Below are 55,295 nucleotides of genomic sequence, written 5' to 3'. Positions count from 1 at the left end.
GCCATCATCCGCGCATCCGCCGAACTCATCAGCCCCAAAAGCTCGGCCGCCTGCACCCAGACCACGGCGGTGGAAAAGGTCAGCAGCCAGACCGCCACCTTGTCTTCCATCCGCCCACGGGCGAATTCCACGGTGGCCGCGCGCAGGCAGAAGTGCGAGCGCTGGGCGGCAATGCCAAAGGTCAGCCCGGTGGCCAGGCCAAACAGGGCCGCCGTCGGAGCCTCACCGATACGTTCGACAATTGATACCAGATCCATAGCGCGCCTCCTGATCCATGCACGCATCCTAATATGTATGAAATGTGACCCTCGCATTGATGCAGATCAGATGTGCGCGCGGTGTTTTGCCCTCGCCAGAACCGGGAAAGAGGCGTAAAGGCTGATCTCATGTTCAAGCCGATCCCGATAGAGAGCGCGCGCGATCTGCCGCGCTGGCGCCGCCCGACCACGCTGCTGTTCGTCATGGCGCTCTGCATGCCGATTGCCTTCAACGCCTGGAATGCGCTGCTCAACAACTTCGTGATCGAGGTCGCTGATTTCGACGGCGCCGACATCGGCCTGCTGCACACGGTGCGCGAGATCCCCGGCTTTTTGGCCATCGGGGTGATCGCGGTGATCATGCTGGTGCGCGAACAGGTGCTGGGGCTTGTCTCGCTGATGCTGTTGGGGGCGGCTACGGCGGTCACGGCCTGGTTTCCGTCTCTGGGCGGGATCCTGACCATCACCATGCTGTCCTCGATCGGGTTTCACTACTACGAGACGGTGAACCAGTCGCTGCAGCTGCAATGGCTGCCGAAAGACCGCGCACCGCAGATGCTGGGCTGGCTGTTGGCGGCGGGGTCGGCGGCGACGCTGGTGGTCTACGGGCTGATCGTGCTTCTGTGGGAGCCTTTGAGCCTCAGCTACAATGTGGTGTTCATGACTGCATGTGGGGTGACGACGCTGCTCGCCCTTGTCTGCCTGATGGCCTACCCGCAGTTCGAAGCGCCCCATCCGCAGGTCAAGAAGCTGGTGCTGCGCCGCCGTTACTGGCTTTATTATGCACTGCAGTTCATGGCCGGTGCGCGGCGGCAGATCTTCGTGGTTTTCGCGGGCTTCATGATGGTGGAGAAATTCGGCTTTGACGTCCACGAGGTCACCGGATTGTTTCTGATCAACCTGGTGATCAACATGGCCGTCGCGCCGCTGCTGGGTCGCTTCGTGGCCACATTTGGCGAGCGGCGCACGCTGATCTTCGAATATGCCGGTCTTGCCACCGTCTTTGCGCTTTATGGCGGGCTTTACTGGTTTGGCTGGGGTGTGTTGCTGGCGGCGACGCTCTACGTGATCGATCACGTGCTCTTTGCGCTGGCGCTGGCGCTCAAGACCTATTTCCAGAAGATCGCTGATCCCGGTGACATCGCGCCCACCGCCGCCGTGGCCTTTACCATCAACCATATCGCGGCCGTGTTCCTGCCGGTGCTCCTGGGCATGCTCTGGGTGATCTCGCCCGGTGCGGTCTTTGGCCTGGCGGCGGCGATGGCGCTGGTATCGCTGACGCTGGCCTGCCTGATCCCGCGCCACCCCGAGCCGGGCAACGAGACGGTGTTCTCCAAGTACCTCTCTGCCGCGCCTGCCGAGTGAGGCGTTCGGTGCTTGTGCTTGACGCCGGGCCGCGCGCGGCCTAGGCGCATGTCAGCAATCCCTGGAGAGACGCCATGCCCACCTTCACTGCCCTGACCACCCTCACCGGAAAAGCCAAAGCCGAGGCGCTGGGCGAGGCGATGGAACGACTGATGCCCGAACCCACCGGCGTCGGTGTCTTCGAGGTCGAGGATGGATCCGGCATCTGGGAGGTTGGCGGTTATTTCACCGAAGCCCCAGACGAGGCGGGTCTGGCGCTGCTTGCTGCGATGCATGAGGCAAAACCCTTTGCCGTGTCTGAACTGCCGGAAACCGATTGGGTTGCCCATGTGCGCCGCGAGCTGGCTCCGGTGGAGGCCGGGCGGTTCTTCGTCTACGGCAGCCATGACGCGGACAAGGTGCCCGCGGGCAAGATCCCCCTGCTGATCGAAGCGGCGATGGCATTCGGCACCGGCCACCACGGCACCACGCTGGGCTGCCTGCGCGCCCTGGATCATCTGATCGACACCGGGTTTACCGGCGCCAAGGTGGCTGACATTGGCTGTGGCACCGCGGTTCTGGCCATGGCGGCGGCTCGGGTCTGGGACGGGCAGTTCATCGCCAGCGACATCGACGAGGTCGCGGTCGAGGTGGCCGAGGCCAACCTCAAGGCCAACGACATGGCCGGGCAGGTGACCTGCCTGGAGGCCGCCGGGTTCGATCATGCGGATCTGAAGGCTGCGGCACCCTATGACCTGATCTTTGCCAATATCCTGAAAGGGCCGCTGGTGGCACTGTCGCCCGATATCGCCGCCAACCTGCGCGCGGGCGGATATGCGATCCTGTCCGGTATCCTCAACGATCAGGCCGACAATGTGATCGCGGTCTACGGCGAGAACGGCCTTGCCTTGCAGCGCCGGGATGAGATCGGCGAATGGACCACGCTGCTGTTGAAAAAAGCGGGCTGATTGATCCAAGTTTATCGAGAATTTTAGAAAACTGCCCAAAACTTGCCACATTTCCGTCGCATGGTGACTCATCCGCTGGTGGGGGCCAGTTCGGGGAGCTCATGGTATGGGCAAACAACATCGAGAATTCAACGCGCGTCTGCGCCGTCTTGAAGACAAGCACGAGGCCATGTCATCGGGCTATTCGGCGCATGTCGGCTCGGACGGGCTGATCATGGTGAAGCCGCGCAGATCGCGTGCGTCCCGGTCTCGGGTGACGCCGCGCGCCGTCGTCTTTCTTTTTTGCTCTGTCTTCCTGTTCAAAGGGTTCCTGATGGCGAGCTTGGGCTTTGCAAGCTACGATGCACGCGTGGCCGAGCTGTCGCGCGGCATTGCGGTGGAGCGGGCCGGGGCCTTTGTCATGCAGGCCGAGCCGATTTCCGTCCTGATCGGACAAAAGCTGCGCCCCTACGTGCATTGACGGAACCCGACCTGCCTGCGTTGCAGGCTCTGTGATCAAATGAAAAATAAAAACGCCGCAGCCCGGGTCGGGTCTGCGGCGGTCTTGTCTGCCCCCGAGGGAAAAGGGTTGGCAGTCAGATTGCTGGGTGATCAGCGGTGCGATTTGCCCAGGGCAATATCGTCGATATCGCCGCGGCACATGCCGATATCGGCCAGATCGCGGTCGCTGAGCGCCGACAGGGCGTTGCGGGTGGCTCGGGCGTCGTTCCAGGCCACGGCCGATGCCAGGGCATTGTCCAGAAGGCCGCCGATACGACCAAACAGGCCGGTGGAGCCATAGGTGGTGCGGGTGGTGTCAAATGCAGCCATATCCTTGTCCTCTTGGGTATGTGTTTCCAAAATGCGCCGGGGCCGTGAAGTGGTGCGAGTGGCCCGCTGCGCGTTAAGCGGCAGGTAGAGGCGAAATCTTCCCCCAGCAAGATCGATTTTTGCATAGCACCACGCGCTTTTTGCATAGCTCTCGCCCTTGCAAATAAGGGCGATGTGCCAATTGGGAGCAGGCGCCTGCAAAATGTCGTGACCAGACATTGAGGCGGCGCTTTCGTCTCTTGTTTTCCCCACCCCAAGGGAGAAGGCCAGGGCAAAAGCGATTGGATATGTTCGCCTTTTGTGCTAACTCATTTCAAAACAATTCGAATGAACAGGCAGGGGCAGGGCGGATATGCGGATTTTGGGGATCGATCCGGGGCTGCGGACCCTGGGCTGGGGGATCATCGAATCGCAAGGCACGCGGCTGTCCCATGTGGCCAACGGGCTGTGTCATTCCGATGGCGATGATCTGGGCGAGCGGCTGTTGTCGCTGCACAATCAGGTGGGCGAGGTGATCGCGCAATACTGCCCGGATCAGGCCGCCATCGAACAGACCTTCGTGAACAAGGATGGTGCGGGCACGCTGAAGCTGGGGCAGGCGCGGGGCGTCGCGCTTCTGACCCTGGCCAAGGCCGGGCTGCCGGTGGGCGAATATGCCCCCAACCGCGTGAAGAAAACGGTGGTGGGCGTGGGACATGCGGACAAGGGGCAGATCCTGCATATGGTGAAGCTGCAGCTGCCCGGCTGTAACCCCAAGGGTGCCGATGCCGCCGATGCGCTGGCCATCGCCATTTGCCACGCCTATTACGGGGGCACGCAACAGCGGGTGTTGAAGGAGGTGCGCGCATGATCGGCAAGCTGACCGGACGGCTGGAGTATCGCGCAGCGGACCACGTGCTGATCGATGTGCGCGGCGTCGGCTATATCGTCTATTGCTCGGATCGCACCCTTGCGGCCCTGCCCGGCGTCGGTGAACCGGTGGCGCTTTATACGGAACTCCTGGTGCGTGAAGACCTGATGCAGCTTTATGGCTTTCCCTCGCTGGTGGAAAAGGAATGGCATCGCCTGCTGACCTCGGTGCAGGGGGTGGGGGCCAAGGTTTCGCTCGCCATCCTGGGCGCGCTTGGTCCCGACGGGGTAAGCCGCGCCATTGCCCTGGGCGACTGGGCGGCTGTCAAGGCCGCCAAGGGCGTCGGCCCCAAGACCGCGCAGCGCATCGTTCTGGATCTGAAGGACAAGGCACCCGGGGTGATGGCCATGGGCGGCACGGTGTCCGAGGCGATGGAGGGTCCCTCGCTTGCGGATGTGGTGGAGCCTGCCGAGGCTACGCCCGCGCCGAAGAAGGGGAAAGCGGCCAAGCCCAAGGCGCCCTCGGGTGCGGCGGCGGCCTCTGCCGGAGCGCTTTCGGCGCTTTCGAACCTCGGCTATGGCCCGTCCGAGGCCGCCGCTGCCGTGGCCGAGGCTGCGGGCGACAGCCCCGAGGCCGGAGAGGCCGAATTGATCCGCGCGGCCCTGCGCCTCTTGGCGCCAAAGGGGTAAGCCGTGATGATTGATGCAGATCCGACCCTGCGCCCCGCGCCCCTGCCCGAGGACAGCGAACAGGACAACGACCGCGCCCTGCGCCCGCAAGGCCTGTCGGAATTCATCGGTCAGGCCGAGGCCCGCGCCAACCTGCGCGTCTTTATCGAAAGCGCCCGCCGCCGCGGCGAGGCGATGGATCACACCCTGTTTCACGGGCCACCGGGCCTGGGCAAGACGACGCTGGCGCAGATCGTGGCGCGGGAGCTGGGAGTGAATTTCCGCATGACCTCGGGGCCGGTTCTGGCCAAGGCGGGCGATCTGGCGGCGATCCTCACGAACCTCGAGGCGCGCGATGTCCTGTTCATCGACGAGATCCACAGGCTCAATCCGGCGGTGGAAGAGGTGCTTTACCCGGCGATGGAGGATTTCGAGCTGGATCTGGTGATCGGCGAAGGCCCCGCCGCGCGCACCGTGCGGATCGAGCTGCAGCCCTTTACCCTGGTGGGGGCGACGACACGGATGGGGCTTTTGACCACACCGCTGAGGGACCGGTTCGGCATTCCGACGCGGCTGCAGTTTTATACGGTGGATGAACTGCATGAGATCGTCAGCCGAAACGCCCGCAAGCTGGGCGCCCCGGCCGATGACGCCGGTGCGCGAGAGATCGCGCGGCGCGCGCGGGGTACCCCAAGGATCGCAGGACGGCTCTTGCGCCGCGTGGTGGACTTTGCGGTGGTCGAGGGCGATGGAACGATCACCCGGGACCTGGCCGATGGTGCGCTGACGCGGCTTGGGGTGGATAACCTGGGCCTGGATGGTGCGGACCGGCGGTATTTGCGGCTGATCGCCGAGAATTACTCAGGCGGGCCGGTGGGGATCGAAACCCTGTCTGCGGCGCTGAGTGAAAGCCGCGATGCGCTGGAGGAGGTGATCGAACCCTACCTGTTGCAGCAGGGTCTGATCCAGCGCACCCCGCGTGGGCGGATGCTGGCACAAAAGGCCTGGATGCATCTGGGGATTGCGCCGCCCAAATCACAGAGTGACCTGTTTTCCTGAGAGGCAGCCTCTCCCGCCCGTCGCTTTGGCATTGAAAATGCCGCGCTCCCGTTGGGCGGGGCGCCGCTGTCGCGGCGCGAGATTTGCTGAGAGGTGCCTTGAGGAGCAGGTCTGCTCCTCAAGGCACCAGTCCCATTATTGGCAGTCCTTTCCTGCCTCAAGGGTAAACCACGCGTGCCGCGTGGCCGCATGCGCGGCCCTTGACCCGGAAAAGGACAGGGGTACGCCCTGGGGCAGCCGCGTCGCGACAGCGGCGCCGCGCCCAAGGCCGCCAAGGGGTATCGGCGCAGCCGATACCCCTGCGGGCGCGGGAGCACGCCCTTGCCGTTCGGGGCAGAGCAGCATAGACGCAGGCGGAAACAGACGGGCAATCGTAGTGGAGCCGTTCTCATGATACTGGACCTGACACCGGATCGGATCGAAGCGCTGTTTCTGCGAGGGGATAAAACCTACGCCTTTGCGCGGTGGGGGCGGCCGATTGCGCCTATCGTCTTTGGCGTCGAGGACGAGACGCTTCAGACCCTCAAGGGCGCGTTGGAGGCCGTGGTGACCCTGGCAGGGCATCAGATGGCAGAGACCGATCCGGAACTGGGCAGCAATCTCATGTTCTTTTTCTTTCGCGACTGGGATGAACTGCTTGAGGTTCCCGATCTTGACCGCCTGATCCCCGATCTTGCCCCGCTTGTTGCGCGGCTCAAGGCCACCGATGCCAGCCAGTACCGGGCGTTTCGCTTTGACGATCAGGGGGGCATTCAGGCGGCCTTTGTCTTCCTGCGCATGTCCGGCGATCTGGCGAAGATGCCTGCCGAGACGCTGGCGCTCACCCAGGCGGTGCAGGTCATGCTGATGTGGGGAGAACAGGCCTTTGCCAGGCAATCGCCGCTGGCCGTGCTGCCCGAAACCGGCGCCACCATCCTGCGCCCCGAAATTGCCGGGGTCATTGCTGCCGCCTATGACAGGATGATGCCGGTGGCGGCGGATGATGCCTCTCATGCCTTACGCCTGTTCGCACGGCTGCAGGGGGCGACGCCGGGTCACCCCATTCAATAGGAGGCCGGTCCATGCGCGCCTTTGTCGGGCTTCCCCTGCCGGATGAGGCTGCTGATGCACTGGAGCGCCTTCAGGCAGAGATCCCGGTGGGTCGCGTCGTCGTCGGCGAGAACCTGCATCTGACGCTGGCCTTTCTGGACGACCAGCCCGAGGCAGCGCTTCAGGCGCTCCATCAGGAGTTGTCGCAGATTGCGGCCGCGCCGCTCAGGCTGAACATCAAGGGGCTGGATCTGGTCGGTGGGCGCAATCCACGCATTCTGTTTGCGGCTGTGGAACCGGATCCAACCCTGTCTCGCCTCCGCGATCAGGTGCGGCGGGCGGCGGAGCGGGCCGAGATCCATCTGCCCCGCGAAAGGTTCCGCCCGCACATCACCCTGGCGCGCTTTTCCCGCGATATGCCGAACCTGCAGGCGCGCCGATTGGGGGAGTTCCTTCAGGCGCGTGGGGATTTCTCTTTGCCCGACGTGCAGATTGATCGCACGGCGCTTTTTCGTTCGACGCTCAGCCCTGATGGCGCCCGCTATGATATCTTGGCCGACTATCCGCTGAACGCTCCGGACTGCGAATAGGTCTGCCGGGCTTGCTGCCACTTGGAGCGCGCCTTAGGGTGCGACCAGCAGCAGGAGAGGGCAGAAAATGACGCATGAATTCCCGGTACGGGTCTATTACGAGGACACCGACATGGGCGGGATCGTCTATCACGCCAACTACCTGCGCTATATCGAGCGCGCCCGCAGCGATTGGGTGCGCAGGCTTGGCAACGATCAGAACGCCATGCGCGATGCGGGTCTCATCTGGGTGGTTCAGCGGATCGAGGCGGATTATCTCGCTCCCGCCAAGTTCGAAGACGAGCTGATGGTGGAAACCGAGGTGGAGAAACTGACCGGCGCGCGCCTGACCATGCGCCAGCTGGTGCGTCGCGGCGATACCCCCCTGTTCAAGGCGGTTGTGACGGCGGTTTGCGTGACCGCAGCCGATGGTCGTCCGACCCGCCTGCCGGCAGAGATTCGCGCATTGCTCTAGCTCCTGCCGCCTGTCATGCCTGTTTCATTGGCTTTTCGCTTCAACTTCGGCTAGCTTTGCGCCAATCAAGGCCGCAGATAGACGGTCCAAAACGATAGAGCAGGCTAATGGAAGCAGAAACTCTGGCGCTGGCGCAGGAGATTGATTTCTCCATGTGGGGCCTTTTCGCGCGGGCCACCATCACCGTGAAACTGGTGATGCTGATGTTGATCGCCGCCTCGATATGGTCCTGGGGCATCATCTTTCAGAAACTGATCACCTACCGCAAGGCACGGGCCGAGGCAGCGGCCTTTGAGGCTGCCTTCTGGTCCGGGGAGCCGCTGGACGGGCTGTTTGACCAGTTGGGGCCGGATCCCGCGGGTCAGTCCGAGCGGATCTTTGCGGCCGGCATGGCCGAATGGCGCCGCAGCCACCGCAGCGATGGCGGTTTGATCCCCGGCGCTCAGGCGCGGATCGACCGATCAATGGATGTGGCTATCGCCAAGGAGGCGGAAGGCCTGCAGAACGGATTGCCGGTGCTGGCCTCGGTCGGCTCCACCGCGCCCTTCATCGGCCTGTTCGGCACGGTCTGGGGCATCATGCATGCCTTTGTCGAGATCGCCGAGCAGCAGAACACCAACCTTGCCGTTGTGGCGCCGGGCATTGCCGAGGCGCTATTGGCAACGGGTCTGGGTCTTCTGGCGGCGATCCCGGCGGTGATCTTCTACAACAAGCTGAGTGCCGACAGCGACCGGATCATCGGCGGCTATGAAGCCTTTGCCGACGAGTTCGCCACCATCCTCAGCCGCCAGCTGGATTCCTGAGCCATGGGCGCGGCTGTTCAGCAAAGGGCGTCGGGGGGCGGACGCCGTCGTGGGCGCGGCCGGGGGCGGGTGCAGCCGATGGCGGAGATCAACGTCACCCCCTTCGTGGATGTGATGCTGGTGCTCCTGATCATCTTCATGGTGGCGGCACCGCTGATGACGGTCGGCGTGCCGGTGGAATTGCCGAAAACCGCTGCGGGCGCGCTGCCGGGCGACGAGGAAGAGCCGCTGACCGTGACCATGACCGCGGGCGGAGACATCCAGATCCAGACCACATCGGTGCCACGCGCCGAATTGGTGGCCAAGCTGCGCGCCATTGCGGCGGAACGCTCCTCCGACCGGATCTTCCTGCGCGCCGATGGCGCGATTGCCTATAGCGAGGTGATGCAGGTGATGGGGGCGCTCAACGCGGGCGGCTTTGCCAATGTGGGCCTTGTCACCGACACGGGCGGCCCGGCGCTGGATGGAGCATCCGTCGGCGCTGCGGGCGGTGGCGCGGACCAATAGGCGGGGGCACGGCACGTGCAGACCGGAACCAAGATCTCTCTTGCAGGGCACGCGCTGCTCCTGGGCTGGGCCGCTTTTGGCGGGTGGTTCCAGTCTGAACCCGCGCCCGTCGCAGTGCAGGAGGTCACCCTGATTTCCGCCGAGGAGTTCGCGCGCTTGAGCCAGGAGCGACAGGCGCCGGTGGTGGCGCCCGATGCCACCCAGCTCACGCCGCCGGAAGAAAGTGCCGCGCCGGAGGTCTCCCTTCCGCCAGAGCCACGCCCGGAGCCGGACCCCCCGCGTCCTGAATCGCTGCGCCCCGAACCCCTGCCCGAACCCACTCCGGATCCGGTGGTGGAGGATGTGCCCGTGCAGGAGCCCGACCCGAAGGTGCCGGATACCCCGCCGGACGTGCAAAGGCCGCCTGATACCCTGCCGGAAACGGCCGTGATCCTGCCGCCGCAGCCCGAGGCACCGCAGCTTGCGCCGGTGGACCGGGTCGCCCCCGTGCCCGTGGCCCCGCCGGAGCCGGATGTGGCCGTTGATGAGGTGGAACAGCCGGAGGTCTCCCCCGATGCCGGGGCCGAAGACCCGCAAGAGGTCCAGGAGGCCACCGCTCCGGAAGCTGCAACCGACCGGATCGTGACGGAGGAAAACCGCGCGCAGGACAACCAGCCCGAACAGCAGGTGGTGACGGCCCCCAGCCAATCCCTGCGCCCCAGATCCCGCCCGGAACGACCCAGGGTCGCGGCCACGCCGCAAGAGGCGCCCCAGTCCGACACTCCGGTTGAACGCTCGGCCGTGGAAGATGCCCTGGCGGCGGCCCTTGCAGGCGGTGCCGATGTGGAGGCGCCCGAACCCTCTGGCCCGCCACTGACCAGCGGCGAGAAGGACGCGCTGCGGGTGGCGGTCTCCCAGTGCTGGAACGTGGGATCATTGTCATCGGATGCCCTGCGCACCACCGTGACCGTCGGGGTGAGCCTGTCCCAGGATGGCAAGCCCGACGTGGGGTCGATCCGCATGCTGTCTAGCACGGGCGGCTCGGCGGCTGCGGCAAAACAGGCCTACGAGGCCGCGAGACGGGCAATAATCCGCTGCGGTTCACGAGGATTTCAACTTCCCCCCGAGAAATACGCCCAATGGCGTGATATTGAGATGACATTCAATCCCGAAAGGATGCGGATCAAATGAGCACCTATCTGGCACGTTTGGCGGTTCATGGCCTTGCCCTTTGCGCTGCGGCCCTGGTGATGGCAGGCGCGGCGTCGGCGCAAACCGGGCCGCTCAGGATCGAAATCGATCAGGGTGTGATCGAACCCTTGCCCTATGCGGTGCCGGATTTCATCCCCGAGGATGCGGCGGCCTCGGAATATGCGTCCTTGATTGCCCGGGTGGTGGCGGCGGACCTGAGCGGCACCGGCCTGTTCCGCGAAGTGCCCGCCTCGGCGCATATCTCCAAGATCACCGGTTTTGACGATCCGGTGCGTTTTGCCGATTGGAAGGCGGTCAATGCCCAGGCGCTGATTGCCGGCGCCGTCACCGTCAAGGGGCGGCAGCTGACCGTGCGCTTCCGGTCCTATGATGTCTTTGCCGAAAACGAATTGGGGGGCGGTCTGCAGTTTTCCGGTTCCACCGATGGCTGGCGGCGGATGGCGCACAAGGTGGCCGATGCGGTCTACAGCCGGATCACCGGCGAGGGCGGCTATTTCGACAGCCGGGTGGTATTCGTGTCGGAAACCGGTCCCAAGAACGACCGGCGCAAGCGCCTGGCGATCATGGATTATGACGGCGCCAACGTGCAGTATCTGACCAACAGCGAGGCCATCGTGCTGGCGCCGCGGTTTTCGCCCACCGGCGACCGGGTGCTTTATACCAGCTACGAGACCGGTTTCCCCCAGATCCATGTGCTGGACGTGGGCAAGGTGCAGCGGCGGATCCTGTCGACCGATGAGGGCATCATGAGCTTTGCGCCGCGGTTTTCGCCGGATGGGCGCACCGTGGTCTATTCCCAGTCGCAAGGCGGCAACACGGATCTGTTCACCATGGACATTGCCAGCGGTCAGCGCAGCCGCCTGACCACGGCGCCCTCGATCGAGACCGCCCCCTCGTTTTCGCCTGACGGCAGCCAGATCGTCTTTGAAAGCGACCGCTCCGGCGCACCGCAGCTCTATGTGATGCCTGCCTCGGGGGGCGCGGCGCAACGGATCAGTTTCGGCACCGGGCGCTATGGCACGCCGGTCTGGTCGCCGCGCGGGGATCTCATCGCTTTTACCAAGCAGAACAAGGGCCGTTTTCACATCGGCGTCATGCGGGCCGACGGCAGCGAGGAGCGCTTGCTCACGGCGTCGTTCCTGGACGAGGGGCCGACCTGGTCTCCGAACGGGCGGGTGATCATGTTCACCCGTGAAACCCAAGGTGCAAGCGGGCGCGCCCTGCTTTATTCGGTAGATATCTCGGGGCGGAACCTGAAACCGGTGCGCACCCCCGACGGGGCATCGGATCCGGCCTGGTCACCGCTGCAGAACTAGGCCCTGCCGGTGAAACGAACGCCTTTGGGGCATAAATACCAGCATGGCGGCCTCACTCAACATATGGTAGGTTGCCGACAAGAAACGCGAAGGGATTGAGAATGAGCGGTTTGAACAAGGCACTTCTGTTGGTCGCGGCCCTCGGTCTGGCGGCCTGTGGCGATACCTCCTGGGACGATACCCGCTTTAACGGCACGGGCGCCGGTGTCGGCGCGGCGGGCTCGGCCTCGGATCCCGCCAGCCCCGCCTATTTCCAGGAGGCCATCGGCGATCGGGTGCTGTTCGCGGTGGATCAATCCACGCTGTCGCCTGAAGCCGAGGCGGTTCTGCGCGGCCAGGCAGGCTGGCTGCTGACCAATACGGATTACAATGTCACCATTCAGGGCCATGCAGACGAGCAGGGCACCCGGGAATACAACCTGGCCCTAGGCGCCCGCCGCGCCAATGCGGCGCGGGAATTCCTGATTTCGCAAGGGGTGGCGGGCGATCGCATCCAGGTGGTCAGCTTTGGCAAGGAGCGCCCGCTCGAGATCTGCTCGGCCGAAAGCTGCTATGCCAAGAACCGCCGCGCGGTCACGGTACTGGCCAGCGGGCTGACGGGGTAACGCCATGAAACTGATCCGTGCCGCCCTGATTGCCACGACCCTATGCGCGCCGCTGCCCGCTTTGGCGCAGGATCAGCAGACGCTGGCGGATATTCGACAAGAGCTGACCGTGCTGCATGTGGAGATCCAGCGGCTCAACCGCGAGCTTTCGACCACCGGCGCGCCGTCCACCAATCTGGCAGGTACATCGGTTCTGGACCGGGTCGCGGCGATCGAGATGGAACTGCAGCGGCTCACCGCCCAGACCGAACAGCTGGAGTATCGGATCAACCGGATCGTGACCGATGGCACCAACCGGATCGGTGACCTTGAATTCCGCCTGGTGGAGCTTGAGGGCGGCGATATAGCGGCGCTGGGCGAGACCACGACCCTTGGCGGCGATGGCGCTGCGCAAGACACTGGAACGCCCGCACCTCTGCCCACCGCTGCCGAGGAACTGGCCGTGGGGGAGCGCGCCGATTTCGATGCGGCCAAGGCTGCGCTTGATGCGGGCAGCTATCAGGCGGCAGCAGAGCAATTTGCGGCCTTCAACGCGGCCTATCCGGGCAGCCCGCTGGCGGTTAAGGCCGATTTCCACCGCGGTAAGGCGATGGAGGGGATGGGCGACACCCGAGAGGCGGCCCGGGCCTATCTGGCGGCCTTTACCGGCGATGCGGTTGGCCCGGTGGCGCCCGAAGCCCTGTTTGAGCTGGGCGCGGCCCTGGGCCGGTTGGGGCAGATGGATCAGGCCTGTATCACCCTGTCGGAAGTGGGCGCGCGGTTTGCCGGTCATGACACCGTCGCCAAGGCCAAGGCCGAGATGGCGCGGCTGAGCTGTTCTTGACGCAAGACACCGCCGATATTCTAGTACATCTGCGCGCCGGGCTGCCTGCGTCGCTGCCAGAGCGGGTCGGGGTCGCGGTCTCTGGCGGCAGCGACTCGGTCGCACTTCTGCATCTTCTGCATCGCTGCCTGCACCCCCAAGGGGTCGAAATCTCCGCGGTCACTGTCGATCATGGCTTGCGTCCAGCCTCTGCCGCAGAAGCGCAGCAGGTTGCAGGTCTTGCGCGGGACCTGGGCGTTTCCCACGACATTCTGCACTGGCATGAAGGGCCTTCGGGCGGCAACCTTCAGGACCAGGCCCGGCAGGCGCGCTATGCCCTGATGGCCGACTGGGCCGCGGGCAAGGGTATCTCGCGTCTGGCACTGGGCCATACGGCGGACGATCAGGCCGAGACCCTGTTGATGCGCTTGAAACGTGCCTCGGGCGTAAGTGGCCTTTCGGCCATGTCGGTGACGCGGCGGATGGGGGCGGTGACCCTCTGGCGCCCGCTGCTGGAGCTGCGCCGCGCCGAGCTGCGGCAGTATCTGTTGGATCAGGGCGTCAGCTGGATCGAGGACCCTTCGAACCAGGATCCGCGATTCGACCGGGTGCGGATGCGCGCAGCGCTGCCCCTGCTGGAGGATTTGGGGCTAGGTGTCGAGGCGCTGGTGACGGTTGCTCAGAACATGGCCCAGGCCCGGCAGGCGCTGGATCACTATGCTGACCGTGCGGCGCGGGATCTGGCACGGGTCCGTGCCGGCGCAATCTCCCTCGATGGCGCGGGATTTGCTGCGCTGCCCGATGAAATTGCCTATCGATTGCTCTCTGCGGCAATCATTTGGGTCGCTGGCGCGCAGTATCCACCACGCCGCGCACCGATGATGGCGGCGCTCGCCGCCGCGCGCAGCGGGCGCGGGCGTACCCTGTCGGGGGCGCGTATCCTGTGCCGCAAGGGCCAGGTCTGGATCTGCCGCGAAGCGCAGGCACTGCGGGACAAGACCTGCGGCGCGGATCGGGTCTGGGACAGTCGCTGGAGGCTTTTTGCTGAAAATGCAGAGGCTTGCCAGATCCGTGCCCTGGGGCCGGAGGGATTGAGGCACTGCCCGGACTGGCGCGACCTGGACCTACCAGGACCGGTTCTGGAGGTCACGCCCGCCCTTTGGTGCGGCGATGAACTGTGCGCGGCGCCCCTGGCCGGATCCAAGCAGGGATGCCGGGCCGAATTGATCCGGGGTGAAGAAGAGTTCCATGCATCCTTTTTATCGCATTGAACCTCACTGAATGTTCCCTATTTTAAGCGCAACGCAGGCGGTCCTTGTGCCGTCTGGAACATTGGGAGATTTTCCTTGGGCAATGCACGCAATATCGCCTTCTGGGTTGTTCTGTTCCTGCTGATCCTGGCGCTGTTCAATCTGTTCAGCGGGTCCGGCAGCACCATGCAGAGCCGTGAACGCACCTATTCCGACTTTGTCGCCGCCGTCGAGGGCGGCCAGGTCGGCACCGTCACGCTGGACGGAGAGCAGGTGCGCTACACCACCTCGGACGGGCAGAGCTATGTCACCATCAAGCCTGGCGACGCCGAAGTCACCTCGATGCTGATCGAGAACAACATTCCGGTTCGCGCCGAAAAGCAGGAGCAGTCGGGCTTCCAGTCCTTCCTGATCACCCTCCTGCCGTTCCTGCTGTTGATCGGGGTCTGGGTCTATTTCATGAACCGCATGCAGGGCGGCGGCAAGGGCGGTGCCATGGGCTTTGGCAAATCCAAGGCCAAGATGCTGACCGAGAAACATGGTCGCGTCACCTTTGACGATGTTGCCGGTATTGACGAGGCCAAGGAAGAGCTGGAAGAGATCGTCGAATTCCTGCGCAACCCGCAGAAGTTCTCGCGCCTGGGCGGCAAGATCCCGAAAGGCGCGCTGCTGGTGGGCCCTCCGGGCACCGGTAAGACGCTTCTGGCCCGTGCCATCGCGGGTGAGGCGGGCGTGCCCTTCTTCACCATCTCTGGCTCCGACTTCGTTGAAATGTTCGTTGGTGTCGGTGCATCGCGCGTGCGCGACATGTTCGAACAGGCCAAGAAGAACGCGCCCTGTATCGTCTTCATCGACGAGATCGACGCCGTGGGGCGCCATCGTGGCGCCGGGTATGGCGGCGGCAATGACGAGCGCGAGCAGACGCTGAACCAGCTGCTGGTGGAAATGGACGGCTTCGAGGCCAACGAGGGCGTTATCATCCTCGCCGCCACCAACCGCCGCGACGTTCTGGACCCCGCACTGCTGCGTCCGGGTCGCTTTGACCGCAACGTCACCGTCGGCAATCCTGATATCAAGGGCCGCGAAAAGATCCTGGGCGTGCATGCGCGCAAGACCTCGCTTGGCCCCGATGTGGACCTGCGCATCATTGCGCGCGGCACGCCGGGGTTCTCGGGTGCGGATCTGGCGAACCTGGTGAACGAGGCCGCGCTGATGGCGGCCCGCGTCGGTCGTCGCTTTGTCACCATGGAAGACTTCGAGAACGCCAAGGACAAGGTGATGATGGGCGCAGAGCGCCGCTCGATGGTGTTGACCGCGGATCAGAAGGAAAAGACCGCCTATCATGAGGCCGGTCACGCCGTGGTGGGTCTGAAGCTGCCCGAGTGCGATCCGGTCTACAAGGCTACCATCATTCCGCGCGGTGGCGCCCTGGGCATGGTGGTGAGCCTGCCCGAGATGGACCGTCTCAACTGGCACAAGGACGAGTGCGAGCAGAAGCTGGCGATGACCATGGCCGGCAAGGCCGCCGAGATCATCAAATACGGCGAGAACCATGTCTCCAACGGTCCGGCAGGCGACATCCAGCAGGCCAGCCAGCTGGCGCGCGCCATGGTGATGCGCTGGGGCATGTCCGACAAGGTCGGCAATATCGACTATGCCGAGGCGCATGAAGGCTACAGCGGCAATACGGCCGGCTTCTCGGTTTCGGCCCACACCAAGGAGATGATCGAGGATGAGGTGCGCTCTTTCATCCAGAACGGCTATGAGCGGGCCTATCAGATTCTGACCGATCATCATGACGAGTGGGAGCGCCTGGCGCAGGGCCTCTTGGAGTACGAAACCCTGACCGGGGATGAGATCAAGCGTGTGATGAATGGCGAGCCGCCGCATTCCGGTGCGGATGAGGGCGACGATGCCGACCAGGGCAGTGCTTCGATCACATCGGTGCCCAAGGCCAAGCCGAAGAAGTCTCCGCCCGAAGGGGGCATGGAGCCTGAACCCTCGGCTTAAGCAGCATCGAAAGCTGTGAATACTGTGAATGAGATGAGGCCCGGTCAGTGACCGGGCCTTTTTGGTATTCGGTAGGTGCAAGGTTTGCGGTGGGGGATGGCGCGGGGGCGCCGGGCCGCAAAGCTGCCCGGCGCCCCCGCGCCCGGATCGGATCGTTTTCGCGATCCGACCGGCTCTTGTGGCCACGTTGTTTTCTCTCTGGTCGTTGTGGTGTCGATCTGTATGGTCCTTCACAAAACCATGCCCATCTGCCGAAGTTGGCCCCAAATGAAGGAACGCCGGGATGCCTGTGTTGCGCAAAACCGAATTTATCGGAGAGATCACCTGGATGGGGCAGGTGCCCGCGGGGGCGGTCCTCAGCGCTACGCCGACCGATCACCTGGACCTTGGCTTTCACGGCATCGCAGGAGAGCGCCACGAAGGCGCCCTGCGCGCCTCCTGCGTGCGGGTGAAGAACCTCTATCCCCAGGGCACCGAGATCCGCAATGTGCGGCAGCTGACGATCCTGTCGGAAGAGGAGCTGGCGCTGATCGCCGCCGACATGGGGCTGGAGCGGATCGATCCCGCATACCTTGGTGCCACGCTGGTTCTGCGTGGCATTCCCGATTTCACCTTCATCCCGCCGAATAGCCGCCTGCAAGGCCCAGGCGGCATCACCCTGACCGTGGATATGGAGAACCGCCCCTGCGTGTTGCCGGGGCGCGAGATCGAGACCGACCACACAGGCTACGGTGCCAAGTTCAAACCGGCAGCGGAAAACCGGCGGGGAATCACCGCCTGGGTCGAACGTCCGGGCCGCCTGTCCCTGGGCGATCAACTGGCGGTATTTGTCCCCGACCAGCGCGCCTGGGCGCCCTGAAGGGCGCTCCAAAGGGGCACATTGCGTTCCTTTCGGACACTCAGGGTTCCGATCGAAAGCAGCGAACGCCGTTTCGAGGCGCGATAATGTCGGAAAACAGGCGCGCGATTTGCCGCAGTCTGGCTAAGTCTGGGTCAACCCCGGCCCGTGCGCCGGTCAACCGATCAAACAGGTCAGGAACCCGGCCATGAGCTACAAGAGTGATATCGAAATCGCCCGCGAGGCAAAAAAGCTCCCGATTCAGGAGATCGGTGCCAAGCTGGGCATGACCCACGACGACCTGCTGCCCTATGGCCATGACAAGGCGAAGGTGAGCCAGCCCTTCATCAACTCGGTGCAGGACAAAGAGAACGGCAAGCTGATCCTGGTGACCGCGATCAACCCGACCCCGGCGGGCGAGGGCAAGACCACCACAACCGTCGGGCTCGGCGACGGTCTGAACCGCATCGGAAAGAACGCGATGATCTGCATCCGCGAGGCTTCGCTCGGGCCGAACTTCGGCATGAAGGGCGGCGCGGCCGGCGGTGGCTATGCGCAGGTGGTACCGATGGAGGACATGAACCTCCACTTCACCGGCGACTTTCACGCGATCACCTCGGCGCATTCGCTACTGTCGGCGATGCTGGACAACCACATCTACTGGGGTAACGAGCAGGACATCGACATCCGCCGGGTGCAATGGCGCCGGGTCGTCGACATGAACGACCGTGCCCTGCGCCAGATCAACGTCTCTTTGGGGGGTGTTGCCAATGGTTTCCCACGCGAGGGTGGCTTTGACATCACCGTGGCCTCCGAAGTGATGGCGATCCTCTGCCTGGCCAAGGATCTGAAGGACCTGGAACAGCGCCTGGGTGATATGATCGTCGCCTACCGCCGCGATCGCAGCCCGGTTTTCTGTCGCGATATCAAGGCCGAAGGTGCCATGGCGGTGCTGTTGAAGGATGCGATGCAGCCGAACCTGGTGCAGACGCTGGAGAACAACCCGGCCTTCGTGCACGGCGGTCCTTTCGCCAATATCGCGCATGGCTGCAACTCGGTCATCGCCACGCAAACCGCGCTGAAAGTGGCCGACTACGTGGTGACCGAAGCCGGTTTTGGTGCCGATCTGGGCGCCGAGAAGTTCATGAACATCAAATGCCGCAAGGCAGGCCTGGCCCCCGATTGCGTGGTTCTGGTGGCCACCGTGCGGGCGATGAAGATGAACGGTGGTGTCGCCAAGGCCGATCTTGGCGCGGAAAACGTCGAGGCGGTGATGGAAGGCTGCGCCAACCTCGGCCGCCATATCGGCAACCTGAAATCCTTTGGCGTACCGGTCGTGGTGGCGATCAACCACTTCGTCACCGACACCGATGCGGAAATCCAGGCGGTCAAGGACTACGTGGAAACCCAGGGCTCCGAGGCGATCCTGTCGCGCCATTGGGAGCTGGGTTCCGAAGGCTCCGAAGCGCTGGCCCGCCGGGTTGCGGAAATCGCCGACAGCGGCGTCAGCCAGTTCGCGCCGCTCTACCGGGACGAGCTGACCCTGTTCGAGAAGATCGAACGCATCGCCAAGGGCATCTACCGCGCCGATGAGGTGCTGGCCGACAAGAAGATCCGCGACCAGCTGAAACTCTGGGAAGAGCAGGGCTACGGCCATCTGCCGGTCTGTATGGCCAAGACCCAGTACAGCTTCTCCACCGACCCGAACCTGCGCGGTGCGCCCACCGGGCATTCGGTGCCGGTGCGTGAGGTGCGCCTGTCGGCAGGGGCCGGTTTCGTCGTGGTGGTCTGCGGTGAGATCATGACCATGCCGGGCCTGCCGCGCGTGCCGGCGGCAGAAAACATCCACCTGAACGCCGAAGGACAGATCGAAGGCTTGTTCTGAGGCGAAATTTAAGCAATCTGCGGCTCGGAAGGGGCTTCCGGGCCGCATCGCGTTTCGGGGCCCGTTTGGCGCCCCACAGCAAGAGGATCAGGACAGATGGCAGCGACTCTTATCGACGGCAAGGCTTTTGCGGCCAAGGTACGCGAAAAGGTGGCGGGCCATGTGGCACGTCTGAAGCAAGAGCACGGGATCACAGCGGGCCTTGCGGTGATCCTGGTGGGCGAGGACCCCGCGAGTGAAGTCTATGTCGCGGCGAAACACCGCCAGACCGTGGAGGTCGGCATGGCCTCCTTCGAGCATAAACTGCCCGCGGATGTCTCCGAGGCGGATCTCTTTGCTCTGATCGACCAGCTGAATGCTGATCCTGCCGTGCATGGTATCCTGTGCCAGTTCCCGGTTCCGGATCACCTGGATGAGCGCGCCGTGGTGGCGCGTATCGATCCGGCCAAGGATGTGGACGGGCTGAGCGTGGTCAACGCGGGCCTTCTGGCGAGCGGCGAAAAGGGGCTGGTGTCCTGCACGCCGCTGGGTTGCCTTATGCTGCTGCGCGACCAGATCGACGATATGACGGGGCTGAATGCCGTGGTCATCGGCCGCTCCAACCTCTTTGGCAAGCCGATGGCGCAGCTCTTGCTGCAGGAAAACTGCACCGTGACGATTGCCCATTCGCGGACCCGCGACCTGCCCGAGGTCTGCCGCCGCGCCGATATTCTGGTCGCCGCCGTGGGGCGTTCCGAAATGGTGCAGGCCGATTGGGTCAAACCCGGAGCCACGGTCATTGACGTTGGCATCACCCGCGTGCCGCACCCGGAAAAACCCGGCAAGACCAAGCTCTTGGGCGATGTGAACTTTGCCCCGGTGTCAGAGGTGGCAGGCGCCATCACCCCGGTGCCGGGCGGCGTTGGCCCGATGACCATCGCCTGCCTTCTGGCCAATACGGTCACGGCCTGTTGCCGCGCGCATGGGCTGGAGGAACCCGAAGGGCTGACCGTCTGATCGGTTTGATCTTTTCCAGAAACGATGAGCACCCGCCGCAGGTTTTCGGCGGGTGTTTTTGCATGGCCTAGGGGCTGACCGGCACCATGGTGCCCTGCAGAATGGCGATCAGCTTTTCCTCGCCGCCGGTGATGGCATGCACTTGCGAGGTCACCACCACGAGCCGCCGACCGGGCTTGATCACCGTGCCGGTGGCACGCAGGCGATCCCCGATCCCCGGCGCCAGCAGGTTGATCTTGATCTCGGCGGTCATCACCTCCTGATCCTCGGGCAGCAGGCTGAGGGCTGCATAGCCTGCGGCGCTGTCGCCAATGGCAAAGGTGAGCGCGGCATGGGCGGCGCCGTGCTGTTGCAGGCTGGTCGGCAACAGGGGGGCCGAGATCACCACCTTGCCCGGCTCCACGCTGTCGAGGGTGGCGCCAAGGGTGGTCATCATGCTTTGGCGGTCAAAACTGTCTTTGATGCGTGTCGTTGTCATGGCGTGAGCTTAGAAGCCTTCTTTCCCCTTGGGTGCAAGACGTTACGTCAACGCGGCATCGGGCAGGGCAGCGCGGTGGGGCCGGTCAGGATCGCCAGCGCCTGCGGTGCCATCAGCCCGGTCAGTGCCGGATCACTGCTGCGCAGGCCCCCGGTGTAGGTTCCGAATGCGGGCAGGATCAACCGGGTTTGATCCAACAGGAAAGCAGGCCGCGCGCTGCCCCGGCTGAGGCGCGCCTTGGGGTGGTAGTGGCCCGAGACCTCCCCGGGTGCGGCATCGCCCCGCGCGATATGGCGAAAGGTCAGCGTGCCGATCGAGATTTCGTCGCAAGCTTGCCCGCCAAAACCTGTGGCACCGGGATCGTGGTTGCCCTCGATCCAGATCCAGTCCCGCGCCGCCACCATCTGGCGCAGGTCTTTCGCCTCTGGGTCGTGCAGGGCCTCGGCAGCGGCCAGATCGTCGAAACTGTCACCCAGGCACAGGATGGTGTCTGGCGCGAACTGGTCGATCAGAGTGCTGAGCCGTTGCAGTGTATCGCGGGTCTCATAGGGGGGCAGGGCGCTGCCGCCGCGCCGGAGCTGGCGTTCGGATTTGCCAAGATGCAGGTCCGACACGCACAACAGGCGCTGCGCCGCCCACCACAGGGCACCGCTGCCCAGGGCCGTCAGCTGTGCGCCCGCCAGGGTGAAGTCATAGCCACTCATGCCAAGGTGATCGCCGGATTTCCGCCCGCCTGCAAGCCTCATTGCGCGAGGGTTTCAAGACCCGAGGCGCGCATCAGCTCGGCCGCCTCCTGCTGCATCAGCTTTTCCGCGCCGGCGCCCTGGATCGGGACCTTGCCCATCTCCAGCAACAGCGGCGCGGCGAGGGGGCTGATCCGGGACAGGCGGCGCAGGCTCAGGCGGCCACGGATGCGTTGGGTCATCTCCTCGATGCGGGCGAAATCCACCAGCCCGCTCATGGCTTCGTCGCGGGTGATCTCCAGCAGCAGGTGATCGGGGTCATATTTGCGCAGCGTGTCATAAAGGATATCGGACGAAAACGTTGCCTGCCGCCCCGATTTGCGGTTGCCGGGGGTGTTGCGCTCGATCAGCCCGGCGATGGTGGCAGAGGCGCGAAAGGCGCGTTTCATCACCGCGTTGCCCGCCAGCCAGCGGTCCAACCCGTCGCGCAGGGCATCGCCATTCAACAGCGGCGCAGGATCTTTGACTTCGGATAGGCTCCAGATCAGCGTCGCATAATCGGTGGCGACAAATCCAAGGGGATCAAGGCCCTGCTCCTCCATCCGCTTGGTCACCAGAAGTCCCAGCGTCTGCTGCGCGTTGCGCCCGGCAAACCCGTAAAGGCAGGCATGTTCGCGCCCCTGGTGCGGGAAGGTCTCGATCAGCATCTGGCCCGCGCGCGGCAGCTCCGAGACCTCGCGCTGCAGCGCCAGCCAATCGGCGGTATGGGCGGGCAGATCGGGCCAGGTATCCTGCGCCAGAAGGTCGAGGATCCCCTGGCTCAGCTGGGTGGAGGTGGCGAATTTGGTGCCCGAGAAAACTGCGATCTTGGGCTTGCGGCCCTTGTCGCGGCTGACCTCTACCGTCATTTCGCGCAAGGATTCATAGCGCACGATCTGCCCGCCAATGAGGAAGGTATCGCCGGGGGTCAGGGTGGCGGCAAAGGCCTCCTCAACCTCGCCCAGGGGTTTGCCGCCGCGGCTGCGTTTCATACGCACCTTCAGAAGGTCGGCGTCCTGGATGGTGCCGATATTCATGCGGATACGCGCGGCGGAGCGTGGATCGCGCAGCTGCCACAGCCCGTCGGGGCGCTGCAACAGGCGCTGCCACTGATCATAGGCGCGCAGGGCATAGCCACCGGTGGCGCAGAAATTCAGGCAGGCGTCGAACTCGGCCCGGGAAAGGTCCGAATAGGCGCCGGTGCTGGTGATCTCGGCAAAGAGTGCGTCGGCATCAAACGGCCCTGCGCAGGCGGTGATCAGGACATGCTGGCACAGCACATCGCGCGGCCCCGGCGGGCGTGGATCCCCGTCAAGCCTGCCTTCCTGTACGGCCTTCAGCGCGGCTTGGCATTCGACCACCTCGAACCGGTTGGCAGGCACCAAGAGCGCCTTGGAGGGAGCGTTGTAGCGGTGATTGGCCCTACCGATCCGCTGCACCAGCCGCTTGACGTTCTTCGGCGCACCAATCTGGATCACAAGATCCACATTGCCCCAGTCGATGCCAAGATCGAGCGAGCCGGTACAGACCACCGCGCGCAAGGCGTTGGCGACCATTGCCGCCTCGACCCGCGCGCGCTGTTCGCGATCGAGTGAGCCGTGGTGGATGGCGATCGGCAGGGCGTCTTCATTGGCAAGCCAGAGGTTGTGAAAGAAGATCTCGGCCTGGGCGCGGGTGTTGTGGAAGATCAGCGTGGTCTGATGGGTGCGGATCTGCTCCAGCACGGAGGGGATCGCATAGGCCGCGCCACCGCCCGCCCAGGGGGGCGCCTCGGCGGTTTGCAGCATGGCGATATCGGGGGCGGGGCCGGGGTCGGCCTGCACGATATGGCAAGGGTCGGGATGCCGGGCGAGGTAGCGGCCAATCTGTTCGGGGTCATCCACGGTGGCCGAGAGACCCACGCGACAAAGATCGGGGCAGAGGCTTTGCAGGCGCGCGAGCGCCAGCATCAGCTGATCGCCGCGCTTGCTTTCGGCCAGGGCGTGGATCTCGTCGATGACAATGCGTTTGAGGCCTCGGAAGGTGCGTGCCGCGTCCTCGTAAGACACCATAAGCGCAAGGCTTTCCGGTGTGGTCAGCAGGATATGGGGCGGATCGGCGCGCTGGCGTTTGCGGCGCGACTGCGGCGTGTCGCCGGTGCGGTCATCGATGCAGATCGGCAGGCCCATCTCGGCAACCGGGCCGGTGAGGTTGCGCTTGATGTCCGCTGCCAAGGCTTTCAGAGGGGAGACGTAAAGCGTGTGCAGCCCCTCGTGGCCGTCGGTCGCAAGTTCGGCCAGGGTAGGCAGGAAGCCAGCCATCGTCTTGCCGCCCCCGGTCGGGGCAATGAGCAGGGTTGAAGGATCCTGCGCACGGGCCAGCATCTCCGCCTGGTGGGGATGGATGGTCCAGCCTTTTGTTGCAAACCAGCCGGAAATCTGAGGGGGAAGGGAGGTCATGGTCCGAGTTTAGAAAGAAACCTGATCCGAGGAAAAACTCTTTTGCGATTGTCCGACGGAGACGCGCCTTTGCAACGTGTGATGATTGAAGAGGTTTTCAAGACTGGAGAGAGAAGATGCGCATGCTTCGCACCTGGGCCACCCCGCTGACAATCGGAAGCTTCCTGCTGATGGGGGTGACGGGGCTGTTGATGTTCTTTCATCTCGACAGCGGTTTGAACAAGGTGGTGCATGAATGGGTCGGCTGGGTCATGGTCGCCGGTGTGCTGGCGCATGTTCTGCTGAACTGGCGGGCGTTTTCGGTCTATTTCAAACGTCCGGTCGCGGTGACGATCATGGCGCTCTCCGCTGTTGTGCTGGCCGGATCCTTCGTGCCGGTGTCCGGTGGCGGCAGCCCGGTCAGGCCGGTGATGATGGCCGTGACGCAGGCCACGGTCGGGGCGGTGATCGGGGTGAGCGGCGTGCCAGAGCAGGTGGCGCTGTCGCGCCTGGGCGCGGCGGGCTTTGATGCGACATTGGAGACGCCCCTGCCGGATCTGACCGGCGGCGACAGGGAAAAGGAAATGGCAATCCTGTCGCTGCTGTTCCAAGGGTGAGATTGGGGGCGGGATCGCCCCTATTTCACGATCTCCTCGTCCTTGACGAACATGTTCGCCCAGGCGCGATCGATCAGATCAGGGCTCATCTGGTAGGGAATGCCCTCGAAATCGCAGATCGCCATCATCTGGTCGATCAGGAAGACCGGCTGGTAGTTGGCGTAGACATTGTCGATGGTCGGGTATTTCGTCTTCAGAAGATGCACCAAGGTTGCCTCATCCAGCGGCACGCCTTTCTTGCGGGCCACCAAGGCAAAGATCTTCAGGAAATTTTCCTGATCCGGTCCGTCGATCTTGATCTTGAAGAAAATCCGGCGCAGGGCGGCCTGGTCAAAGATCTCGTTCGGGTGGAAGTTGGTGGAGAAGATCACCAGCGTGTCGAACGGGACCTCGAACTTTTCGCCCGATTGAAGGGCAAGGATATCGCGCCCCTCTTCCAGCGGCACGATCCAGCGGTTGACCAGCGCCTGGGGCGGTTCGGCCTGGCGGCCAAGGTCATCGACGATGAAGATGCCGCCGGTGGATTTCAGCTGCAGCGGCGCCTGATAGGTGCGCGCCGTGGGGTTATAGACCAGGTCCAGCATCGACAGGGACAACTCCCCGCCGGTCACCACGGTGGGGCGTTCGCATTTGACATAGCGGGTATCGAACCGGCGCGGGCGGCGCAGGGCGTTGGGGTCTTCGGCCTCTTCCTCGACCGCAGTGTGGACGATGGGGTCGTAGACGGTGATCACCTGACCGGCATATTCGATGGCGCGGGGCACGTAGACACAATCGCCAAGCGCATCGCGAATTCCGTTGGAGATCGAGGATTTCCCGTTGCCGGGTGGGCCATACATCAGGATCGAGCGGCCCGCGCTGACCGCCGGCCCCAGGTGGTCCAGCAGGCTGTCGGGCAGGATCAGGTGACCCATGGCCTGTGTAAGCTGCTGACGCGTCACCATGATATTGCGGATCGACTGACGCTCCACCTGCTCGCGGTAGACATCAAGCGGCACCGGCATGGCGCCATAGTATTCCGACTGGCTGAGCGCATCCAGCGCGCGCGCGCGGCCCGCATCGGTCAGCTGGTATCCCATCTCGTTGCCGCTATTGGCGTTGAGCGTGCCGGTGGCCTCCAGCAGTTTCTGTTCGCGGGCCATATCGACCAGTTCTTGCGTCACCGGGATCGGCAGGCAGATGGCCGCGGCGATATCGCTGACGAGGTTGGCGTTCTTGCGGAACATCGTTTTCAGCAAAATATCCCGCATCATCACAATGGGGAGCTGCATCTGGGCAAGGCCCCTGGGCGCTGGCGGTGCCACCACGGCACTGGTCTGCATGTTCATGTTTCGGCCTGTCTGTTCAACCTGCTCCCCTGCTGGCGGGTTGGCGAGCGGGGGACGCAGGGGCGTCCGCCCTGGGTGCCCGCCAACAGGGGATCCACTCCGGGGTCATAGCCTATGCATCACTGTGGCAAGAGAACGGCAATGCTGGTGCAATTCCGGGAAGGCAGGGGCGATTTTGCGCTGATTTTAGCGATCAGGTGTCAGTTCGGCCGGGGGTTGCCGAACAGCGCGCCAAGGATCAGGTAGATCGCCAGGGTGCCGCCGAGGCACAATCCCATGGGGAACTTGCTGCCCACATTCCAGCTGAGCCACTCGGGCGCCAGCCTGCGCAGGGGCGTGTATTTGACCAGCCTGTGGGTGACGAACCCGGCCAGCAGATTGGCGGAGAAGATCATCATCAAGGCGGGCAGGTCGGCAAGCGCCACCAGGGGCGCTGCGGCGCCTGCGAATTTTGCATCACCCGCGCCGATCATGCCTGCTGAATAGAACAGGAAACCCATCGCGATCCCGATGGGCAGATGCAGCAACTGCCAGCCATAATCGGCCCAGGTCGGCATCACGAACAGACCCACCACAATGTAGACCAGCCCAAGACAATCATTGATCCAGTTGGGAATGCGCATGCCGCGCAGGTCGGTCAGCGCTGCCGCATAGCAGAGCGGCAGCACGAAGGGCAGGAACCATTGGGCGGCATGGGCCGGGACGGCCAGGTGCACCATGGATCAGCCGTTTTCAAGCGCCGCGAGCGAACGGGCGGCGGCCTCGAAATGCTGCGGATGTGTCGCCAGCGCCTCGCGCAACAGGTTCTCGCCTGTTTTCACATCACCCTGTTTTACCGCGGAAAGGGCCAAGGTGTGCAACAGCTGCGCCCGTTCGGTCTGATCCAGCGGGATCACCGGCAGGGTGTAGTTGCGCTGCGCGCCACGGGCCAGAACCAGGTTGTTCTTGGCGGTAAAGAGCGTCGGATCCTGGCGAATGGCATCGCTGAACAGACGCTCGGCCTCGGCAAAGCTGCCGCGCGAGAGTTTCGAATAGCCCCAGTTGTTCATCACCTTGGCGGGCTGGGTGGTCAGGCCGGTGGCGATTTCATAGAAACTGTCGGCCCGTTTCCATTCCTTGTTGGCATCCGCCACCATCGCCTCAAGCCGGTAGCGGCGGTAGGTCTCATGGGTGGGGGGCACGGAATCCAGCGCCTCCTTGGCGCCTTTCCAGTCGCCGACACGGATCAGCGCATCCGCAAGCGAGACACGATCCTCGACCGTGGCCTCTGCATGGGCGGCGACCTTCTTCCAGGCGCCGGCGGCCTCGGTATTGCGCTTGGCGCGGATGTAAGACGCGGCCAGTCCACGCTGGAAATCGATCCGTTCAGGCGAGGATTTCAGGGATTTCTGGAAATAGCTCACCGCCTCGTTCGGGTCGGCGACCGTCATCATCACCTCGTTGAGGTTATGCGCGTCAACGACATTGACCTCTTCAAAGGCGCGTTCAACGGTTTCCTTGCCATCGGGTTTGACGCAGGCCGACAGGGCCAGAACGCCGACAAGGCCTGTGGTCACAAGAATAAACTGGCGCATTTTATGCGTCCTTTTGCTGCTCTGCCCTATGCGACCCTTGCGCGTTCCTAGGGATCTTTGCCGATCCGATAGCTGCCGCCGCCTTGCCGCATCAATGTGAAGTCGCTTCGACTTTCGTTTTGCGGATCACTATGCGCGGAATTTTCAAGTTTTTCGAGAGCCCGCCGCAAATTATCCCGGATTGCGTCACTTTCGCCATTGTCCAGCGCATAGGCGCGGCGCAGGATCTGCACCGCTTCGGGGGTTTTGCCCCGTTCCATCAGCACGACACCAAGGTTGTTCAGCGCCTCTGGCCAGTCGGGCGCGGCCTTGGTGGCACGGCGCAAAAGATCTTCGGCCTGTCCCAGGCGGCCCAGGCCCAGGTTGGCCGATCCCATGCTGGACAGGACTTCTGCCGTAAGCCCTTGATCCAGTGCCGCGCGGTTGAAGGCATCCAGCGCCAGTTCATATTCCCCGGCATCCATCAGCCGGTGACCCACGATCAGCCCATCTTCAGCCTGTTTGCGAAGATCCACGCCCGGTGCCCAGGGGCTGGCTGGCGGGGCCCCGGTTCGCAAGGAACATGCCCCAACAACAGAGACCGCCACCAGCGCGGCAGCGGCAGAGAAAAGGCAGGGGCGGCGGTGTGCCGCCCTGCGCCGATCGGCCATGATCAGTTACCCATGTTGCCCATGTTCAAGATGCCCTGCACCGAGGGTCCGACCAGAATGATCAGCAGCGGCGGCACCGTCAGCCCCATTGTGGCAAGAGTCATTTTCACTGGCAACTTGTTTGCGGCCTCTTCGGCGCGCATCACGCGTTTGTCGCGCATCTCATCCGCATAGACCCGCAGCGCATCGGCGATCGAGGTGCCGAAGGCCTGCGACTGGATCATCACGGTGGTGAAGGAGGAGACATCCTGCACGCCGCAGCGGGTGCCCATGTCGCGCAGCACCTTTTCCTTTTCCTTGCCCGCCTTCATTTCATAGGCGACCACTTCGAATTCTTCGGCCAATGCTGGGTAGGAGGCGTGCAGCTCCTTGGCGACGCGGACAATGGACTGGTCCAGCGACTGGCCCGCCTCGACGCAGACCAGCATCATGTCGAGCGCGTCCGGGAAGCCCTGGGTGATCTGTTTCTTGCGCTCTTCAATGCGCCGGGTCACCCAGTATTTGGGCAGCATGTAGCCTGCGCCGCCGGGTCCGATAATGCGTAGGGCCAACTGGCTGCTGTCATACTCGGTGCCCGCGTTCAATCCAAAGACATAGAACAGACCGGCCCCCAAGCCGATCAGGCCCAGGGCGAATTGTGCAAAGTGGAACAGGCGCACAGAATCCTTTGAGGCATAGCCTGCCTGGCGCAGCTTCAGCTCCATCGCCGACAGTTCCTCGGCGTTCTGAGGTTCCAGGAAGGAGGCGAATTTCTGCAGCTGTTCGTTGCGGCTGTTCTGACGCAGACGTTCCTTCTGCGGCTTGGGCCGGGTTTCCGGCGCCATGTTCTTTTGCAGCTTCTTCAGCGGATCCTCGGGCTGGTTCAGAAGCAGCGGAATGGCCAGAAGGATCATGAACAGCCCTGCCAGCCCAAGTGCCAGCAGCGGGCCGAAGGCGCCGAACTGATCGGTCAGAAAGCCGTTGATGTCGGACAGGATGGACATGGGGGGCGCTCCTCAGACCTCGATATTCGTCAGCATCTTCATCACGAAGAGGTTCACGGTCAGCATGATCCCGACCAGGAAACAGGCGGGAATGAACCAGGGGTGATCGAGCACATTGTCGTAATAATTGGGATCCTTGACCAGGATGCCGGCCAGCGCCAGCAGCGGAAAGCCGGACAGGAACTTGCCCGACCACTGCGCCTCTGCGGTGATGGCCTTCACCTTGCGGAACAGGCGGAAGCGGGCGCGGATCACCTTTGCCAGACCGGCCAGGACCTCGGCCAGGTTGCCGCCCGATTGCTGTTGGATGGTGACGGCGACGGCCAGAAAGCGCAAATCCTGCATGTCCAGGCGTTCGGCCATTTCCTTCAGCGCTTCGCCCACATCGCGGCCGTAGGCGGATTCATCCGCGATCATGCCCAGTTCAGAGGCCAGCGGATCCTCGATCTCGTGCGAGACAATCTGGATCGCCGAGGAAAACGGGTGCCCGACCCGCAACGAGCGCACCAAGAGCTCCACCGCATCTGGCAGTTGTTCCTCGATCATCGACATGCGCTTGCTGGCCTTCTTGTTGACCCAGAAGAAGACCCCGCCGATGCCGATGATGACGGACCCCAGCGCGCGCACCGGCAGCGGCGCGCTGGTGGCGACGCTGAGACCGATGAAGGCAATGACGGCAACGCCGCCCATGATCATCATCAACTGTTGTGGCGTAAAGGCGATGGCGGCCTTCTGGGCGCGGTCGGCCAGCAGCGAATAGAGCGGGATGGATTGGGTTTTCCCGTGCTGTTTCAGCTCCTTGCGCAGCTGTTCCAGTACTTCTTCGCGGGTGCTGCCCTTCTCCATCATTTCCAGACGGCGGCTGACCTTGCTGTTGAGGCTGATCGACTTGCCAAAGGCGACAAGGTAGATGCCCTCGACCAAGACGATGACGCCGACGAAGATCAGGCCGTAAATCAGCGGTTCTGCAGGAATTTGCATCGCGTCTACTCCATCCGCGTGGGTTCATAGATCGACGGCGGCAGGTCGTAGCCCCACAGCCGGAACCGTTCCGAATAATGGCTACGCACGCCGGTGGCGGTGAAATGTCCGATGATCTTGTTGTCCGGTGTCAGGCCCACACGCTGGAAGCGGAAGATCTCCTGCATCGAGATCACATCGCCCTCCATGCCGGTGATCTCGGTGATCGAGGTCATCCGGCGCGAGCCGTCCTGCAGGCGGGAGGCCTGTACGATCAGGTTGACAGCCGAGGAGATCTGGCTGCGCACCGCCTTGATCGGCATTTCGATCCCGGCCATGGCGATCATGTTCTCAAGACGGGACACGCCGTCGCGGGCCGAGTTGGCGTGGATCGTGGTCATCGAACCGTCGTGGCCGGTGTTCATCGCCTGCAACATGTCGATGACCTCTTCGCCGCGGGTCTCGCCCACGATGATGCGGTCGGGACGCATCCTGAGCGCGTTCTTCAGACAGTCGCGCGGAGAGACTTCGCCTTTGCCCTCGACGTTGGGCGGGCGGCTTTCCATCCGGCCCACATGGGTCTGTTGCAGCTGCAGTTCGGCGGTGTCCTCGATGGTGAGGATGCGTTCAGAGTCGTCAATGAAGCTCGAAAGAGCATTGAGCGTCGTCGTCTTGCCCGAACCGGTCCCGCCCGAGACGATCACGTTGAGCCGGGTGGAAACCGCCGCTTGCAGATAGGCGGCCATTTCTTCGGTGAAGGCGCCAAAATTCACCAGGTCATCGATGCCCAGCTTGTCTTTCTTGAACTTCCGGATCGACACCAGCGAGCCGTCAACCGCGATGGGCGGCACCATGGCGTTGAAGCGTGACCCATCCGCCAGGCGGGCGTCCACATAGGGGTTGGATTCATCGACACGCCGCCCCACCGCCGAGACGATCTTGTCGATGATCCGCATCAGGTGCTTTTCATCCTTGAAGGTCACGTCGGACAGCTGCAGCTTGCCTTCGCGTTCCACGAAGATCTGTTGCGGACCGTTCACCAGGATATCGCTGACGGTCTCGTCCTGCAGCAGCGATTCCAGCGGCCCCAGACCGGTGACCTCGTCATATAGCTCCTTGTTGAGCGTCATGCGGTCTTCGCGGTTGAGGACAATGCCCTTTTCTTCGAGGATTTCGCCTGCGATCTGTGCGATCTCTGCGCGCAGTTCTTTCTCGCTGGCCTTTTCAAGGGCGGCCAGGTTCAGGTTCTCCAGCAGATCACGGTGCAATTGCACCTTGATTTCGCCCAGGCGTTCCTTGCGCTTGCGCTCCTTGTCGACAGGTGCGGCTTCGGCCTGGGTGCGGGTGACCGGGCGGCGCAAAGAGGCGCTGGGCTGCGGTTTGGCCTCTGCCGTCGCTGCGGGCGCAGGAACAGGCGTTTCGCGTTTTGCGGGTGCCGGTTTTTTATATCTGGAAAACAACTTACTACCCCCCGGTAATCATGTGCTCTATGCAGCGGCGTCGGCCTCGCCCTGGCCAAGTTCGTGCAGGGATTGGGCCAGCTTGGCGATTTCCTTGCGCAGCGGGTTCTTGGCATTGGACAGGGCCAGGGGCAGGCCATGATCGCAGCTTTGCGTCACCGGCTTGCCACCATCCGGCAATTGCAGATCGATGGAGATGCCAAGGCTGTCGCCCATACGTTTCACCCGGGATTTGCCACTGAGATCGGTGAATTTCGGCGCCCGGTTCAGGGCAAAGCGCAGCTTGTCGAAGGGCAGGCCCTCGGATTGCAGCGCCCGTTTCATCCGCACCGTGTTCTGGGCCGAGCGCATGTCCAGCTCGATCACCGCGAAATAGACATGGGCCAACTGCAGCATGGTTTCGGACCACTGCACCAATGTATGCGGCAGATCCACGACCACAAAATCAAAGTGGCTTCGGGCCATCTCGATCACCCGCTCCACGTCTTCGGGGGTGATGATTTCCAGCGGGATCATATCCGCCGGCGCTGTCAGCACCTGCAGCTTTTCCTGGAAGGGCAACAGCGCCTGACCGAAGATCTCCTCATCCAGGCTGTCGGTCTCGCTCAGCATTTCCATCACCGCCTCGCGGCGGGGCAGATCCAGATAGGTCGAGACAGAGCCATGCTGCATGTCGAAATCCAGCAGGCAGACACGGGGTTCCTTGCTGTTGCTGAGTTCGGCCAGTTCCCAGGCCAGGTTCACTGCCAGGGTGGTCGATCCGGTTCCGCCCGCCATCCCGTGGCAGACGATCAGCGCCCCCTCGCGGCGGCTGCCGCTTTTCAGCTGGTGGGTATTGGCCACCGGTTCAGGCTGAGGCTCTGGCGCGCTGAGCCGGTCAATCGCCGCCTGCAGCTCTTGTTCCGGCAGCGGATAGGGGATGAATTCGTCAGCCCCCTGGCGCAGCAGGGAATGCAGCGCCGCCGGGGTCACGTCCTCGGCGATCAGGATGACCTTGATGCCCTTGGCATGGGCCTGGGTGATGATATCGCCCATCAGGGGCAACTCGTCCTCATCCTCGCAGTCCATCGCCATGGCAACGAATTGCAGGGAGTCGGCTTCGGGCTGCCCGAAGAAGGCCAGCGCCTCGGAAAACCCCAGGTCGCCCCAGGCTTCCCCCAATGCCATTTCCATGTCTTCGATCAAGAGGTCGAAGTTCTGCACATCGCGGCTGATGGTGCAGGCAACAATGGCAGGTGTATCAGGTTGCGGTTGTCCGCTGCTCATCGCCAAGATCCTCTAGTCTCAAAGAAGTCGGCCCCCCATCACGGGGCGCACTTCACCTCTTGTAGCGACTGTCCGTTAAGATCTTGACCACAATTGGGCCAAAAGCCTCCAATTGTAGGGAAAAGTTAAGGGGTTTTAAGACGGTATTTTAGTCCAGGGTGCTTTGCAGGGTCTGTTCGGCCGTCAGGGTCGTTGCCGGCACCGCGCTTGCGACATATTCCCGGTAGATGATCTGGGCATATTTTCCGTCCAGAACCGTAGGGTGACGCTTCAGGAAGCCGCTGACCTCGGTGACCGTGCGCCGGTTGCGCCGCTCACGCTGCTGCGTGACGATCAGCGGCTGGGTTTCGCCGTAAGACACCATTGCCTCTAGGCGGGAGCGGCTAATTCCCTTTGATACCAGGTAGTTGACAGCGGCCTGGGCGCGGCGTTTGCCCAGGCGATTGTTATAGGTGCTGCTGCCGACCGCATCGGTGTGACCATAGACGCGGAAGCGCACTTCGGGGAACTGTTTGATCCAGTGGGCCTGAAGGTCCAGCGTCGCGCGGGCGGCCGAATCCAGCCGGGCGCTGTCGAAGTCGAAATTGATCGTGGTGGGCACTTCCTCGGCGAAACGGCCAGCCAGTTGGATGGCAAAGTCCCGCTCGCCGCTCATCACCGCAGCATTGTTGGTCGTGGAGTTGCCAAAAATCGTGCCGGAAAGAGGTTGACCTGCCTCGCGCGTACAGGCGGTGGTGGCCAGCAAAAGCGCCAGGATGGCGGATGTCTTGATCATGTGCTCCATCGTCCCTTTGCTCAGTCCATTACATAGCCGTAGGAGCCGTTGAAATCCTGCTTTGCCACTTCGCTGGCCGGGCCGGAGCGGCTGCGCGCGGTGCGACCGAACAGGAACAGGTCCGCTTCGCTGGGCGGTTTGATGCGGTCGGTGGGCAGGGTCAGCGCTTCGCCACGGGTCGGGGTGACCAGATGGGCGCTCACGATGATCACCAGCTCGGTCTGTGAGCGCTGATAATCGGCGCTGCGGAACAGGGCGCCGAGCACGGGCACATCGCTGAGCCAGGGCAATTGTGACGAGTTATCAAGGAATTCGTCCTTGATCAGCCCGGCAATGGCAAAGCTCTCGCCATCGCGCATTTCCACCGTGGTCGAGGTTTCGCGGCGCGAGAAGGCGTTGATCGACAGGCCATTGAGTTCGAGCGAATTGGTGGGGTCGATGGCCGATACAGCAGCCTTCAGCTCCAGGTTCACGATGTCTTCATCCACCACCCGGGGGATGAAGTTCAACTCGATCCCGAAGGGTTTGAATTCGACCGTGATCAGCCCGTCCTCCTGAGCGACGGGGACGGGATATTCGCCACCGGCCAGGAATTTCGCCTCCTGCCCGGACAGGGCCGACAGATTGGGTTCTGCCAGGGTGCGCACGACACCCTTTTGTTCCAGCGCCTCCAGCAGCAGGCCGACCTGGACCGACCCGACGTTGAAGCCAAAGAGAACCGCGCCGGTATTGCTGTTGGCGGCCGGGATGTTGCCGGTCAGCGCATTGGTCAGGCTGCCCTGGTTGTTCAGGGTATTGACCCCGCCGTTGACGCCAAAGCCGCTGCCGCCATTGACGCCGAGCGATGAACTGAGCGATTTGGAGACCGAGCGCTGCATCTCGGCAAAGCGCACCTTCAGCATCACTTGCTGGACGCCGCCGACCGACATCAGGTTGCTGACCCGATCCGGCGCATAGCGTTCGGCAAGATCCAGCGCCCGCTGCAACCGGGCCGAGCTGGACACCGTGCCGGACAGCACGATGCCGTCATTGGCGGTGCGCACTTCGATCTTTTCTCCGGGCAGGATCTGGCGCAGCCGCTCCTTGAATTCGGTGACATCGGCGGCCACGCGCACATCGACGTTGGTAATCAACCGACCCGAGGCATCCAGCAGCGTCAGCGTGGTCAGCCCCGGCGATTTGCCAAGCACGTAGATGGTGCGGTCGGACAGGGACGAGATATCTGCGATACTGGGATTGGCGATGCTGAGTTCGGCAAAGGGCACGTCGCTTTCGACCACCACGGCGCGGTTCATCGGCACGTCCAAAGAGGCAGAGGCCCCCTTTTTCACCACGCGCAAGCCATTGGCCATGGCGCCGTCGGAAACGGCCATAGACATCAGCGATAGCCCGGTCAGGGCTGCCGCAACAAACCTTCGAATTGCCATGTGACCTGCCTTTCCGATCACGCCTCAACTTCGGATCTTTTGCCCGATAATTCCCTACACTCTGCGGCAGTTCCAAAAATATTGCAAGAATCAATGGGAAAGCCCGTCCGGATGCGGCGCATTTCTGTGGGGCAGAGGCAACATGAAGCAGGACAGCCGCCCTGTTTCGGGGCGGCTGTTCGATGTTTAAGGGCTTGGTATAGCTTGGCTTTCCTGTCGGCTCTGCGCCGTTGGGATCAGTTCGAGCAGGGGATCGGGATTTCCACGACCTCTGCGCCGCGCCTTGTGCGGATTGTGCAGACCCGTTCTTCCTGGGCCGCCACAGGCGCCTCGACCGCAGACAGTCCCAAGAGCTTGCGTTGATCCACTTCGACCATGGCTGCGACGGTGTCATCTTCGGCGCCGACCAGGGCGAGCGACAGCTTGCCGGTGCTTTGCGCCTGGGCCAGGGCAGCCACCTGTTCGGGACGGGCCGACACGGTGACGGTGCGGGCGATCACGGCGCCGTTGATATCGCCGCCTGCGCTTTGATCGACGGCGATCAATTCAACATTGGCTTCGATCAGCCGGGTCACATCCCCCTGGGCGCCGGGGTTCGCACCGCGCACGGTGCCGGTCCAGTAGACATCGACCCGGTCACCGGGACGCAGGAAGCCCGAGACGCCCGAGGCCACATCGACCTTGATCGCAAAGGCGCGCATGCCGCGGGCCAGACGCGAGGTGATACCGGCATCTTCACCCGGCGCGGTCAGCTTGACCGCCAGCAATGCCTCGTCCTTTTCCATCGCGCGCAGCACCACGCGCGGGTCATCGGCGCGATCTGGCGGGAACAGCGCCTCAAGGCTGGTAAAGGCGCCTTCGGGAATGGCGTTTTGAGGCCAGCGCACCTTGCGCACAGCCTCCTGGGTCAGCCGCTCACCGTATTTCAGTGCCTTGGTGGCAACAAAAACATCCGTGGTCGGAACAACTTCCGCACGGTTCGCCCTCTCGCGGGCAAGTTCATTCTGATAGGCCGAAATGTAGTTCTTCGCCATCATAACGGCGCCACCGGCCAGGGCGACACCGACAATAAGCACAAGTCCGAAAACCGCACGCATTGTGGTCCCTTTCATTATATGAGCCCGGCTCCGCAACACGCGGACCCGGTGCATGGGTCAATCAAAACGCTGCATACATTCTGTCGGCAGTCCGCCGGTCTATGGCGATCAGCCGAACGACCAGTTCGACATATAGGCCATCAGCGCATTCGCCAGACCCATCGCTCCATCCTCCATCGCGGAGGCGATCAGCACGGTCAGGCCGACAATGGCAGCGGTCAGAACGACCCAGTCGACCGTCACAGCGCCTTCATCCCGGGCCAGAAAAGACCAGATCTTTTTCATCGCGTTCACCTTTCGCAATAGGAAGGTGGAGAAGAAAAGGGCCGCGTCTTCGTTTTGAAAGACGCGGCCCCAAAGCTCTTGCCTAGGCTAGGCTATTAGCTGCCGGGCGCCTGGTCTGCGATGAAGGTGCCGGTTGCGGTGGTCAGGTTGCCGGAACCGGTTTCGATGGCGGTGTAAACAGCGCCGGCCAGAGCGGCAACGGCTGCGGTCAGAACAACCCAGTCAACGGTCACGGCGCCGGAGTCGTCTTTACGGAAGTTTTTGATGAACTTGATCATGGCTTAGTCCCTCCAAAGGATCTCTTGAATTTGCACTGTCCAGCCGTCCTATGCTTGGGTCTGTCTCTCTCTCTCACCGACCCTGTCCGGCTTGGATGAGTACATATAGCCGGGTGAGAGTGGCAGCATTTGGGCCGAAAACTGCAAAGGCCGCCCAATTTTAACGATTTTTAAAGAAACTTTTTAAAGCCCTGAAATTGCTCAAAAAAGATGTTTACGGCTCGTAAACCGGCGTGGCTTTTGCGCGGCATTCCCCATGAAATATGGCAAGTTCGCCAGATTCTGGGCCCATTGGGCTGGATCTGAAAGGCGATTTGACCGAGTCTTTCCCGCAAAAGAGCAGTATCAAAACCGGGTTCACAGGCCGACCCATGTTCAAATCATGTCTATATGCCGCTGTTGCGGCGGCGATTCCCCTGTTGTTGACCGGGCCGACGGGGGCCGAGCAGCTCCCGAAGCCCTTTCCGGAGTTCGAGGCCAAGCGGGTCAAGCCGCCAAAGCCCGGCACCGGGCAGCGCATCACGGTTCAGATCACCCCGCCGGTGGTGCCGCCGCAAACTGCGGCAGAGGGCACACCAGGCGCATCACCCGAACAGCCCGTCGGGCGGTATTCCTGGTTCTGGCAGCAGGTTGCGCCGGATCTGGACGCCACCACGGGGGCGGCCCGGCTGGAACGGGCGCTTGGGGTGCTGAGTTCCAGCGAAGGCAGTTCCATCGCCGCACCGCGCCTGCAGACCCTGCAAGAGATTGTCGCCAGCCAGGGGGTGCCGATCCTCATGGCCAGCCTTGAAGCGCGCGTCTCTCCGGCGCTGACCCTGGCGGTGATCGCGGTGGAAAGCGAAGGCCGGGTGGATGCGCTGAGTTCCGCCGGGGCGCAGGGGTTGATGCAACTGATGCCGGACACCGCCAGCCGCTTTGGCGTCAGCGATGCCTTTGCAGCCCAGCAGAACATTGCGGGCGGCGTGAAATATCTCGATTGGCTGCTGCAGGAGTTCAAGGGCGATGCGATCCTGGCTCTGGCTGGCTACAATGCGGGGGAGGGCGCCGTGCATGATCACGCCGGGGTGCCCCCCTTTGCCGAAACGCGTGACTATGTGCCAAAGGTGCTGGCAGCCTATCGGGTGGCCCGCAACCTGTGCATGACACCGCCCGAGCTGATCACCGACGGCTGCGTCTTCCGCCGGGTGGAGTAGGCTTGCGCGTCCGCCTGTCAGCCTTGCGGAAGATGCAGGGTGAGCAGCCCGCGGGCGGCCTCCTTGGCGTCTGCGGCCGGATCCCCGGCCAATCCGCCGCCCCGCGCCATCACCGCTGACACGATGGCCCCTTCCTTCAGCAGCAACAGCTGACGCGCCAGTTTGACCGGCTCTGCCGCTCCGGCAGCCTTGGCAATGCTTGCGAAGTGATCCTGCAGGATCTGCTTGTGCGCCGCGGATTGGGCGTGGATCGGGTGGTTGACCTCCTGGAACTCGGCACTGGCCTTGATGAACATGCAGCCGCGGAATTCTGGCTTCTCGAACCATTCCGACAGGGCGTCAAACATCGCCAGCAGCTGGCCTTCGGGCGTATCCGAAAGCTCCTCGATCCGGCGATACAGCCAGTGGCGGAAGTTCTCGTCCCGCAGGCGCAGCACCGCGAGGATCAGTTCTTCCTTGGTGCGAAAGTGCTTGTACATGGAGGTTTTGGACACGCCCGTTTCAGCCACCAGCATATCCATGCCAGTCGCGTGAAAGCCGTTTCGGTAAAACACGGTCAGGGCCTTTCGGACCAGCTCGTCTCGCTTGTTTGGGCGCATGATTCGTCTCTTTCTGTACTGATCTGTACATAAAATGCACCCATGGGGAAAGCAACTGCGACACAATAAAGTGAAGCATTTCAGGTGATTGAGGGCGAAATCAGAAAAATTGATCACAGCCGATCACAAAATGTGATTTGCAAAAGAGTACTGATCGGTACAGTTTGGTGGAAAGTTAACAGATCGGTACACTTAAGCCCAAGGATGGAGACCCCAATGAGACGATTGTTCCAACCCATGCGCTCCCCATTTGGTCCTTTTGCGCTGACGGCCGCCATTGCGGCGGCCCAGCTGACACCGGCGGGTGGCTTTGAATACGCGGAACCACTGACCCGCACCGGCTTTGCCCAGGCGATCCATTTCGCCCAGAAATCCGCCGTCCGGCCCGGTGGCGCACAGACCATGGCGGTTACCATGCCCGAGGGGGCCGCCATGCGGGTGGGCGCCCCGTAAGCGGCGGCCACCCGACCCACCCCGGCCCGGACGCATCTGACCTCCCCCCACGCGCGCTCCCGGACTGGGGTGGCAAATCCTTCCCTCCACCGACCCTCAAGAAAGGACTTCCTTCATGTCCCGTCCCCCTGTGCCTCCCTTCGACAAAGCCAGTGCCATCCAAAAGGTGCGCCTTGCCGAAGATGGCTGGAACACCCGCGATCCGCAGACCGTGGCGCCGGCCTATACCGATGACTGCCCCTGGCGGAACCGGGCCGATTTCGCCATCGGCCAGGACGAGATCCGCGCGCTGTTGACCCGCAAGTGGTCGCGCGAGTTGAACTACCGGCTGATCAAGGAGCTCTGGGCCTATACCGAAAACCGCATAGCCGTGCGCTTTGCCTATGAATGGCAGGATGACAGCGGCCAGTGGTATCGCTCTTACGGCAACGAGAACTGGGAGTTCGCCGCAGACGGTCGCATGCAGCGGCGTATCGCCTCGATCAACGATCTGCCGATCCGGCAAGAGGATCGCCTGTTCCACTGGCCGCTGGGCCGCCGCCCCGACGATCACCCCGGCCTCACCGAACTGGGCCTTTGATACAACCCTCCCCCTTTTGAAAGCGAGTGCAACCATGCCCCGTGCCTTTGCAGAAATTGCCTTTACCCCCGCCGTGCGCGCCCATCAGGAGCGCATGGGCTCGGCCCGGTCCTATGGTCGGCTGCTGGATATTCCCGAACGTTCAGGCGACCGGATCGGCGTTGCCGAGGCCGCCTTTATCGCCGATCGCGACGGCTTCTATCAGGCGACGGTGTCGGAAACCGGCTGGCCCTATGTGCAGTTCCGGGGCGGGCCGCGCGGCTTTCTCAAGGTGCTGGACGACAAGACCATCGCCTATGCCGATTTCAGCGGCAACAAGCAGTATGTCTCGCTTGGCAACCTCACGGAAAACGCCCGCATCTCGATGATCCTGATGGATTACCCGAACCAGCGGCGGCTCAAGATCTGGGGCACGGTTGAGGTGGTCGAAGGCGCCGAAGCGACGGATGGCCTGTTCCCTTCGGGCGCCGATGCCAACCCGGAGCGGGCCATCCTGATCCGCGTCGAGGCCTTTGACTGGAACTGCCCCCGCCATATCCCCGAGCGGCTGACGCTGGAGGAGCTGGAACCCCACCTGGCCCCCCTGCGCACGCAGCTTGCGGATCTCAAGGCCGAGAACGCGCGCCTGAAGGCAGGTCAGCCCGCTTGAGGCTGTTCTCGGAAAACCCACCACACCCAGAAAGGAAAACAGACATGAAACACCATCTGACACATGCGTTGAACGCGGTCTTCGTGGCCGGTGCGATAGCGGTCTCTGCCCTGCCGGGAATGGGACATGCCAACACCATGCCGGAGGTGAGTTTTGACGCCGCGCAGATCGAAGGGCTGAACATCGCCTACCGCGAGGCCGGTGATCCCGCGAACCCCACGGTCCTGCTGCTGCATGGCTTTCCGACCTCCTCGCATATGTTCCGCGAGCTGATCCCGGTGCTGGCCGAGCAATACCACGTGATCGCGCCCGACTACCCCGGTTTCGGCGCCTCGGATATGCCGGATGCGGCGGAGTATGAATACAGTTTCGCCAATACCGCCGAACTGATGACGGCGCTGCTGGATGAAAAGGGGGTCGAGGACTATGCCGTCTACCTGATGGATTACGGCGCCCCGGTGGGGTACCGGATGTTCGCCGAGCACCCCGAGCGCGTGACAGGTTTCATCATCCAGAACGGCAACGCCTACGCGGAGGGCCTGCGCGAGTTCTGGGATCCGATGAAGGCCTATTGGGCCGATCCCAGCGCGGAAAACGGCGATGCCCTTCGCGGCTTCCTGACCCTGGATGCCACCAAGTGGCAGTTCACCCACGGGGTGCAGGATCCCTCCACCATCAGCCCGGACAACTTCTGGCACGTGCAATATCTCCTGGACCGTCCAGGCAATCAGGAGGTGCAGCTGGAGATGTTCCTCGACTACGGCACCAATGTGGGGGAATACCCCAAATGGCAGGCCCTGTTCCGCGAGCACCAGCCGCCCGCGCTGCTGGTCTGGGGCGCCAATGACTACATCTTCCCGGCGGAAGGGGCACATCCTTACAAACGCGACCTCACGGATCTGGAATTTCACCTGCTGGATACCGGTCACTTCGCGCTGGAAGAATACGGCGACGAGATCGCAGGCCGGATGCTGACCTTCCTGGACCGGATCAACGACTGACCCATGGCGGGGTACCGGAACCATCTCCGGTGCCCCCTTCACCAATTCAATAAAGGAGACAATTCATGGCAGAGACCCTGACGGTCGACCGGGTAGCGGCATTCTCGAACGCTGCCCAAGGCGGCAATCCCGCCGGTGTGGTGATCGCCGACCAGATGCCGAGCGTGGCCGAGATGCAGCGTATCGCTGCCGAGGTCGGCTATTCCGAGACCGCCTTTGCCGCGCCATCCGGCGATGACGGCGGCGCCTGGCGGGTGCGCTATTTTGCCCCCAGTACCGAGGTCGCCTTTTGCGGCCATGCCACCATCGCGCTCGGCGCGCGGCTGGCGGCGCGGTTTGGCGGCGGGACCTATCCGCTGGTGCTGAACGACGGCACCATCTCGGTCGAGAGCGATGCGACGGGGGATCTCTCCCGTGCCGCGCTGATGTCACCTCCGACCAAGAGCGGCCCCGCATCGGCAGAGCTGCTGCAGGCGGCGCTGGCGCTGTTCGAGCTTGCCCCGGCTGATCTGGACCCGGCGCTGGCTCCGGCGGTTGCCAATGCAGGCAACGATCACCTGGTGCTGGCGCTTGCGGACCGCGCGCGGCTGGCCGCGATGACATATGATCTGAAGGAGGGGGCTGCTCTGATGCAGGCCCATGGGCTGACCACCATCAACCTGATCTGGGCTGAAACCCCGCGCCTGTTCCACAGCCGCAACGCCTTTGCCATCGGCGGCGTGCTGGAGGATCCCGCCACCGGCGCGGCGGCGGCAGCGCTCGCGGGCTATCTGCGCGACGCAGGCTGGCCTCACGGCGGCGCCATCGACATCGTTCAGGGAGAGGACATGGGCGCCAAATCGCTGTTGCGGGCCGAGATTTCGGATGAACCCGGCGCCAGCATCCGGGTGTCCGGAACCGCCAGGGTCATCTAGTCACTCAGGGGGGCAGGTCCAGGCCAGCGCCCCCTGTGCGCCTGCGGCGGCAGTTTCACCTTGTGCGGGTCCCTGCGTTTCGCTTTTGTGAGCCCACTATGTTTTGGCGCGCCTCTTACATCAGCCTGTTTCTGCTCATCGCCGCACCACTGGGCGCCCATTCCCCCTATTACACCCAAGTGGAGCCGCTGCAGCCGGATGGCAGCGGCTTTGCATTGAAGCTTCTGAATGGTGATGGGGTCGTCGGCTCTGATCCTGTGCGGGCTGTCATAGTAGACGAGGCGGGCCATGCCCGTGCCATTTCGCCGTTGGGGGTGAGCCTGCACATTTCCTGCCTTCGGGGGGAGGGGACGCGGCGATGTGTTGTATATGATGGGATCTCTGCTGAGGTCTTTGAACCGGATCCCGGAACATGGGAGACGCGCCCGGTCATCGAGCAGGACGGCAAACCCATGCCCACTGCCTACCCTGAGCATATGGGGCAGAGCTTTGGTTTCCTTGTCAGATCCGCCACATGGGCAGAGATCCTGTTGTTTGAGGCGAGCAAGATCATATCGAGCCCAATCTCGGCGTGTCTGGCCCTGCTCTGGTGGACCGCGATTGCCTCGCTGCTGACATTTACATTCTGGCGCATCGGCCGTCCGGACTTCCGGGGCGCAGCAACAGTCCTATGGGCGGTGCTGCGCTTGGCTGCGGCGGCTGGCCTGTTTTCCGCCACGGTCAAGGCCTGGGGCTGGGCGCCATATTCGCCTTACTATGCCGCGTTCTTTGCAATGTCAGGAGCGCTGTGCGCCCTGGTCCTGACCCGTCCCAGACAGCATGCACAAGTGGGCAAGCACCCCATTCGGGAATGACGGAGCGACAGAAAAGGCCCGCCGGATGCTTCGGGCGGGCCTTTTCATGTTTTGATGTGCGGCTGCGATCAGTTGACGATGGTCGCTTCGGTCGCGGCGCGCAGCTCTTCCTCGGTGACGCCGTCGGCCAGCTCAACGATTTTCAGGCCACCCTCGACCACGTCGAGCACGCCCAGACCGGTGATGATGCGGTCCACAACGCCCTTGCCGGTCAGCGGCAGGGTGCAGGCCTTCAGAACCTTGCTGTCGCCATGCTTGTTGGTGTGGTCCATGACCACGACCACGCGGCCAACGCCTGCGACCAGGTCCATGGCGCCGCCCATGCCTTTGACCAGCTTGCCGGGGATCATCCAGTTTGCCAGGTCGCCGTTCTCGGCCACTTCCATTGCGCCCAGGATCGCCATGGCGATCTTGCCGCCGCGGATCATCGCGAAGCTTTGCGCGCTATCGAAATAGGCGGTCTGCGGCAGTTCGGTGATGGTCTGCTTGCCGGCGTTGATGAGGTCGGGATCCTCTTCGCCCTCGATGGGGAAGGGGCCCATGCCCAGCATACCGTTCTCGGATTGCAGCGTCACCTCGACGCCCTCGGGGATGTAGTTGGAAACCAGCGTCGGGATGCCGATGCCAAGGTTCACATACCAGCCGTCCTGCAGTTCCTGTGCCGCGCGGGCGGCCATCTGATTGCGGTCCCAAGCCATTATGCGGTCTCCTTCTTGCGAACGGTGCGCTGCTCGATGCGCTTTTCATGCTCGCCCTTGATGATGCGGTGCACATAGATGCCGGGCAGGTGGATATGATCGGGGTCAAGGCTGCCGGTGGGCACGATTTCCTCGACCTCGACCACGCAGACCTTGCCGCAGGTGGCGGCGGGCACGTTGAAGTTGCGCGCGGTCTTGCGGAACACCAGGTTGCCGGTCTCGTCCGCTTTCCAGGCCTTCACGATGGCCAGGTCGGCAAAGAGCCCCTCTTCCATGATGTAGTCTTCCATGGCGCCGTCAGGGCCGGTGGGGAATTGCTTCTCCAGCTTGCCCTCGGCGATCACGGTGCCGACACCGGTCTTGGTGAAGAAGCCGGGAATGCCCGCACCGCCAGCGCGCATGCGCTCGGCCAGGGTGCCTTGCGGGTTGAATTCCAGCTCCAGCTCACCCGACAGGTACTGGCGCATGAATTCGGCGTTTTCCCCCACGTAGGAGGAGATCATCTTCTTCACCTGCTTGGTCTGCAACAGGATGCCGATGCCGAAATCGTCGACGCCCGCGTTGTTGGAGGCAAAGGTCAGATCCTTGGTGCCCGCGTCCTTGATTGCGTCCAGCAGAAGCTCTGGAATGCCGCAGAGGCCGAAGCCGCCCGAGGCGATGAACATGCCGTCATGAAGCAGCCCGTCAAGCGCTTCGGCGGCGTTGGAGTAGACTTTTTTCACGGAGTTCTCCCTAAACTGCCAATTGGCAGGGTTCTGCGCCTCGGGCCGGGCAGAGTCAAGAATACGGAGAGAAACGCGTATTTCTACGGAGACTGGTTCTGCACGAGAGGGCGCCGGACGGGGAGAGGGAGCGCTCCCGCGCCCTTGCAGCCCATCGGCAGTGGCAATGCCCCCCGCAGGCTTGGGCCTGGCGCCGCTGGCGCGGCGTGGACGTGGGGCACGGGCCCGTCATGGGAGCCACCGCGCCGCGCCAGCGGCGCCGGGCCCAACGGAGAGGGGACATTCCCTGAATGTGCACCGAACCGGCGGGAGCCGCCCGCTGCTGTCCTTCAGGATGCTGGCCGCTGGGGAGACGCCCGCCTTAGCTGGCGTCGGAGGCTTTTTTCGTGGTCTTCTTCGCCGCCGCCTTCTTGGTCGCGGTCTTCTTTGCGGCTGTTTTCTTGGCCGGGGCCTTCTTCTTGGTCTTCCCCGCCTTCTCGGTGATCAGTTGAACCGCCATCTCCATGGTGACATTGGCAGGTTCCACGTCCTTGGGCAGGGTGGCGTTTACCTTCTCCCATTTCACATAAGGCCCGTAGCGCCCGTCCATGATGCTGACCGCACCGCCGCTTTCGGGGTGTTCGCCGAGTTCCTTCAGCGCCTTGGCTGCGGCGCGGCGGCCACGTCCGGGGTTGGCGCGCTTTTCGGCCAGCATTTCCACCGCGCGGTTCATGCCGATCTCGAAGACGTCCAGCGTCTCCTTGAGGTTCACATAGACCGGCTTTTCCTCGTCCGGGCGCTGGTGCGCGATATAGGGGCCAAAGCGACCCAGGTTCGACTGGATTGCGCCGCCATCCGGGTGCTGGCCGATTTCTCGGGGCAGGGTCAGAAGGGTGACCGCCTGTTCCAGGGTGATCTCATTGGGGCCCCAGCCGGGCAGGAAATCCCGCCCCTGTTTCGGAAGCGAAGACCGGGGCGGCTTCTTGTTCTCAGGCGTCGCCTCGCCGCGCTGCACGTAGGGGCCGAACCGCCCGGACTTCAGGTGGATCTCATCGCCGTCATCCTCACCCAGGATCCGCTCGTACCCTTCGGCACCCTCGCCGGAAATCGGGCGGGTGTAGTTGCATTCCGGGTAGTTTCCGCAGCCCACGAAGCCGCCGGTGCGCGAGGTCTTGAGATGCAGCTGGCCGGCGCCGCACTTGGGGCAGATGCGGGGATCGGTACCATCCTCACGCGGCGGATAAAGCTGCGGTGCCAGGGCATCGTCCAGCACATCCAGCACCTCGGTGATCCGCAGATCGGAGGTTTCTGCAATCGCAGCCGAGAAATCGCGCCAGAACTTGCCCAGGAGATCCTTGTAATCGGCGTCCCCGGCGCTGACGTCATCCAGTTGTTCCTCCAGCGCGGCGGTGAAATCATACTCCACGTAGCGCTTGAAGAAGTTCAGCAGGAAGATGGTGACGATCCGCCCCTTGTCCTCGGGGAAGAGACGGTTCTTCTCCTTGCGGACATATTCGCGGTCCTGGATCGTGGTGATCACGCTGGCATAGGTCGAGGGGCGGCCGATGCCCAGCTCTTCCATCTTCTTGACCAGGGTGGCCTCGGTATAGCGCGGCGGCGGCTGGGTGTGGTGCTGCAGGCCCAGGACGGCGGCATTGTCCGACAGGATCGCGGCGTCCTTTCCGGCCTTTTCGGCCTGCGCCGCCAGCGAGGAGGCAAAGCTGATGCCTTCGCCGTTCATGATCTGCGGCAGGCGCTTGTCGTCCTCGTCCACCACATCGTCGCGGCCCTCTTCGTAGACGCGCATGAAACCGTCGAACAGCACCACTTGCCCCGTGGCACGCAGCACCACCTGGCCATCGTTCGAGCCGATATCCACGGTGGTGCGCTCCATCCGGGCGCCTTCCATCTGGCAAGAGATCGTGCGCTTCCAGATCAGATCATAGAGCTTGCGCTGATCCTCTTCGCTGACCTTCAGGCTCTTGGCGTCGCGGCTCATATCCGTGGGGCGGATACATTCATGCGCCTCCTGGGCGTTCTTGGCCTTGTTCTTGTAGATGCGGGGCGATGCGGGCACGTAGTCGGCGCCATAGCGGGTTTCGATCTCGGCGCGGGCGGCCTGCACCGCTTCGGGCGCCATGTCGATCCCATCGGTCCGCATATAGGTGATGTATCCGGCCTCATAGAGCCGCTGGGCTGCGTTCATGCACTGGCGTGCACCCATGCCGAACTTGCGGCTGGCCTCCTGCTGCAGGGTGGAGGTCATGAAAGGCGCCGAGGGGTTGCGGGAGGCGGGTTTCGCCTCGACCGATTTCACCACCAGATTGCGGCTGGCCACCGCCTGCACCGCCAGTTCGGCGGCGGTGGAATTGGCGAGGTCGTATTTGTCGAGCTTGTCGCCGGCCAGAACCGTGAGGCGCGCCTCGAACTCCTGGCCGCGCGGGGTGGCAAGCTGCGCCTTCACCGACCAGTATTCACGCGGATTGAAGGCCTCGATTTCCATTTCGCGTTCCACGATCAGGCGCAGGCAGACCGATTGCACCCGGCCGGCAGACCGCGCACCGGGCAGCTTGCGCCACAGAACGGGGGACAGGTTGAAGCCCACGAGGTAATCCAGCGCGCGGCGGGCCAGGTAGGCCTCCACCAGCGGCATGTCGACCTGGCGGGGATGTTTCATCGCCTCGGCCACGGCCTCCTTGGTGATCGCGTTGAATGTGACGCGGCTGACCGGCGTGTCCTTCTTGATCGAGCGGCGCTTGGTCAGCGCCTCCTGCAGGTGCCAGCTGATTGCCTCTCCTTCGCGATCGGGGTCGGTCGCGAGAATCAGTGCGTTGTCTTCCTTCAGCGCGTCGGCAATGGCCTTGACGTGCTTGCGGCTGTCGGCGCCGACCTCCCATTTCATGTCGAAGTCATGTTCGGTGTCGACCGATCCGTCCTTGGGCGGCAGGTCGCGCACGTGACCGTAGGAGGCAAGAACGGTGTAGTCAGAACCCAGGTATTTGTTGATCGTTTTTGCTTTGGCTGGGGATTCGACGACTACGACTGGCATGAAAATTCGGGACCTCTTGAAGGGCGGATACTTCGCGCTCTATGGCGGGGCAAGATGTGGCGTGCAAGGGGAGAATGTCAATGCGCGGGCTTTGGACGCGGTGTCTGCGCTGACTTTGCCGCGCTTTGCATCGCTTTTGCCCGGGATCGGTGGAAGCGGTCTCACGCGGCATTCAGTCCCCCTTTCCGCCGGGTGGGCGGGAGAGCATGCCGCCGGGATGGCGGTCGATCTCTCCGTCCAGTTCCAGTTCCGTCAGCACCGACGACAGGTCTTTCGGGGCGACCGCCAGTTCATGCAGCAGTTGATCCTCCGGGGTGGGGGAGGGGCCGAGCCGGGCCAGGACCTGCTGGTGCAGGGCGGCGGTTTCACGCAGGTTGCGACGCTCGGGTGGCGGTGGCGGCAGATCGGCCAGGGATTCGCGCGGGGATTTCCGGGGGCGTTGCGTGCTACCTGTCCGCTGCGAGGGGGCGGCGTCCGGGCTGTCCATCGGGGGCAGGGCGGCGATCACGTCCTCGGCGTTGCGCACCAGCTGGGCGCCATCGCGGATCAGCATGTTGCAGCCCGAGGCGCGGGCATCAAAGGGGTGCCCCGGCACAGCCAGCACCTCGCGCCCCATATCCAGCGCATCGCGGGCGGTGATCAGGCTGCCGGATTTGGCGGCAGCCTCCACCACAACCACGGCCTGGGCAAGACCGGCAATGATCCGGTTGCGTTTCGGGAAATGCCGCGCCTGGGGCGCCAGCCCCATGGGCTGCTCGGACAACATCAGCCCCTGGCGATAGATGTCCTGGCCAAGTCGGGTGTTTTCCGACGGGTAGATCACATCCACCCCACCGGCCAGCACCGAGACGGTGCCACCGCTGAGTGCGGCCTGATGGGCGGCGGTGTCCACGCCCCGGGCCAGGCCGGAAACCACCACATAGCCGCGCGCCGCCAGATCATGCGCCAGCGCCCGCGCCATGCGCGTCCCCAGCGAGGAGGCATTGCGGGCGCCGACGATGGCGATCATCGGTCGTTTGAGAAGGTCGAGATTGCCGATCGCCCAAAGGGCAGGCGGGGCATCTTTCAATTGCGCGAGGAGGGCGGGATAGTCGGGATCCCCAAAGCACAAAAGCCGCGCTTTGGCGGCTTTTGCGGCTTTCATTTCGGCGTTTACCGCGTCGGCAGGGCATGTTTCATACCCCTTTTGGCCAGCGGAACGTGCCATTTTAGGCAACGCTTCCAGCGCATTCTGCGCTGAACCGTGTTCAGAGAGCAGCCGGTAGAATGTAGCCGGTCCAACCCGTCTGGAGCGCAAAAGGCGAAGCCACGAACGCCGGAGATCTTCCGTGGTGGGTGGGAGTGGGGGGTGAGTGGAAGAATGTGCTTCTTCAGTCATCCATAACTCCGCCTGTTTGCATCCTTAGAATTAACCTTGTCGGGTTAACAGGTGGTGAATACGTTCAAATTTTCCAATGTTTTTCGCAGAAATTCTGTAAGTCATTGTTTTTGTGCGGTGAGTTTTTGAGGTCGCCCTGTGGAAGCCCCTGCAGCCCGGCGCGATCAGGAGCCTATTGCGATACAGTACAGTAAAAAAACGGACCAATGGGTCCGTTTTGTGTTCAGTTGCAGGTGATTCCGCCGGAAATTAACCAGCAGATCTTTACCTAAATCGCGGCGCCGCCGACCGTAAGGCCACCCATCAGGACCGAAGGCTGGCCGACGCCCACAGGCACCCACTGGCCTGCCTTGCCGCAGTTGCCCATGCCCGGATCCAGCTCCATGTCATTGCCGAGCGCGCGGATCTGCTTCAGAGCGGTGGCGCCGTCTCCGATCAATGTGGCGCCCTTCACCGGGGCACCGACCTTGCCGTTCTGGACACGGTAGGCCTCGGTGCAGGAAAAGACGAACTTGCCATTGGTGATGTCCACCTGTCCGCCACCAAAGCCGACGGCCCAGATCCCGTCCTTCATGCCCGCGACCAGTTCCGCGGGATCGGTATCGCCCCCCATCATATATGTGTTGGTCATCCGTGGCATGGGCGCATGGGCATAGCTTTGCCGCCGCCCGTTGCCGGTGGCCTCAACTCCCATCAGCCGGGCGTTCTGCCGGTCCTGCATGAAGCCGACCAGGATGCCGTCCTCGATCAGGGTGGTTTTCTGGCTGGGGGTGCCTTCGTCATCGACGGTGATCGAGCCGCGCCGGTCCGGGATGGTGCCATCATCCAGCACGGTGACACCGGGAGCGGCGATGCGCTGCCCCATCAGTCCTGCAAAGGCCGAGCTGCCCTTGCGGTTGAAGTCGCCTTCCAGCCCGTGGCCGATCGCCTCGTGCAGAAGAATGCCAGGCCAGCCCGGGCCCAGGACAACCTCCATCTCCCCGGCAGGGGCCGGGATGGCCTCCAGATTGACCAGGGCGATTCGCAAGGCCTCGCGCGCCTTGTCCTGCCAGCTGGCCGGATCGATCAGCCCATCAAGGCCGACGCGTCCGCCGCCGCCAACGGATCCGCTTTCGCGGCGCCCGTCCTGTTCCACGATGACCGAGACGTTGAGCCGTGTCATCGGACGCACATCGCGCACCCGCACCCCGTCGGCACGCAGGATCTCCACCTCCTGCAGGGAGGCTGCCAGGGTAGCAGAGACTTGCACCACACGGGAATCCAGCCCGCGAGCAAAGGCGTCGATCTCGCGCAGGGTCTCCACCTTGACCGGAAAGGGCAGGGCGCCGATCGGATCCGCGTCGGTATAAAGCTTCTTGTTGGTTGCGACGGGAGGATCGGCATAGGTGCCGCCCCCATCGCCTACCGCAAGGCGCGCGGTCTCGGCGGCGCGGCTCAGGGCGGGGATCGAGACATCGGTGGAATGGGCATAGCCCGCCACCTCGCCATTGACGGCGCGCAGTCCGAAGCCTTCGGAGGCATCATAGCTGGCGCTGCGCAGGCGGCCGTCGTCAAAGACCAGCGCTTCGGACTTGCGCCGTTCGACAAAGATCTCTCCATCGTCGGCGCCCTTCGTCGCGCTCTGCAGGATGGCGATCGCTTCATCCTCGGGGAGGCTGGTCTCAAATGGGCGATAGGCCGTGGTTTCCATGTCTCATTCCTCTTCGGCGGGCCGACTTTTTTTGATCTAAATCAAGAAAGCGACGCTTTGCCGCTCGGCTACCTCTTTATCTGTACGCCCGAATATGATTTTAAGCTGCGTCAAAGACAACGGGTCCGGTGCGTTTTGTGGAATCAAGGATTTCATATAATGTCGCCGGTAGCAGCAACAACGCGATCAAACGATCAGGACATGACATGAAGAATGCTTTGATGCTTTCGGGCCTTTTTGCTGGCCTCTTTAGCCTTCCAGCCACAGCGCAAGAAGGTCTGGAAACCATTGGCAAGCCGACCAACGGTGGCCTGGGATTCCAGCCGGCCGCGACAGAACTGGCGGAAGGTATCCACAAGCTGGACGGTATCATCCTGGTGATCATCACCGCCGTCTGCATCCTGGTGGGGCTGTTGCTGCTTTACGCCATCGTGCGTTTCAACAAGCGGGCCAACCCTGAATCGGCCTCCTTCACCCACAACACCCCGATCGAAATTGCCTGGACGGTGATTCCGATCCTGATTCTAGTCTTCATTGGCTCCTTCTCGCTGCCGGAACTGTTCCGCCAGCAGGAGATCCCGGAAGGGGACGTGACCATCAAGGTGACCGGCTACCAGTGGTACTGGGGCTATGAATATGTCGACCACGAGTTCGGCTTTGAAAGCTTCTTGCTGCCGAAAGAAGAGCTGGCAGACTACGGCTACAATGAAGATGAATACCTGCTGGCAACCGATACCGCTGTTGTCGTGCCGGTGGGCAAGACCGTCGTGATGCAGGTGACCGCGGCCGACGTGATCCACTCCTGGGCGATGCCCGCCTTCGGCGTGAAGCAGGATGGCGTTCCGGGCCGCCTGGCCGAACTGTGGTTCAAGGCCGAAAAGGAAGGCATCTACTTCGGTCAGTGCTCCGAGCTCTGCGGCAAGGACCACGCCTATATGCCGATCACCGTCAAAGTGGTCAGCCAGGAAGCCTATGACGAATGGCTGCAGGGCGCGATCGAGGAATATGCGGGCCTTCCGCAGTCCTACCAGGTCGCCTCCAACTGATCTGATCCGGGGCCGCATGGCGGCCCTTCACATGGGCGCTTCCCATATCGGTGGCGCCCATCGCACCATCTGAAACCCAACGAGGATGCGCCCCGTGCGGCATCCCCTGATGGCCAAAGAGACTGACATGAGCGACGCAAGCATCAATGCCAGCAACATCCGCGAAGACGAGCCGAGCTTTGGCGATTATTTCGCCCTGCTGAAGCCGCGCGTGATGTCCTTGGTGGTCTTTACCGCCCTTGTGGGGCTGCTTGCAGCGCCGGTCGGCGTGCATCCCGTGATCGGTTTTGCCGCGATCCTGTTCATCGCCATCGGCGGCGGCGCTTCCGGTGCGCTCAACATGTGGTGGGACGCGGATATCGACCAGGTGATGAAACGCACCAAGTCGCGTCCCATTCCCGCGGGCAAGGTCGAGGCGGGTGAGGCGCTGAGCCTCGGTCTGGCGCTCTCGGGTCTCTCCTGCATCATGCTGGGGCTGGCGACCAACCTCTTTGCAGGTGCCTTTCTGGCCTTCACCATCTTCTTTTACGTCGTCATCTACACCATGTGGCTGAAGCGGGCGACGCCGCAGAACATCGTGATCGGCGGTGCCGCCGGGGCCTTCCCGCCGGTCATTGGCTGGGTCGCGGCCACCGGCACCATGTCGGTCGAGCCCTGGCTGATGTTCGCGCTGACCTTCATGTGGACGCCGCCGCACTTCTGGGCGCTGGCGCTGTTCATGCGGTCGGATTATGACGATGCCGGCGTGCCGATGCTGACCGTGACTCATGGTCGCCGGGCCACCCGCATCCATATCCTGGTTTACACCGTGCTTCTGGCGATCCTGGCCGTGGGCACGGCCTTCTCGGGCATCGGTGGTCCGATCTACCTGGCCGTGGCCGCGGTGTTGAATGCCCTGTTCCTGCATGGCGCCTGGAAGATCTTCCGCCGCGACGAAGACGACAGCGAAGCGGATAATTTCAAGGTCGAACGGTCTTTCTTCAAGCTTTCCCTGCTTTACCTGTTCCTGCACTTCGGCGCGATCCTCGTCGAGGCTCTGCTGAAACCCTATGGGCTGGGAGGCTGGTAAGATGGCCATTCGCAAGGAACACGATCTGCACAAGCGGCGCCTGGGGCGCAACATGGGCGTTGGCCTGCTTCTGGGCGGCTTTGTTGTCCTGGTGCTGGCGCTGACCATGGTCAAGGTGACCTCCAAAGGGTTCAAGTTCCCCCAGGCGCAGACAGCACCGCAGGTGGAGCAGAACTGATGGCGATCCAAGGTCCGCAGAAAACCGTTCTTCAGCTTGTCGGCGTGGTTGTCTTCATGGGCGGCCTGGCCTGGGCTTCGGTGCCGTTCTACGACTGGTTTTGCCGGGTAACCGGCTTTGGCGGCGTCACGGGCGTGGCCGAGCAGGGATCGGACACCATCCTTGATAAGACCATCACCGTGCGCTTTGACGCCTCCAAGGAGCGCGACATGCCCTGGCAGTTCAAGCCGGTCGCGCGCGAGATGGAGATCCGGATCGGAGAGACCGGCCTTGCCTTCTACGAGGCCTATAATCCGACCGATAAACCGGTTGCCGGCCAGGCGTCCTATAATGTGACGCCCTATTCCGCCGGCGCCTTCTTTGAGAAAATCGCCTGTTTCTGCTTTGAGGAACAGGTGCTGCAACCGGGGGAGCGGGTGCAGATGCCCGTGACCTTCTTTGTGGATCCGGAAATCGTTGAGGACCGGGACGGAAAGTTCGTGCATACGATCACGCTTTCCTACACATTCTATGAAATCGATCTGCCCGAGGGCTATGCCGCTCTCGACACCGGTGATAAAGCCGGGGCAGGCACAACCACGAACTAGGCACGAACTAGGCCGCTAGGTGAGGGACACTTAAATGGCGCACGCTAAAAACCACGACTATCATATTCTGCCACCGTCGATCTGGCCTTTGCTGGGATCTGTGGGCGGCTTTGCAATGCTGTTCGGCGCGGTGCTTTGGATGCATGACATCACGCCTTACCTGTTCTGGGGCGGTCTGGCCCTGGTGCTTTATGTCATGTTTGCCTGGTGGTCCGAAGTGGTCGCCGAAAGCCGTCAGGGCGATCACACCCCGGTGGTGCGCATCGGCCTGCGCTACGGTTTCATCCTCTTCGTGATGTCCGAGGTGATGTTCTTCTTCGCCTGGTTCTGGTCGTTCTTCAAACACGCCATGTACCCGATGGAAGAATATGTCGGCACCTCCTATGTGCAGCCCGACATCTACCCGGTTGACGCCTTCCACCTGCCGCTGATCAACACGCTGGTGCTGCTGCTCTCGGGCTGTGCCGTGACCTGGGCGCACCACGCGCTGGTCCACAACAACGACCGCAAGGCGCTGGTGCAGGGCCTGTCCATCGGTATCGTTCTCGGCATCTTCTTCACCTTCCTGCAGGGCTACGAATATGCGCACCTGCTGCACGAAGGCTGGGAATTCGGCGCCGATGAGTTCTACTCGAACTTCTTCATGGCCACCGGTTTCCACGGCTTCCACGTGATCATCGGCACCATCTTCCTGACCGTCTGCCTGATCCGCGCGCTGAAGGGTGATTTCACCCCCGAGCAGCACGTCGGTTTCGAGGCCGCAGCCTGGTACTGGCACTTCGTGGACGTTGTCTGGCTGTTCCTCTTCGTGGCGGTCTACGTCTGGGGCACCGCGGGCCTGGCCCACTAACCACAGTCCCCGGCTTCCGGGAATTGTAACAGGTACAGGTTTGTGGTTCCAAATTCCGCAGACAGATCGTAAGACACGCAGCGCGCGGGGGCTTCTCCCGCGCGCTTTTCATTGGCGATGAGGACGCGCAATGCGGCGGTTTATCTTTCTATCCCTGGTGGGCGGGCTGGGCCTTGCCGTGCTGCTGTCGCTGGGAACCTGGCAGCTGCAGCGCATGACCTGGAAGAAAGACCTCCTGCAGACCATCGACGCCCGTATCGCGGCGGCGCCGGTTCCCTTGCCGTCCGCCCCGCGTGAAGACCAGGACCGCTACCGGGCCGTCACTGTCCGTGGCGAGATCGAGGAGCGGGAACTGCATGTGTTCTGGGTGACCAAGGCTGCAACGACCGGCTACCGGATCATCTCTGCGCTGGTCACCGAGGACGGGCGGCGCGTTCTTCTGGATCGCGGCTTCGTTCCCGCCGCCGACAAGAATAATCCCCGTGCCGCTGGCGCCACTGCGATCACCGGTAACCTCCTGTGGCCCGACGAAGGCGATTGGACCACCCCCGCGCCTGAACTGGACGCCAATATCTTTTATGCCCGCGATGTCGCCCTGATGGCAAAGCAACTGTACACGGAACCGGTTCTGGTCGTCGCCCGCACGGCTACTCCAGAGGCGGCTGTGACGCCGCAGCCGGTCACGACGGCGGGCATTCCAAACAACCACTTGCAATATGCACTCACCTGGTTTTCGCTGGCCGCCATCTGGGCCGCGATGACCGCCTATTTCCTGAGGCGCAGCCGCGCCAAACCCGAAGGCTGAAGCGATGAAATACATCTCCACCCGGGGCCAAGCGCCCGAACTGACGTTCGAAGAGGCGATGCTGACCGGCCTCGCCCGTGATGGCGGTCTGTATGTGCCGGCCGAGATCCCGCAGATGAGCCCTGACGAGATCGCCGCCCTGTCGGGTCTCTCTTACGAGGAAACCGCCTTTCGCGTGATGCGTCCCTTCCTGGGCGATTGCTTCACCGATGAAGAGTTCCGCGAGATCATTGCCAAGGCCTATGCCGATTTCGGCCATGCCGCCCGCGCGCCGCTGAAACAGCTGGCCCCCAATCACTTCCTGTTGGAGCTGTTCCACGGGCCCACATTGGCGTTCAAGGATTTCGCCATGCAGCTGATCGGTCAGCTGTTCGAAGTGGCCCTGAAGCGGCGCGGCGAAAGCGTGACCATCGTGGGGGCGACCTCGGGCGATACCGGATCGGCGGCGATCG

At 63.1% G+C, this 55,295-nt stretch carries 59 protein-coding genes (2 of these 59 cut by a window edge); 35 read left to right on the top strand and 24 right to left on the bottom strand.

Annotation, left to right across the window (positions count from 1 at the left end; translation table 11 throughout):
- Positions 1–257, bottom strand: partial view of a YeeE/YedE family protein gene (locus PXK01_RS04100; RefSeq protein WP_274858974.1) — the 5' portion only. Its footprint begins 805 nt before the window's first position; only the first 257 of its 1,062 coding nucleotides appear in the window; the start codon lies at positions 255–257; its stop codon lies beyond the left edge, outside the window.
- Positions 258–386: 129 nt separating this feature from the next.
- Between PXK01_RS04100 and PXK01_RS04095 the strand changes: the two genes are divergently transcribed.
- The 3 genes from PXK01_RS04095 (at position 387) to PXK01_RS04085 (ending at position 3,029) form a co-directional block, all read left to right on the top strand.
- Entirely contained in the window at positions 387–1,622 is a 1,236-nt protein-coding gene (locus tag PXK01_RS04095; RefSeq protein WP_274858973.1) for an MFS transporter, read from the top strand.
- Positions 1,623–1,696: 74 nt separating this feature from the next.
- Entirely contained in the window at positions 1,697–2,569 is an 873-nt protein-coding gene (locus PXK01_RS04090) for a 50S ribosomal protein L11 methyltransferase (RefSeq protein WP_274858972.1), read from the top strand.
- A gap of 106 nt (positions 2,570–2,675) precedes the next feature.
- On the top strand, positions 2,676–3,029 hold the full coding sequence (locus PXK01_RS04085; protein WP_274858971.1) for a hypothetical protein: 354 nt from the start codon (positions 2,676–2,678) through the stop codon (positions 3,027–3,029).
- 131 nt (positions 3,030–3,160) lie between these two features.
- Here PXK01_RS04085 and PXK01_RS04080 read toward each other — a convergent pair whose 3' ends face one another.
- A complete protein-coding gene (locus tag PXK01_RS04080; protein WP_274847493.1) occupies positions 3,161–3,379 on the bottom strand; it encodes a DUF1127 domain-containing protein in 219 nt (72 codons plus the stop codon).
- A gap of 352 nt (positions 3,380–3,731) precedes the next feature.
- Between PXK01_RS04080 and ruvC the strand changes: the two genes are divergently transcribed.
- The 17 genes from ruvC to folD all read left to right on the top strand — a co-directional run bounded on the left by ruvC (position 3,732) and on the right by folD (position 20,232).
- Positions 3,732–4,229, top strand: a complete 498-nt coding sequence (gene ruvC / locus PXK01_RS04075; protein ID WP_274847494.1) for a crossover junction endodeoxyribonuclease RuvC — start codon at positions 3,732–3,734, stop codon at positions 4,227–4,229.
- Entirely contained in the window at positions 4,226–4,918 is a 693-nt protein-coding gene (gene ruvA / locus PXK01_RS04070) for a Holliday junction branch migration protein RuvA (protein ID WP_274858970.1), read from the top strand. Before ruvC ends, ruvA begins: the two co-directional genes overlap by 4 nt.
- 6 nt (positions 4,919–4,924) lie before the next feature.
- Positions 4,925–5,956, top strand: coding sequence for a Holliday junction branch migration DNA helicase RuvB (gene ruvB, locus PXK01_RS04065; protein ID WP_274847496.1), 1,032 nt, complete (start codon positions 4,925–4,927; stop codon positions 5,954–5,956).
- A gap of 390 nt (positions 5,957–6,346) precedes the next feature.
- On the top strand, positions 6,347–7,006 hold the full coding sequence (locus tag PXK01_RS04060) for a hypothetical protein (protein ID WP_274858969.1): 660 nt from the start codon (positions 6,347–6,349) through the stop codon (positions 7,004–7,006).
- 11 nt (positions 7,007–7,017) lie between these two features.
- Positions 7,018–7,575, top strand: coding sequence for an RNA 2',3'-cyclic phosphodiesterase (thpR, locus tag PXK01_RS04055; RefSeq protein WP_274858968.1), 558 nt, complete (start codon positions 7,018–7,020; stop codon positions 7,573–7,575).
- 67 nt (positions 7,576–7,642) lie between these two features.
- A complete protein-coding gene (ybgC, locus tag PXK01_RS04050) occupies positions 7,643–8,029 on the top strand; it encodes a tol-pal system-associated acyl-CoA thioesterase (protein WP_274858966.1) in 387 nt (128 codons plus the stop codon).
- A 107-nt stretch (positions 8,030–8,136) separates the two neighbouring features.
- On the top strand, positions 8,137–8,832 hold the full coding sequence (gene tolQ, locus PXK01_RS04045) for a protein TolQ (RefSeq protein WP_274847500.1): 696 nt from the start codon (positions 8,137–8,139) through the stop codon (positions 8,830–8,832).
- A 3-nt stretch (positions 8,833–8,835) separates the two neighbouring features.
- On the top strand, positions 8,836–9,339 hold the full coding sequence (gene tolR, locus PXK01_RS04040; protein WP_274847501.1) for a protein TolR: 504 nt from the start codon (positions 8,836–8,838) through the stop codon (positions 9,337–9,339).
- A gap of 15 nt (positions 9,340–9,354) precedes the next feature.
- On the top strand, positions 9,355–10,509 hold the full coding sequence (locus PXK01_RS04035) for an energy transducer TonB (protein WP_274858965.1): 1,155 nt from the start codon (positions 9,355–9,357) through the stop codon (positions 10,507–10,509).
- 59 nt (positions 10,510–10,568) lie between these two features.
- The gene (gene tolB / locus PXK01_RS04030; protein WP_446728419.1) at positions 10,569–11,846 is read left to right on the top strand and encodes a Tol-Pal system beta propeller repeat protein TolB; all 1,278 of its coding nucleotides are present in this window, start codon (positions 10,569–10,571) and stop codon (positions 11,844–11,846) included.
- A gap of 101 nt (positions 11,847–11,947) precedes the next feature.
- Positions 11,948–12,451, top strand: a complete 504-nt coding sequence (gene pal / locus PXK01_RS04025; protein WP_274858963.1) for a peptidoglycan-associated lipoprotein Pal — start codon at positions 11,948–11,950, stop codon at positions 12,449–12,451.
- Between the two features lie 4 nt (positions 12,452–12,455).
- A complete protein-coding gene (gene ybgF / locus PXK01_RS04020) occupies positions 12,456–13,274 on the top strand; it encodes a tol-pal system protein YbgF (RefSeq protein WP_274858962.1) in 819 nt (272 codons plus the stop codon).
- Positions 13,271–14,524: a tRNA lysidine(34) synthetase TilS gene (tilS, locus tag PXK01_RS04015; RefSeq protein WP_274858961.1), complete on the top strand. Its 1,254-nt coding sequence runs from the start codon at positions 13,271–13,273 to the stop codon at positions 14,522–14,524. Before ybgF ends, tilS begins: the two co-directional genes overlap by 4 nt.
- A gap of 75 nt (positions 14,525–14,599) precedes the next feature.
- The gene (ftsH, locus tag PXK01_RS04010) at positions 14,600–16,513 is read left to right on the top strand and encodes an ATP-dependent zinc metalloprotease FtsH (RefSeq protein WP_274847507.1); all 1,914 of its coding nucleotides are present in this window, start codon (positions 14,600–14,602) and stop codon (positions 16,511–16,513) included.
- Positions 16,514–16,796: 283 nt separating this feature from the next.
- Positions 16,797–17,372, top strand: coding sequence for an MOSC domain-containing protein (locus tag PXK01_RS04005; RefSeq protein WP_274858959.1), 576 nt, complete (start codon positions 16,797–16,799; stop codon positions 17,370–17,372).
- Between the two features lie 187 nt (positions 17,373–17,559).
- Positions 17,560–19,236, top strand: coding sequence for a formate--tetrahydrofolate ligase (locus PXK01_RS04000; RefSeq protein WP_274847509.1), 1,677 nt, complete (start codon positions 17,560–17,562; stop codon positions 19,234–19,236).
- A 96-nt stretch (positions 19,237–19,332) separates the two neighbouring features.
- Positions 19,333–20,232 (top strand): bifunctional methylenetetrahydrofolate dehydrogenase/methenyltetrahydrofolate cyclohydrolase FolD, encoded by a 900-nt coding sequence (gene folD / locus PXK01_RS03995; protein ID WP_274858953.1) that lies wholly within the window; start codon positions 19,333–19,335, stop codon positions 20,230–20,232.
- Between the two features lie 67 nt (positions 20,233–20,299).
- Here folD and PXK01_RS03990 read toward each other — a convergent pair whose 3' ends face one another.
- From PXK01_RS03990 to PXK01_RS03980, 3 genes are read right to left on the bottom strand one after another with little or no spacing between them, the layout of a single operon-like run.
- A complete protein-coding gene (locus tag PXK01_RS03990) occupies positions 20,300–20,710 on the bottom strand; it encodes a PaaI family thioesterase (RefSeq protein WP_274858951.1) in 411 nt (136 codons plus the stop codon).
- A gap of 47 nt (positions 20,711–20,757) precedes the next feature.
- Complete coding sequence (pdeM, locus tag PXK01_RS03985; protein ID WP_274859055.1) at positions 20,758–21,414, bottom strand: ligase-associated DNA damage response endonuclease PdeM; 657 nt, start codon at positions 21,412–21,414, stop codon at positions 20,758–20,760.
- A gap of 38 nt (positions 21,415–21,452) precedes the next feature.
- Positions 21,453–23,870, bottom strand: coding sequence for a ligase-associated DNA damage response DEXH box helicase (locus tag PXK01_RS03980; protein ID WP_274858950.1), 2,418 nt, complete (start codon positions 23,868–23,870; stop codon positions 21,453–21,455).
- Between the two features lie 116 nt (positions 23,871–23,986).
- Between PXK01_RS03980 and PXK01_RS03975 the strand changes: the two genes are divergently transcribed.
- On the top strand, positions 23,987–24,466 hold the full coding sequence (locus PXK01_RS03975) for a DUF4405 domain-containing protein (protein WP_274858949.1): 480 nt from the start codon (positions 23,987–23,989) through the stop codon (positions 24,464–24,466).
- A 20-nt stretch (positions 24,467–24,486) separates the two neighbouring features.
- On the opposite strand, the gene PXK01_RS03970 is transcribed toward PXK01_RS03975, so the two are convergent.
- The 13 genes from PXK01_RS03970 to PXK01_RS03910 form a co-directional block, all read right to left on the bottom strand.
- Positions 24,487–25,794, bottom strand: coding sequence for an ATPase (locus tag PXK01_RS03970; RefSeq protein WP_274858948.1), 1,308 nt, complete (start codon positions 25,792–25,794; stop codon positions 24,487–24,489).
- A 200-nt stretch (positions 25,795–25,994) separates the two neighbouring features.
- Complete coding sequence (locus PXK01_RS03965) at positions 25,995–26,513, bottom strand: prepilin peptidase (protein WP_274858947.1); 519 nt, start codon at positions 26,511–26,513, stop codon at positions 25,995–25,997.
- Between the two features lie 3 nt (positions 26,514–26,516).
- Positions 26,517–27,368, bottom strand: a complete 852-nt coding sequence (locus tag PXK01_RS03960) for a tetratricopeptide repeat protein (RefSeq protein WP_274847515.1) — start codon at positions 27,366–27,368, stop codon at positions 26,517–26,519.
- 47 nt (positions 27,369–27,415) lie between these two features.
- A complete protein-coding gene (locus PXK01_RS03955) occupies positions 27,416–28,018 on the bottom strand; it encodes a tetratricopeptide repeat protein (RefSeq protein ID WP_274858946.1) in 603 nt (200 codons plus the stop codon).
- A gap of 2 nt (positions 28,019–28,020) precedes the next feature.
- Positions 28,021–29,001 (bottom strand): type II secretion system F family protein, encoded by a 981-nt coding sequence (locus PXK01_RS03950; RefSeq protein ID WP_274858945.1) that lies wholly within the window; start codon positions 28,999–29,001, stop codon positions 28,021–28,023.
- 12 nt (positions 29,002–29,013) lie between these two features.
- A complete protein-coding gene (locus PXK01_RS03945) occupies positions 29,014–29,982 on the bottom strand; it encodes a type II secretion system F family protein (RefSeq protein ID WP_274858944.1) in 969 nt (322 codons plus the stop codon).
- A 5-nt stretch (positions 29,983–29,987) separates the two neighbouring features.
- Positions 29,988–31,421 carry a CpaF family protein gene (locus PXK01_RS03940; RefSeq protein ID WP_274847519.1) on the bottom strand — a complete coding sequence of 478 codons (1,434 nt, stop codon included), beginning with the start codon at positions 31,419–31,421 and terminating at the stop codon, positions 29,988–29,990.
- A 27-nt stretch (positions 31,422–31,448) separates the two neighbouring features.
- On the bottom strand, positions 31,449–32,687 hold the full coding sequence (locus tag PXK01_RS03935) for an AAA family ATPase (protein WP_274847520.1): 1,239 nt from the start codon (positions 32,685–32,687) through the stop codon (positions 31,449–31,451).
- Positions 32,688–32,835: 148 nt separating this feature from the next.
- Positions 32,836–33,462, bottom strand: coding sequence for an OmpA family protein (locus tag PXK01_RS03930; RefSeq protein WP_274847521.1), 627 nt, complete (start codon positions 33,460–33,462; stop codon positions 32,836–32,838).
- A 20-nt stretch (positions 33,463–33,482) separates the two neighbouring features.
- Positions 33,483–34,889, bottom strand: coding sequence for a type II and III secretion system protein family protein (locus PXK01_RS03925; RefSeq protein WP_274847522.1), 1,407 nt, complete (start codon positions 34,887–34,889; stop codon positions 33,483–33,485).
- Between the two features lie 236 nt (positions 34,890–35,125).
- Positions 35,126–35,986 (bottom strand): Flp pilus assembly protein CpaB, encoded by an 861-nt coding sequence (gene cpaB / locus PXK01_RS03920; protein ID WP_274858943.1) that lies wholly within the window; start codon positions 35,984–35,986, stop codon positions 35,126–35,128.
- A gap of 108 nt (positions 35,987–36,094) precedes the next feature.
- Entirely contained in the window at positions 36,095–36,271 is a 177-nt protein-coding gene (locus PXK01_RS03915) for a hypothetical protein (protein ID WP_274858942.1), read from the bottom strand.
- 95 nt (positions 36,272–36,366) lie between these two features.
- Complete coding sequence (locus PXK01_RS03910) at positions 36,367–36,549, bottom strand: hypothetical protein (RefSeq protein WP_274858941.1); 183 nt, start codon at positions 36,547–36,549, stop codon at positions 36,367–36,369.
- 371 nt (positions 36,550–36,920) lie between these two features.
- Between PXK01_RS03910 and PXK01_RS03905 the strand changes: the two genes are divergently transcribed.
- Positions 36,921–37,742, top strand: a complete 822-nt coding sequence (locus tag PXK01_RS03905; RefSeq protein WP_274858940.1) for a lytic transglycosylase domain-containing protein — start codon at positions 36,921–36,923, stop codon at positions 37,740–37,742.
- A 17-nt stretch (positions 37,743–37,759) separates the two neighbouring features.
- On the opposite strand, the gene PXK01_RS03900 is transcribed toward PXK01_RS03905, so the two are convergent.
- Positions 37,760–38,341 (bottom strand): TetR/AcrR family transcriptional regulator, encoded by a 582-nt coding sequence (locus PXK01_RS03900; protein ID WP_274848843.1) that lies wholly within the window; start codon positions 38,339–38,341, stop codon positions 37,760–37,762.
- A gap of 216 nt (positions 38,342–38,557) precedes the next feature.
- On the opposite strand from PXK01_RS03900, the gene PXK01_RS03895 reads away from it, so the two are divergent.
- The 6 genes from PXK01_RS03895 to PXK01_RS03870 all read left to right on the top strand — a co-directional run bounded on the left by PXK01_RS03895 (position 38,558) and on the right by PXK01_RS03870 (position 42,792).
- Positions 38,558–38,794, top strand: coding sequence for a hypothetical protein (locus PXK01_RS03895; RefSeq protein WP_274858938.1), 237 nt, complete (start codon positions 38,558–38,560; stop codon positions 38,792–38,794).
- A 115-nt stretch (positions 38,795–38,909) separates the two neighbouring features.
- On the top strand, positions 38,910–39,374 hold the full coding sequence (locus PXK01_RS03890) for a nuclear transport factor 2 family protein (protein ID WP_274858937.1): 465 nt from the start codon (positions 38,910–38,912) through the stop codon (positions 39,372–39,374).
- A 34-nt stretch (positions 39,375–39,408) separates the two neighbouring features.
- On the top strand, positions 39,409–40,023 hold the full coding sequence (locus tag PXK01_RS03885; RefSeq protein WP_274858936.1) for a pyridoxamine 5'-phosphate oxidase family protein: 615 nt from the start codon (positions 39,409–39,411) through the stop codon (positions 40,021–40,023).
- Positions 40,024–40,067: 44 nt separating this feature from the next.
- Positions 40,068–41,024: an alpha/beta fold hydrolase gene (locus PXK01_RS03880; protein ID WP_274858935.1), complete on the top strand. Its 957-nt coding sequence runs from the start codon at positions 40,068–40,070 to the stop codon at positions 41,022–41,024.
- A 65-nt stretch (positions 41,025–41,089) separates the two neighbouring features.
- Positions 41,090–41,938, top strand: coding sequence for a PhzF family phenazine biosynthesis protein (locus PXK01_RS03875; protein WP_274858934.1), 849 nt, complete (start codon positions 41,090–41,092; stop codon positions 41,936–41,938).
- Between the two features lie 98 nt (positions 41,939–42,036).
- Positions 42,037–42,792 (top strand): hypothetical protein, encoded by a 756-nt coding sequence (locus tag PXK01_RS03870; RefSeq protein WP_274858933.1) that lies wholly within the window; start codon positions 42,037–42,039, stop codon positions 42,790–42,792.
- A 68-nt stretch (positions 42,793–42,860) separates the two neighbouring features.
- Here the strand turns inward: PXK01_RS03870 and PXK01_RS03865 are convergent, their stop codons facing one another.
- The 5 genes from PXK01_RS03865 to tldD form a co-directional block, all read right to left on the bottom strand.
- Positions 42,861–43,490: a 3-oxoacid CoA-transferase subunit B gene (locus PXK01_RS03865; RefSeq protein WP_274848850.1), complete on the bottom strand. Its 630-nt coding sequence runs from the start codon at positions 43,488–43,490 to the stop codon at positions 42,861–42,863.
- Entirely contained in the window at positions 43,490–44,212 is a 723-nt protein-coding gene (locus tag PXK01_RS03860; RefSeq protein WP_274848851.1) for a CoA transferase subunit A, read from the bottom strand. The genes PXK01_RS03865 and PXK01_RS03860 overlap by 1 nt, the downstream gene beginning before the upstream one ends.
- 361 nt (positions 44,213–44,573) lie before the next feature.
- Positions 44,574–47,240 (bottom strand): type I DNA topoisomerase, encoded by a 2,667-nt coding sequence (gene topA / locus PXK01_RS03855; protein ID WP_274858932.1) that lies wholly within the window; start codon positions 47,238–47,240, stop codon positions 44,574–44,576.
- Positions 47,241–47,412: 172 nt separating this feature from the next.
- Complete coding sequence (gene dprA, locus PXK01_RS03850; protein WP_274858931.1) at positions 47,413–48,618, bottom strand: DNA-processing protein DprA; 1,206 nt, start codon at positions 48,616–48,618, stop codon at positions 47,413–47,415.
- Between the two features lie 268 nt (positions 48,619–48,886).
- The gene (tldD, locus tag PXK01_RS03845) at positions 48,887–50,308 is read right to left on the bottom strand and encodes a metalloprotease TldD (protein WP_274858930.1); all 1,422 of its coding nucleotides are present in this window, start codon (positions 50,306–50,308) and stop codon (positions 48,887–48,889) included.
- Between the two features lie 206 nt (positions 50,309–50,514).
- Between tldD and coxB the strand changes: the two genes are divergently transcribed.
- From coxB to thrC, 7 genes are all read left to right on the top strand, one after another.
- Complete coding sequence (gene coxB, locus PXK01_RS03840; protein WP_274848855.1) at positions 50,515–51,354, top strand: cytochrome c oxidase subunit II; 840 nt, start codon at positions 50,515–50,517, stop codon at positions 51,352–51,354.
- A 127-nt stretch (positions 51,355–51,481) separates the two neighbouring features.
- Complete coding sequence (gene cyoE / locus PXK01_RS03835) at positions 51,482–52,423, top strand: heme o synthase (protein WP_274858929.1); 942 nt, start codon at positions 51,482–51,484, stop codon at positions 52,421–52,423.
- Between the two features lies 1 nt (position 52,424).
- Positions 52,425–52,601 carry a cytochrome C oxidase assembly protein gene (locus PXK01_RS03830; RefSeq protein WP_274858928.1) on the top strand — a complete coding sequence of 59 codons (177 nt, stop codon included), beginning with the start codon at positions 52,425–52,427 and terminating at the stop codon, positions 52,599–52,601.
- Positions 52,601–53,188 carry a cytochrome c oxidase assembly protein gene (locus PXK01_RS03825; RefSeq protein ID WP_274848859.1) on the top strand — a complete coding sequence of 196 codons (588 nt, stop codon included), beginning with the start codon at positions 52,601–52,603 and terminating at the stop codon, positions 53,186–53,188. The genes PXK01_RS03830 and PXK01_RS03825 overlap by 1 nt, the downstream gene beginning before the upstream one ends.
- Before the next feature lie 34 nt (positions 53,189–53,222).
- Positions 53,223–54,038, top strand: a complete 816-nt coding sequence (locus tag PXK01_RS03820; RefSeq protein WP_274848861.1) for a cytochrome c oxidase subunit 3 — start codon at positions 53,223–53,225, stop codon at positions 54,036–54,038.
- A gap of 130 nt (positions 54,039–54,168) precedes the next feature.
- Positions 54,169–54,843 carry an SURF1 family protein gene (locus tag PXK01_RS03815; protein WP_274848862.1) on the top strand — a complete coding sequence of 225 codons (675 nt, stop codon included), beginning with the start codon at positions 54,169–54,171 and terminating at the stop codon, positions 54,841–54,843.
- A gap of 4 nt (positions 54,844–54,847) precedes the next feature.
- A protein-coding gene (gene thrC, locus PXK01_RS03810; protein WP_274858927.1) for a threonine synthase crosses the window boundary here: on the top strand, positions 54,848–55,295 show its start. The gene runs 941 nt beyond the window's last position; only the first 448 of its 1,389 coding nucleotides appear in the window; it begins with the start codon at positions 54,848–54,850; its stop codon lies beyond the right edge, outside the window.

The organism is Phaeobacter sp. PT47_59, from assembly GCF_028890025.1.
In the GTDB taxonomy this organism is placed as follows: domain Bacteria; phylum Pseudomonadota; class Alphaproteobacteria; order Rhodobacterales; family Rhodobacteraceae; genus Phycobacter.
Note: the sequence above shows the minus strand (reverse complement) of the source record. Positions and strands in the feature narration are given on the sequence as shown.

What these genes read in the sequence shown, in the direction of transcription:
- PXK01_RS03915 (WP_274858942.1), bottom strand. Translation starts at nt 36,271, where the DNA reads ATGAAAAAGATCTGGTCTTTTCTGGCCCGGGATGAAGGCGCTGTGACG.
- ybgF (WP_274858962.1), top strand. Translation starts at nt 12,456, where the DNA reads ATGAAACTGATCCGTGCCGCCCTGATTGCCACGACCCTATGCGCGCCG.
- topA (WP_274858932.1), bottom strand. Translation starts at nt 47,240, where the DNA reads ATGCCAGTCGTAGTCGTCGAATCCCCAGCCAAAGCAAAAACGATCAAC.
- PXK01_RS03910 (WP_274858941.1), bottom strand. Translation starts at nt 36,549, where the DNA reads ATGATCAAGTTCATCAAAAACTTCCGTAAAGACGACTCCGGCGCCGTG.
- PXK01_RS04090 (WP_274858972.1), top strand. Translation starts at nt 1,697, where the DNA reads ATGCCCACCTTCACTGCCCTGACCACCCTCACCGGAAAAGCCAAAGCC.
- PXK01_RS03815 (WP_274848862.1), top strand. Translation starts at nt 54,169, where the DNA reads ATGCGGCGGTTTATCTTTCTATCCCTGGTGGGCGGGCTGGGCCTTGCC.
- PXK01_RS03865 (WP_274848850.1), bottom strand. Translation starts at nt 43,490, where the DNA reads ATGGCTTGGGACCGCAATCAGATGGCCGCCCGCGCGGCACAGGAACTG.
- PXK01_RS03885 (WP_274858936.1), top strand. Translation starts at nt 39,409, where the DNA reads ATGCCCCGTGCCTTTGCAGAAATTGCCTTTACCCCCGCCGTGCGCGCC.
- PXK01_RS03820 (WP_274848861.1), top strand. Translation starts at nt 53,223, where the DNA reads ATGGCGCACGCTAAAAACCACGACTATCATATTCTGCCACCGTCGATC.
- ruvA (WP_274858970.1), top strand. Translation starts at nt 4,226, where the DNA reads ATGATCGGCAAGCTGACCGGACGGCTGGAGTATCGCGCAGCGGACCAC.
- PXK01_RS04095 (WP_274858973.1), top strand. Translation starts at nt 387, where the DNA reads ATGTTCAAGCCGATCCCGATAGAGAGCGCGCGCGATCTGCCGCGCTGG.
- PXK01_RS03960 (WP_274847515.1), bottom strand. Translation starts at nt 27,368, where the DNA reads ATGCGCCAGTTTATTCTTGTGACCACAGGCCTTGTCGGCGTTCTGGCC.
- cyoE (WP_274858929.1), top strand. Translation starts at nt 51,482, where the DNA reads ATGAGCGACGCAAGCATCAATGCCAGCAACATCCGCGAAGACGAGCCG.
- thpR (WP_274858968.1), top strand. Translation starts at nt 7,018, where the DNA reads ATGCGCGCCTTTGTCGGGCTTCCCCTGCCGGATGAGGCTGCTGATGCA.
- PXK01_RS03870 (WP_274858933.1), top strand. Translation starts at nt 42,037, where the DNA reads ATGTTTTGGCGCGCCTCTTACATCAGCCTGTTTCTGCTCATCGCCGCA.
- pal (WP_274858963.1), top strand. Translation starts at nt 11,948, where the DNA reads ATGAGCGGTTTGAACAAGGCACTTCTGTTGGTCGCGGCCCTCGGTCTG.
- tolQ (WP_274847500.1), top strand. Translation starts at nt 8,137, where the DNA reads ATGGAAGCAGAAACTCTGGCGCTGGCGCAGGAGATTGATTTCTCCATG.
- PXK01_RS04085 (WP_274858971.1), top strand. Translation starts at nt 2,676, where the DNA reads ATGGGCAAACAACATCGAGAATTCAACGCGCGTCTGCGCCGTCTTGAA.
- PXK01_RS03895 (WP_274858938.1), top strand. Translation starts at nt 38,558, where the DNA reads ATGAGACGATTGTTCCAACCCATGCGCTCCCCATTTGGTCCTTTTGCG.
- PXK01_RS03990 (WP_274858951.1), bottom strand. Translation starts at nt 20,710, where the DNA reads ATGACAACGACACGCATCAAAGACAGTTTTGACCGCCAAAGCATGATG.
- PXK01_RS03875 (WP_274858934.1), top strand. Translation starts at nt 41,090, where the DNA reads ATGGCAGAGACCCTGACGGTCGACCGGGTAGCGGCATTCTCGAACGCT.
- ybgC (WP_274858966.1), top strand. Translation starts at nt 7,643, where the DNA reads ATGACGCATGAATTCCCGGTACGGGTCTATTACGAGGACACCGACATG.
- PXK01_RS03880 (WP_274858935.1), top strand. Translation starts at nt 40,068, where the DNA reads ATGAAACACCATCTGACACATGCGTTGAACGCGGTCTTCGTGGCCGGT.
- PXK01_RS03945 (WP_274858944.1), bottom strand. Translation starts at nt 29,982, where the DNA reads ATGCAAATTCCTGCAGAACCGCTGATTTACGGCCTGATCTTCGTCGGC.
- PXK01_RS03970 (WP_274858948.1), bottom strand. Translation starts at nt 25,794, where the DNA reads ATGAACATGCAGACCAGTGCCGTGGTGGCACCGCCAGCGCCCAGGGGC.
- ruvC (WP_274847494.1), top strand. Translation starts at nt 3,732, where the DNA reads ATGCGGATTTTGGGGATCGATCCGGGGCTGCGGACCCTGGGCTGGGGG.
- cpaB (WP_274858943.1), bottom strand. Translation starts at nt 35,986, where the DNA reads ATGCGTGCGGTTTTCGGACTTGTGCTTATTGTCGGTGTCGCCCTGGCC.
- PXK01_RS03980 (WP_274858950.1), bottom strand. Translation starts at nt 23,870, where the DNA reads ATGACCTCCCTTCCCCCTCAGATTTCCGGCTGGTTTGCAACAAAAGGC.
- PXK01_RS03900 (WP_274848843.1), bottom strand. Translation starts at nt 38,341, where the DNA reads ATGCGCCCAAACAAGCGAGACGAGCTGGTCCGAAAGGCCCTGACCGTG.
- coxB (WP_274848855.1), top strand. Translation starts at nt 50,515, where the DNA reads ATGAAGAATGCTTTGATGCTTTCGGGCCTTTTTGCTGGCCTCTTTAGC.
- PXK01_RS03830 (WP_274858928.1), top strand. Translation starts at nt 52,425, where the DNA reads ATGGCCATTCGCAAGGAACACGATCTGCACAAGCGGCGCCTGGGGCGC.
- tolR (WP_274847501.1), top strand. Translation starts at nt 8,836, where the DNA reads ATGGGCGCGGCTGTTCAGCAAAGGGCGTCGGGGGGCGGACGCCGTCGT.
- PXK01_RS03890 (WP_274858937.1), top strand. Translation starts at nt 38,910, where the DNA reads ATGTCCCGTCCCCCTGTGCCTCCCTTCGACAAAGCCAGTGCCATCCAA.
- PXK01_RS03975 (WP_274858949.1), top strand. Translation starts at nt 23,987, where the DNA reads ATGCGCATGCTTCGCACCTGGGCCACCCCGCTGACAATCGGAAGCTTC.
- PXK01_RS03825 (WP_274848859.1), top strand. Translation starts at nt 52,601, where the DNA reads ATGGCGATCCAAGGTCCGCAGAAAACCGTTCTTCAGCTTGTCGGCGTG.
- PXK01_RS03930 (WP_274847521.1), bottom strand. Translation starts at nt 33,462, where the DNA reads ATGATCAAGACATCCGCCATCCTGGCGCTTTTGCTGGCCACCACCGCC.
- folD (WP_274858953.1), top strand. Translation starts at nt 19,333, where the DNA reads ATGGCAGCGACTCTTATCGACGGCAAGGCTTTTGCGGCCAAGGTACGC.
- PXK01_RS03955 (WP_274858946.1), bottom strand. Translation starts at nt 28,018, where the DNA reads ATGGCCGATCGGCGCAGGGCGGCACACCGCCGCCCCTGCCTTTTCTCT.
- PXK01_RS03950 (WP_274858945.1), bottom strand. Translation starts at nt 29,001, where the DNA reads ATGTCCATCCTGTCCGACATCAACGGCTTTCTGACCGATCAGTTCGGC.
- ruvB (WP_274847496.1), top strand. Translation starts at nt 4,925, where the DNA reads ATGATTGATGCAGATCCGACCCTGCGCCCCGCGCCCCTGCCCGAGGAC.
- PXK01_RS04000 (WP_274847509.1), top strand. Translation starts at nt 17,560, where the DNA reads ATGAGCTACAAGAGTGATATCGAAATCGCCCGCGAGGCAAAAAAGCTC.
- PXK01_RS04080 (WP_274847493.1), bottom strand. Translation starts at nt 3,379, where the DNA reads ATGGCTGCATTTGACACCACCCGCACCACCTATGGCTCCACCGGCCTG.
- tldD (WP_274858930.1), bottom strand. Translation starts at nt 50,308, where the DNA reads ATGGAAACCACGGCCTATCGCCCATTTGAGACCAGCCTCCCCGAGGAT.
- pdeM (WP_274859055.1), bottom strand. Translation starts at nt 21,414, where the DNA reads ATGAGTGGCTATGACTTCACCCTGGCGGGCGCACAGCTGACGGCCCTG.
- tolB (WP_446728419.1), top strand. Translation starts at nt 10,569, where the DNA reads ATGGCAGGCGCGGCGTCGGCGCAAACCGGGCCGCTCAGGATCGAAATC.
- PXK01_RS04060 (WP_274858969.1), top strand. Translation starts at nt 6,347, where the DNA reads ATGATACTGGACCTGACACCGGATCGGATCGAAGCGCTGTTTCTGCGA.
- PXK01_RS03935 (WP_274847520.1), bottom strand. Translation starts at nt 32,687, where the DNA reads ATGAGCAGCGGACAACCGCAACCTGATACACCTGCCATTGTTGCCTGC.
- PXK01_RS04005 (WP_274858959.1), top strand. Translation starts at nt 16,797, where the DNA reads ATGCCTGTGTTGCGCAAAACCGAATTTATCGGAGAGATCACCTGGATG.
- PXK01_RS03905 (WP_274858940.1), top strand. Translation starts at nt 36,921, where the DNA reads ATGTTCAAATCATGTCTATATGCCGCTGTTGCGGCGGCGATTCCCCTG.
- PXK01_RS03925 (WP_274847522.1), bottom strand. Translation starts at nt 34,889, where the DNA reads ATGGCAATTCGAAGGTTTGTTGCGGCAGCCCTGACCGGGCTATCGCTG.
- dprA (WP_274858931.1), bottom strand. Translation starts at nt 48,618, where the DNA reads ATGACTGAAGAAGCACATTCTTCCACTCACCCCCCACTCCCACCCACC.
- PXK01_RS03965 (WP_274858947.1), bottom strand. Translation starts at nt 26,513, where the DNA reads ATGGTGCACCTGGCCGTCCCGGCCCATGCCGCCCAATGGTTCCTGCCC.